Here is a 57,671-nt window from a genome sequence, read left to right as displayed (position 1 = left end):
AACGAAAATCCGATTGCTACAATCAAATTTTCTAATTTATAAAAATGGAATGGATTAAACATGAAAAGGTTTGCCCGGTTCCGTTTTGAGTCCGTTTGTTTTTTCGATTTCCCAGGCATCCAAAAATCTACCGTCTTTTTGAGTCAAGTCCGGTCGGAGCGAGATCGGGGCGCCTTTTGAATCCGCGTATAAGGATCTTCTACCGAAAAATCTTCCGCTTACTTCTTCGGGCCAAGGTTTTTTCTCTCCGTTTCCCGTCATCTTCCAAGCGTTAAGAGCGCTTTCACAAACCGCCTTCAGTTCCTCGGGGTTTGCGGAAATGATATGATCCGGCCCGTCCAGGGTTTGATCCAAGGTAAAATGTTTTTCGATCATACAAGCTCCCAAGGCAACCGCGACCGAAGCCGCGACGTTTCCGGCGGTATGATCGGAAAAACCCACCGGAAACGAATAAAGATTTTTGAATGTTTCCACGACCTTAAGATTCGCTTTTTCGGGAGGAGTGGGGTAAAGGGAAACACAATGTAAAAGGCAGAGTTTGTCCGTTCCTTCCTTTTCCAAAAAGGAGATCGCGCGATTCACTTCAAAAAAGTCCGCCGCGCCCGAGGAAAGAATTACGGGAAGTTTCGACTTTGCGGTCTCCAAAAGAAGGGTTTTATTGGTCACGTCTCCGCTTGCGATTTTGACCGCGGGAACTTTTAAACTTACGAGAAAATTCAAAGAACGGATACAAAGAGGTGTGGAAAAAAAAACCAAACCTTCTTCTTCCGCCGTCTTTTGGAATTTTTTATGCATCGTTTCGGATAGTTCATACTTTTTGAATATATCAACGAGGATCTTCGCGTCCGGGTTGTGGACGTCTATGAATTCTTCCGTGACGTAGGATTGAAACTTAACGGCGCGCGCCCCTGCCTTTTTTGCGGCGGCGATCGTTTTTTTACCGATCTCCTCGTCGTTGTTGTGATTGAGTCCGATTTCAGCGACTACGATCGGAGGATGTTCGGGACCGACGTTCAGTTCGGATGTGATTGTAAATTCTTTGGAAAAGGTCATGGTTTACTTCGTGTTTTTATTTTTTAGATGGATATATAAGATTTCGGTTCATCAGCTCGTAACTTAAGTTCCAAAAAGATTTCGCTTTGAGATGATACGTTTCGCATTTTACGGGATCGTTTTTACATTCTTCCGTTTCTCCGATTCTGGGAACGATCGAAAAGGAAGAATTTCGAACCTTGTCCGTAAAACCGTAAAAGATCCAATTGTTCTCGATCCAACCGAAAAGATTTCCGAAAGCGAAGTAGGCGACTCCTCCGGAAATACGTTTGTCCAAAAGATCCCTTCCCATCGCCGAAAATCGAACCTTCTTGCCGACGATTCCAAGAACGGTCGGGATGACGTCGAGCTGAGAAGAAATTCGAGGATCGATCTTGGAAGGAATTTTTCCCGGAGAATAGATCAACAAAGGAACGTTTCTATCTTCGAAATAATCCAGATTTCTATGATGCGAATGATCTCCCACAAAGATAAAAACCGTATTCCGAAAATAAGGCGCCTGCTTGGCTTTTTCCAGAAAGGAGTGGAGCGATTTGTCCGAATAACGATATACGTTGAAGTAATCGGCTTCCACGAGTTCGGAGGAAAATACTTCGTCTTCCCGAGTCGGGACTTGATAAGGATAATGAGTGGTTAACGTCAAAGCGACCGCGAGAAACGGAGATTTTTGCTTCATTAGAATTTCGTGTAATTCGTTTAACAAATCCCCGTCGTAATACCCCCAAGGCCCGGGTGTGTATTTTTGCAGGAAATCGAAGTGCTCCCGACCGAGGATCGTATCAAAACCCCAGTGAGAAAACAAAAAACTCATGTTGTCGAAGTTTACGTCGCCGCCGTGAACGAACACGGTATCGTATCCGATCGATTTCAAAATCGTACCCAAACCGCCGAAACGACTCAAAATCCGAGGAGTTCGCACCACCGTCAAACCGGGACCGTCCGGAATTCCGGTTAACGTGGACAAAAGCCCGTTGGTGGTTCTTCCACCCGATGCGAAAAAGGAAGGGAAATAGGTTCCTTCTCGGATCAAATCCTCGAAATGAGGAGCGATCCGTTTTCCTTCGGGAAGAATTTTCCCGTTTGTGTATGCGTATTTTCCGGTCCAACTTTCCAAAAGCACCAAAACGATGTTAGGCGGTTTTTCGGGATTGGTCTCGTCGGTTTCCCGGAGTAAAGGATATTCTTCCGAGACGAATTTCGCCCCCGGATATTCGATTTCCTTCCGGACTAAAGCGACCGCATTCGGAAACGAAACCGACAAATTGCTGGGAATCGATTGATTCCGGATGTCCATGATGGAAGTAAAAATTCCGTTCAAAACGAGTTGGTTAACCGCATAGGTTTCCGAGATCATAGCGTCGCTCGCTCTTAAAGGTCTGGATTGAATCCCGCCTCGTGCGAACAAAAACAAAATCGGAGGAAGGATCAAAAGTTGAATCAGTTCGGCTCTTGTTCGAGCCGGATCGAAAGTATATAATTTTTTTTGAATATACTTGAAAACCGAAAACGGCAACAGAATTCCGATTGTCGCACAAGAAAGAACCGCCAAAACCGTATGTCCGACAAAGAAAGATTTCAGGATGATCCAAAATTCAGGCCCTAAAAAGACAAACCCCTCGTAGCCGACGTGTTTGTTGGTTTCGGAAAAATAAATAACATCCCCCATCAGATGCGCCGAGGCCCAAAAGAACAAAAGGATGGGAACAATTCCCCAAAAGGACGAATAAATTTGAAAACGATTGAGAGGATGGATCGCCGAAAGGATCCAGGACGGCCCCAGAAGAATCGCGCAGACGGAAAGGTCGAAACGAATTCCGACTAAAAACGCCGGAAGGATTTCGAGAGCGGATGAAAATTTGGAAAAAAATACCAAACACCAACAAAGTCGATACACGAAGAATAGGATCAAAAATCCGATCGTAAAGCCCGAAAGGATTTTGAGATTGGAAGGAATTCTTTTGAACATCCGAATTCTTTTTAGGAAAATAAATTCCAAATCTGAAAGACGACGAAGGAAGTAACATATGCTAAAATTGTCATATACGTAAAAAGGAATGCGGGCCAGAAAACGGAATTGGTCTCTTTTTTGACGACAGCGAGCGTGGACATACACTGACAGGCAAACGCAAAAAACAAAAGTAAACTGACCGAGTTCCGGAGCCCCCAGACCGTTTTTCCGTTTTCATCCTTGTCTTTGCGGATCGCGTCTTTGAGACCGTCCGTCGACTCTCCGACGCCGTAGACGATGGAAAGGGTGGAAACCATAATTTCTCTTGCGGCAAAAGAAGTTATGATTCCGATTCCCATCTTCCAATCAAAGCCGATCGGTTTTAAGACCGGTTCCATAAATTTACCGGAGGCACCCGCGTACGATTCCCGGATCTGAATTTTTTTGAGTTCCGAGTCGGTAATGTTCGGATAAAGGGAAGAGTCGATTCTCGGGTAATTCGCCAAAAACCAAAGTAGGATCGAAATAAACAGAATGATCTTTCCCGCCGTCTCTAAGAACGCTTTCAATTTTTTGAATACTGTCAAAGCCAGACTTTTGATCGAAGGGGTGTTGTAAGCCGGAAGTTCCATCAAAAAGTAGGATGAATCCGATCTGAAAAAAGTCTTTTTAAAAACGAGAGCCGCCAACATGGATGCGATCATTCCCAAAAGAAAAAGTCCGAACATCGTAAGAGCTTGGATGTTGAAAATTCCCCAGAGATTACCCGCGGGAAATACGGCTCCGATGACAAGGATATATACCGGATAACGCGCCGAACAGGTGATCAGGGGAGCCACGAGAATCGTAGTGAGTCGATCCGATTTGTTTTCTATCGTTCTCGTTCCCATAATCGCGGGAACCGCACACGCCGCCGAAGACAACAAGGGAATGAACGATTTTCCCGAAAGGCCGAACCTTCCCATAAATCGATCCATCACAAAAGACGCCCTCGCGATATAACCCGTTTCTTCCAAAATGCCGATAAACAAAAACAAAAGTGCGATCTGAGGAATGAATACGAGAACCGCTCCGACTCCGCCTATGATTCCTTCCTGAATCAAAGAACGAAGGGGACCTGCGTCTAAAAATCCTCCGACAAAACTTCCGACGTTCCCGACGCCCGATTCGATCCAATCCATCGGAGTTTCCGACCAGGTAAAAAGCGCCTGAAAAACCAAGGCCATGATTCCTAAAAAGGAAACCATTCCCCAAAAAGGATGTAAAAGAATTTTGTCCGCCTTGGAAAGAGCCCTTTTGTTCGGGATCGGGTCGCCTACGATCGCATTACTTAAGACTTTTTTAATGTAGATGGATTTTTGAGTCAGTTCTTCAAGATAGGTGAAACGTTTTTCGAAACGGTCGAATTTTTCCCGAATGAGTTTTACGGAATTTTCGGGAAAAAGGGAAAGACCGGGAAGACCTTTTTGTAAAACCTCTCCGGAAAGTTCCTTCAAGGAATTGATCAAGACGAACTTTAAAGAATTTGAATGTTCCGCGGAGAGGGATTGTAAAAGACCGTCGATGAATTTTTCCCTTTCCGAATCCCACGGAAAAGATCGGATTGGAATTCGAAACGCGCCGGGAGAAACGATCCAATCCTTGAGTTCCGAAACACCTTCTCCGTTTTTGGGATTTACGTACTGAAATAAAATTCCGAATTCATTCGAAAGAGAATCCAACTCCAAGCCGATCCTTTTTTTTTCGAGAACGTCCTTCATCGTGACCGCGACCAAAACCGGAACGTTTAATTCCAGGATCTGCAATAAAAACTGGAGACTTCTTTCCGCGAGAGAGGCGTCCATCACAAAAAGGATTCGGTCCCCTTCCTTGTGGCCGATCAAAACCCTGCTCGTAACCTGTTTGTCTTCGGAGTTTCCGCCGAGGCTGAACGCGCCCGGAAGATCCAAAATTATCAAGGAACGTTCCGAGTGATGTAAAATTCCCTCCGCCTTTTCAACGGTCACACCGTGATAGTTTCCGGTTTTTTGCCTAAGCCCTGTTAGGCGATTGAAGAGGGTGGATTTACCGCAATTCGGATTTCCGACCATAAGAATCCGGGAAGTTTTCGTTTGTATATCAGAGTGACCCAAGGATGTCTCCGACTTGAATCAACTCCGCTTCTTCCTCGCGGATTGCGATCTCCACTTGACCCGCGCGGATCACGATTTTTTTTTGAGAGGAATATTTTTCAAGAACGAGAATTTTCGTTCCGGGTAAAAGGCCGATGTCCAAAATGTTTCGAAACAGATCTTCCTTTCCCGGTTTGGAGATCAAGGAAATGATGGAAGTTTCCCGGCCCTTTTCCAATTCGTTTAACATCATATTAGAAATTTATCACGGTCGCGGACGAGGTCGATGTCCGGAGCCATCGTTTTGACGTATCGATCGAAATAGAGGATCTGTTTGATCAGAAGTCCGAATTCTTTCGGAATTTTCAAACCGTTTCGAAGGGAAATTTCGCGGAACTCGAAAAGAATCGCGTTTAACTTTTTGTCGTCCAAAGATTCCAAATCGCCCATTTGAACCTTCAAAATCATCTCGGTCATTCTCGAAAAAACGGCTTCCAAATCCCGCGCGAGTTTTTTCTCGTCCACTCCTTCGGCGGTGGAATCCATTTGAATCAGACCTTTTGCGATCTTTTCGGTTCGATTGAGACTCAAACCCTCCAGGAAAATCATCAAACCGTCCCAGACTCGGGGCGAAATTCTGCCCACGATGCCGAAATCGATAAAACCCACGGTTCCGTCCCTAAGGATCATTAGATTTCCTGCATGTACATCCGCGTGAAAAAAACCGTTTCTGGAAAGAGTGGAAAACCAAATTTCGAGAGCGGCCGTGAGCGTTTTTTGCGGATCGGAGGAATACTTTCGGATCGAATTTTCATCCGTGATCGGCGCCCCGTAAAAACGTTCCATGGTGAGAATTTTTTTCGTGGACAATTCTCTGTAAACCTTGGGAACCCTGGCCCTCGTTTCCCCCATGGAAAGAAGACCCTTTTCGAACTCTTCTATATTGTCCGCTTCCTTATAAAAATCAATTTCTTCTAATATAGATGTTTGGAATTGTTCGACCATGTCGGAAATGCCGGACTTACTCAGAGCCGGCGCAAATCTTTCGAAAAGAACCGAAACGAAGTAAATGAGGTTTAAATCGGCGGATAACGTGGATTCTATATCCGGCCTTTGGACTTTGATGACGACGTCTAACCCGTCTTTGGTGACGGCGGAATGAACCTGCGCGATGGAGGCCGAGGCGATCGGAATCGGTTCCACGTTGTAAAAATGATCCTCAATTTTTCCGCCTAACTCCTTTTGAACGATCTTTACGATCGTGGAGTAAGGAATGGGCCGGATGGAATCCAAACACTTTTGCATTTCCGTCACGAACTCATCCGGAAAAAGAGAAGGAGCCGACGCGATAAATTGACCTAACTTGATGTACGTGGCGCCTAACTCTTCGAACGCTTCCCGAAGACGAATCGGAAAGGTTTCCGTCGAATCTCCTCCTAACGCGAGATCTTTTAAGAGGAGAACCGTTTTTGTGTAGAATACAAAACCGCTGTTCAGGATTCGAGTGGCGCCGTCAAAGCCCATTTTCAGGGAATCAAAAAAACCGGTCATAATCACAAAGATTTTGAACTTCGATTCAAATGACAAGAACAGAAAGGCTCCGTAAAAAACGAAGGAATTCCCTAAATTGTATAGGAGGCAAAACCGCTTTTTTGTTTACGAACGAGCGCAAATTCTGAATATGGCTACATAAAATACTCCTTCCCGGCGTATCTTCTCTTATGAGTAACGATTCAGTATTACTTCAGGAACTCGACAAACTAGAACAGAACGACCTGAAGAAAGTCGGGACTCTTTGGAACCTTACAAAACTTCCTTATAAAGAAAAAAATAAAAACGTAGCGCATCTCTACGAAATTTTTCAGGACGATTTTTATCTCAAAGGAGTTCTTGAAAAACTCACTCAACTTCAGGTTACGATCTATACGAGTATTCTTAAAAATAAGAATGTACTCACTCTCGGGGAAATTTCGAGAAAAGTAAACATCCCTCCGATCAACGTGGAGATGGAACTGAACCTTCTTCGAAAGTACCAACTCGTATATCAGAGAAAAAATCGGGAACGTCTTACTAATAATTTAGATAAATATCATGCGTTTGAGGAAATCGCAGATCTGGTTCCTCTCGAACAAAATCTCAAAGGGGATAAATATAAGATCTCCCTGGAAAAATATCTCGATCGTAAAAAAACGACCGAAATTTCCGAAGAGTGGAAAGCGGCGGTTAAGACTCCGAAACAACTCGACGGAATGAAAAAGTTTTATTCCATCGCATCTTCCGAAGAAGGAATCGATCTAAATCTTCAGTCTCTCGCCGATTTGGAAAGGGACACACTCGTAAGAATTTATTTAAGCGGCGGCGTTTCCGAGGCGGAGGACATCCGCAGTTACATCGTAACCAGTCGCGGAAAGTACGAACAGATCGTTCCCGCTCTGATCGCAAAGGGGCTTGTCGTAGACGTTTGTTTTGTGGACGAAAAATTCGTTCGTGTGTTTGTCATTCCCGATGAAATCTTAAAATACGTTCAGACACATCCGATTTTACCTTCCGTCAAAAAAGGCACCAAACAAAGGACTGAAAAACTCGCGACGAACGACCTCGATTTTTTTCTCAATACGAAAAAATTAATTTCTTACATCAGTCGCAAGGGATTGGTTCTCGCAAAGTCGGGAAAGGTAAAACAAGCCGATCACAAAAGGACGGAGCAGGAACTTCTCAATCCGGATATAGGAATTTTTCCGGAAAAAAGTCAGATCTATCAGATGGAACTCATACTTCCGGTGTTGAAACTTTTGAACCTCGTGGACATCAAAGGCGAAAATATCGTTCTGAAAGAGGAAGTGAGCGAGTTCAACGGAAGAGATATTTTCGAAATCATGAAACTCGTCGTACACGAGGTCAACGAAGCTCGGACGAAGAGAGTCGTGCCCGCGGAAGTTTTTATCGCGACCGAAATGCCTTTTTATGACAAACCGATCCTGGATAAATGTGTGAGTCTCATTATCAAAGCGAAACGGATTCATCTATCGGTGATTTTTTCCAATATCATTCGGGAACATATGATACTTTCTCCCGGATTTAGGACGAAAAATTTTCAGTCCGACCTTGCCGAACTGCGTAAGGAAATCATGAGCGTCATTTTTTATCTGCATCTGTTCGGACTTTTGGAAATTGAATATCCCAATCGTTTTCTCGCGCTTTCCAAGTTGGGAGAATACTTCTTTCAAACCGGAGAACTTTCTCACAAGACGGAGAAGGGTGGGATTACGATCAACCCGGACTTTACGATCATCGCATTTCCGGATCGGGTTTCGATTTACGGTCTTCATCTTCTCAAGGCGTTTACGGAACTGAAGGATTACGATCGTGTTTATACGTTCGTTCTGACCAAGGAAGCCTTTCAATTGGGGATTCTTCTCGGGTATAGACCCGCCGAGTTCGTCGACTTTTTGAAAAGTTCCAGCAAGGCCGATCTCGCGCAAAACCTTCTCTTTTTATTGGAAGATTGGGGCGGAAATTTACCCGTAGTCGATGTCACGGAAGATTGCGTTTTGGTTCGTACGAAAGATCAAAATACGATGGAACTACTACTCGGGCAGATTAAAGGAAAAAAAATCGTTTTGGATGAAATCGGTCCGACGGCCGTTCTTGTGGATAAAAACAGAGTGCAGGACGTGATTACCGTTTCCGAAAAATTAAATCTGATCGTCAATCTGATTCGCTGACGGCGAACCTGATCGTTGTTATACGTAAACCCTGTCCTGGAAACAAAAGCAGCGCCTCTCTATGGATCGGCATCCAGGAAGTGAGACGTTTCGAGTTTTTTGAGACAGGTTCCGATATTCGAGATAAAAAAGTTTAAAAACGGACTGAGAGAATTATTCTTCCACTTTGATTTTGGTTTTGAATTCCCATTTGCGATAGGGTGCAATTGCTTGAAGTCTCTCGTCCGTTACGAAAAAGAGGGCTTCTCCGTATTTAACCAATCCGCCTTTGTAATGTGCGTACTTGGTTTTATGATCGATGAGACCTATCTCCCGAACCTTACTCCAATCGTCGCAAGTTTTGAGAGTGGGGACTTTTCTAAGATGTAACTCCTTGATCTTATTGTCTTTAACGGAGTCTCTGAGTATCTTTTCCCATTCCATAAAGTGCAAATTAAAAGGAAGGGGGGAAAAATCAAGGGTTTTTGCAAACGATCGGAGAGAGATAACGCGCCGTATGATTTCTTAAAGTTTAAAAAATTCCACTTCGTGTTTTAACTCTTCCGCCAATTTCGCTAAGTCGATCGATCTGGCGCTAACTTCCTCCGAGGACGCCGCGGAAGATTGGTTGAGTTCGTTGATCGTAGTGATCGTCTTTGAGATTTCTTCGATCGCGGTTTTATGTTCGCAGACCGCAACTTGAATCACGTCGGCTCTACCTTTCACTTGTTTTGCGGTAAGATTCATCTGTTCGTTTTTGGAAAGTTGATTTTCCATAAACCGATTCACTACTTTCATCTGTTGATCGATTTCGGAAATTCCTTGGATGATTCCCGAGATGAGTTTTACGGTATCGGTGATGTTTTTAATTCCGACGCCGATCTCGGTTTCGTTGTTCTGAATGATATGTTCGATGTTTTTGACGCTGGTCGTGGTTTTATCCGCGAGTTTTGAAATTTCATCGGCGACAACCGCAAAACCCTTTCCGGCGCTTCCGGCCCGCGCGGCTTCGATCGCGGTGTTTAACGCCAGGAGATGAATCTGTTCCGAGATCGTGTTGATGATTTCGATAACTCCCGAGATATCCTCCGAACTATGGCTGATCTTGTTAATCGAATGATTGGTCAGTTCCAAAGAATTCCCGCCCTTTTTAGCGTCTTCGGCGATCTTTTCCACATCGGACATCGTTTTTTCCAAATTGTGAGAAGTAGCGTGAATGGAACTTGAAAATTGATTCATATCCAGAGCGAGTTGATTCAATAAGACTACTTGTTCCTTCGTTTGGTTTTCCATTCCGTCCATACCGGCGGAAATCTCCTCGATCGAAGCGGAAATTTCTTCCGAAGAAGAAGCTTGGTTTTGTGCGTTTTCGGATATGAAGTCCGTTGCCTTGGACATTTCATCGGAGGAGTCCGCAAGATTTTCGGACGCGTTTACGATCTTATTCAAAATCTTTTTCACTTTTTTGTTAAACGAATTGATGGAAACGGCCATCTCGCCGATTTCATCCATCGAAAGAACCTTGAGTCCTTTCGTAAGGTCTCCTTCCGCCATGGCTTCCAAAACGTTTTTACTTTCTTCCAAAGGAAGGATTCTTTTTCTAAGAATGAGATGGATCAAAAATCCAATAAAAAAAAGACCCACAAAGGAAATTCCGACCATCGCGTAAACGCAGACGATCGCTTCTCCCGCGATTTCCTCGTTTTCGATCGAAGTGAACGTGATAAAATCGTATTTTCGATTCTGATTGAGAATCATATATTTATATTTTTCGTTAAAAAGATAACGAATCGGAACGTGGTTCCGATAATCTTTCACTTGCTGATAAAACGAAAAGCTTTTCAAATTTTTCAGATTGAAAGAAGGGTTAATGTGATTGATGATCACTTCGTTTCGATCCAAAAGACCTGTATAACCCGATTTTCCGATCCGAATGGAGCCGATTAGTTTGTTTGTAAGATCCGCTATTTTGAGGGAATAGGCGATGTAGACGTTTGTATTTTCCGAAATCGTTTCCAAAACCAAAACAACGGGAGTGTTTGAAACGGGAGAAAGGGCCGACTCGCTTAAGAACATCTTTTTTCTTGAAATCGTTTCTAAAATAATGTCTTCGGAGGGAAGTTGAAAATTTTTGAGATCTCGATTGTTGGAAAGAGTTCCGGCGCCTACAAAAACTTCCCAAGATTGATTCTCCGATTTGATAAGCGAAATGGACTCGTACTTGGGAGAACGATCCAGGAGCGTTTCTAAAAATTTCCGAGTTTCGTCGGTTTTGCCGTTTTCGATTGAAGAAAGAAGTAAAGGATTGTTTTTCAGTTTTTCCGCGTCCGATCGAACCTCCTCAAATATCGATTCCGTGAAAATGTTTAGAGTATGGTTCATGTTGATCATCTGATTGAAATACGATTTCCGAATTGCCGAATAGTTGAGCTTGAACACAAGACTGGAAACCGCGATTGCAAGAATGGACACGATAAAGATAAAGGTTATCGTGAGAGAACGCGTTAGGCGACTCTTCACCAAAGATGAAACTTCTACGTTGTCGAACACACCGGACCCGATCAGATCGGAAGTCAATTTTTCGGTGACTAAGAACGTATACACTCCTACGAAAAGAGACATGATAAGCGTAATCGCACCCAGATTGTAATAATCGGCCGTGTCTAAAACGGCAAATCGACTTAGAATGGCGATGACGACGGAAGCGGTGATTAAAATTCGAAAAGCGATTTCGATCGAATGAAAAAGGGGAAGGCGAAATACGGATCTCTGCGCGTTTAAGGAAATTTCCTGATCGATAATTCCTTTTTCGACGATAAAAAGATATTTTTGAATGGGCGCCAACCTCCGCATATCCGAAAAAGCGGCGAACGCAAGAGTAAAAACCGCGGTCGCTAAAGTGATACGGATCGCGATTTGAAGTTGATCGGGATCCATTTCCAAAAACGTTTTGTAAAATAAAATCGCCACACCGACAGCGAGAGTGAAACCTACGACCTCGGTAATCAAAATGAAATGAAAGATAAATTTACGAATCGAATTTGTACTGTTGCCGTTCATATTGTTTGTTCCGAGGTAATACGTTATGCGAGCTTGACGTATTTCCCGTGTAAAATTTAGATTTTTACGTTTATTAACACAAGGATAAAGTAAAAAATTACGTAAAATATAACGTTAGTCTTCATTTAATGATCTATCGCTCTGGAGATAGGGAGGCGGAAAGAATTTCAAAAAATTCGATAGCGAGTTCTTAAGTTTAAAGGGAAGCTCCGATATGTTTGTTTAAGATCGCTTTAGTGATGAAAGATACTTTCAGAATATGTAATATATTCTTGAAAATTAAGATTTGATTTTGTGAGCTTATCTCAAAACGGCCTATAACTTTCCGAAATTTCGTTTCAAGACGAAGTAGAGAGTTTCTGAGATGGATACATATTACAAAGGAAACGTGGAGTGATCTTGGCGTTATCCGGACTTGAGTTGTCCGGCGAGGAAAGATTTTTCCTCTCGGAAACGTTATTCGCCTCGAATGCTTTCCAGTTTATGTTTGATTTCTTCGTTGAGAGGTTGTTTTTTTTGAAATTCCTCAAGTAATCGAATCGCTTCGGTGGGTTTGTTGATTTCAACGTAGAGATCCGAGAGTTCGAGAAGGGGCCTTGGGTCCATCGGAAACTTCTTGTGTAAGTCGAGGTAAATTTCTTCGGCCTTATCCCTTTTCCCGATGAGTTTGAGAGACGATGCCTTTCCTAAAAGCGCGAAGTAATCTTCCCCTTCGGCCAGAATTCGGTTAAAACATTCCAGCGCTTTGTCAAATTCACCCATACCTCTTAAACTGTCCGCGTAACGGTTGATGATGAGTTTATTGTCCGGGTCGAATTCGAGAATCCTTTCCCAATACTGATTGGCCTTATGAAAATCCTTTTTACCTCGGTAACTCTCCGCAAGACCGTATAACGCAAAAAAGTTCTTTCTATCGAGTTCGGCGGCTCTGTGGTAGTATTGGATCGCCTCGTCGTAATCCTTGATTTTACGGTAGGAGTTCCCGATTTCCGTGAGAATTTTAATATTATCCGGTTGAATCAAAAGCAGTTTTTCCCACCAATGAATCGCATCCTTATATTTTTGACATGCGAAGTAGAGATGTCCCAATCCCACGATCACGTACTGATCTTTAGGATTGATTTGAAGAGCCTGCATATAATAAATTTCCGATTCTTTAAAATTTTTCAGCTTTCGGTGCGCGTCGGCCACTCGGCTGAGGATCGAGGCGTCCGTGATGGTAATATGTCTGTATTCTTCCGCGACCTCGATCACTTTGGAAAGAATATTCATCTCGCGATAACAGTTCATCAATCCCATCAAGGAAAATTTATTGGAAGGATCTTCCTGGATGCATTTATGATAATATTCGATCGCGTTTTTATAATCTTTTTTCTTGAAATGCAGATCTCCCATACCTACCAGTCCGTAAGTATTGTGCGGATCTTTTTCCAGAAGTTCTTTCAACTTCGCTTCCGCTTTCGGGAACTGGTGAGAGTCTAAAAGTTTGTAAGCTTCCTTCGCGAGACCTTTGATAATTGCGAATTGTTTATCCTCTTCTTCTTTTTCAACGTTAGGATTTTCCATTTGCTTCTCTCTTTTTAAAGTTTGTTTTCTTCCAAATTTAGAATTCGCATTATTATTTTTGACGCAGGAAATTCACTGAATATTCTTTTGAAGTACAAATATTCTGTAAAGAAAATAAGAACGTGCGACTACATTCTCTAAATAAAAAGTAATTGGGGCCGGAAATTAACCCCTTTTGTCTATTGGATTTTGGAAAAAAATTTCCATTTTCGTTTTTTATAAAAATGTTTAATTAAATAGCAACGGTAATTTTATTCGATGGATTCAGGTCGAAAGAAGTAGGCCGGTTTCCAATGAAAAACCGTAGTCAATATCGTCTCGGCCATTCGTCTTTCCGAGTTACTTAAACGTTCTAAAAACGTCTTTTTCCCGTAAGCGAACTTTCAAAATCGGTTCCTCTTGACAGTAACCTTTCCGGTATCTTTATGGACGTTAAAGGGAGGAATCATGTCCGCAGAATCAGGAAGAATAACGGGCGCCAGACTGATGGTGGAACTTCTGGAAGAATACGGAGTGGATATCGTTTTCGGATACCCCGGTGGAGCCATTCTTCCCTTTTACGACGAGATTTACAAAAGCAAAAAAATCAAACATATCCTCGTAAGACACGAACAGGGAGCCGTTCACATGGCCGAGGGATATGCGAGAGCCACCGGAAAACTCGGAGTGTGTATCGCAACATCGGGACCGGGGGCGACAAACTTAGTAACGGGACTTACCGATGCGAAGATGGATTCGGTTCCCATACTCGCGATCACCGGACAGGTTGCAACCAATGTGATCGGTACGGACGCTTTTCAAGAAGCCGATATTTTCGGAATCACAATTCCTATCACGAAGTACAACGCACTGATCAAGTCTGCGGACGATATCGCAAGGCATTTCGAAGAAGCCACCTTAATTGCGTTAGGCGGTCGTCCCGGACCCGTTCTACTGGATTTTCCTAAGGACGTTCAGACGGCGCCGACTAACGTAAGAAAGGCGAGCCGATTGAAAATCGCCCCTCATCATTATCAAAAACCGAAAGTCGGCGGGAATCCGGAAGAATTTGCGGAAGCGATCAATCGAGCCGAAAGACCTCTTTTGTATGTCGGAGGAGGTGCGATCAATGCGGGCGCTTCCAAGGAAATTTTCGAACTCGCCACCAAGGCCGGAATTCCGGTCGCTATGACTCTGATGGGACTCGGTTCTTTTCCGGGAACACATCCCTTAAGCGTGGGGATGCTCGGGATGCACGGTACCGCAACCGCCAACAAAGCCGTATTAGAATGTGATTATATACTCAATCTGGGCGCCAGATTCGACGACCGAGTTGCAAAAATCGGAGAGTTTGCGGAAAAAGCGGTTCGAGCCCATATCGATATCGATACGGCCGAATTCAACAAACGAATTCCGGTGGATTATCTGTTGCACGGGGATTTGAAGGACGCGTTAAGCGCCATCCTACCTTTCGTAAAAAAGCGGGAGCGGACTTCCTGGATTTCCTATCTCCAAGGTTTAAAAAAAGATCATCCTTTGGATTTCGACAATTCCGGAAATTCGATCAAACCTCAGGATTTTTTGGAACGTCTTTATAAAAAAACCCAAGGTAAGGCGATCGTTTCCACGGACGTCGGACAACATCAAATGTGGGCCGCTCAGTATTATCTCTTTGACGAACCGAACAACTGGCTTACGTCCGGAGGTTTGGGAACCATGGGTTACGGACTCCCTGCGGCGATCGGAGCGAAATTCGGAAGGCCGGATAAGATGACGATTTGTATTTCGGGCGACGGATCCATTCAGATGAATATTCAAGAATTGGCAACGATAGCGGCGAACAAACTGGGAGTGAAAATTCTCTTGTTCAACAATAATTTTCTCGGAATGGTTCGCCAATGGCAGGAACTATTTTACGAAGAAAGATTTTCCCAATCCGAATGGGATTTCAATCCGGACTTTGTCAAACTCTCGGAAGCGTATTCGATTCCCGCTATGAAGATTTCGGATAAGTCGGAAATCGACAAAGCGATCGAATTTTTCACGAAGGACGACGGAGCCGTTTTTTTAGAAGTGGTCATACCGGCGGAAGAAAAAGTATTTCCGATGATTCCCGCCGGAAAATCTCAAAAGGAAATGATCGAATTTAAGGATTTAGCCGGATTGAAAAACGTATGAAACACATTCTAAAAATTCTGGTAAACAATCATCCGGGAGTCATGAGTCATGTTTCCGGTTTATTTACTCGCAGAAGTTATAATATAGATTCGATCGCGGTCGGTGTTACCGTAAATCCCGAAATTTCAAGTATGGTGATCGTAGTAAAAGGGGACGAGTCCACGGTTGATCAGGTCAAGAGGCAACTTTTGAAACTTCCGGACGTTTTGGAAGTGGAAGACCTTGCGTATCACGATTGTGTGAGTAGGGAATTGGTTCTTCTCGTGGTCAAACTTACGGAGATTACGAGAACGGAAATACTTTCCGTATGCGAAGTGTTCGATGCGAAGATCGCCGATTTAACACATTCTTCTTTAACGATAGAATATTCCGGAAACTCCCGTAAAGTGAATGCGATCGTAGAAATCATGTCCAAGTACGGAATCGAAGAAATTGTACGCACCGGGCAAATTGCAATTCGATACAGAAGTATCGGATCGTAATCCTAAAATACGTTCCATTTCGTTCAGGCCGAAAGTTTTGAATTTGTAACGGAGCCTTATAATTTTAAAATTCGTTCCGAATCAGTAGAATTCTTTCTTCATTCTGTCCGCAGAGTTTTAAACCGCCCTCAAAGAAACCGATTGTTTCCAAGGTCTTTTTCGATTGGAATCAAAAAGAATACAAAATGAATTCGAATTACAAACAACCTTGCGATCCGATTTACGGATCAATTTCTGAATGATCCTGTAACGTGCATTCGTAATCGTCCTAAATTCGGTCTGAACTAAAATCGAATCCGGAAAGTGGATCCGATCTCTGTAATCGCTTTCCGACCAAAGGACAATCGGTTCGATATGAGCCAAATCGGAGCTTGCGGAATTCAGTTCGATTTCTCTCAACGCCTTGGTTCTCGCTTCGTCCAGGAAGGATTGAGCGTTTTCGAGATTTAAACTTCCGCTTCCGTCACAATGATGATCTGCAATGGAAATTTCAAAGAGGTGAATCTTCGTGTTCTTTATCATTTGTATTTTCCCTTTCGTCTAACTGCTTGGAATAAAAAGCGTCCTGCCTTAAATTTGCTTCTAAAATCGTTCCATTTATTTTTTTGAGAAGTTTTTTGTCGAATGTTAATGGTTTGAGTACAAAACAGTATGTTTCATTTTTGCCTGTTATACGGTATTGATTATGGATCTGATATATATTGAAAATTGTATACAATTATTTTTGAATATTACCTGTATGTGTTCAAAGATCGAAATATTAGGTGAAATGATTTTTTATGTATTTTTGCCGGGTTTATCGAAAAACGCTGCGATTTTGCGGCTCCGACCCGTTTCGATCGGTTTTTTTTAATTGTTCCGGGGACAAATTTGACTGAAAAATCTCTGTCCTCTGAACCCTAAAATCTTACCGCTCGAAGCCAACTTGTGGGGTTGGTTATGATAAGGAGGCTAATTCTAAAATTTGGGAATCTAAGAATAAGACCGATTCCGGTTTCCACTGAAAAATTCCGTTTGAAAATTCGCAGATTCCCGATTCCTGAATTCGTTTTAGATATCGGTCTAAAACTTTTTTCTTTTCGGGAATCAGTTCATAAAAACTTTCCATAGAAATCGGTCGAAACAAACGGAATAAGGACAAAATCAATTCCTCGTAAAGATCCGGTTCCACGTATTCTACGGAAAAATCTTTTCTTTTGTAACTTTCGATATTTCTCGAATTGGAATATCTTCCCGCAGGAAGAAAGCCGTGCGCTCCGGGTCCGATTCCCAAATAATATTCCATCGTCCAGTATTTGAGGTTATGCCTGGAGAAAAAGCCCGGTTTTGAGAAATTACTTACCTCGTATTGAAACATTTCATACGGAGAAAGTAAATCGGGTAAAAGTTTTAAGATTTCCTCTTGGATCTTTTCCGCAGGAGAGGGGGCGATTTTATCCATTACCTTTCTTGAATATTCCGTTCCTTTTTCCACGGTAAGGGCGTAGAGGCTGATATGTTTTCCGCCCGCAGATAAAACGCGTACGATGTCGTTTAGGATTTCGTCTATCGTTTGCCCCGGAATTCCGTAGATGAGGTCCGCGGAAAAATTGGAAATTCCGGAATTTTTTACGGTTTCCAAAACGTTTTCGTAACGGTTCGGATCGTAATGTCTTCCTAAAAACCGCAGCTTTTCAGGATGAAAACTCTGGATTCCCACCGAAATTCGGTTGATTCCGGCCTGCGTAATCGATTTAAGAAAATCGGGAGTAATATCCTCCGGATTACACTCCATCGTAATTTCGGAATATTCAGAAATTGCAATGTTCTTTTTCAAAAATTCGATAAGATCCGCGATTTGGGAAACGTCGGCTCGGGAAGGGGTTCCCCCTCCGAAAAAGATCGTATCGAATTCCAAACTTTGGATCGGAGAATTGTCGGAAATCCTTCGATCGATTTCTTCCTTGTATCTTTGAAAAAGTTTTGTTTCGTCGGGGATTGGATTTTTTCCGTTTCCTACGGAATAAAAATCACAATATTCACATTTTTGAATGCAATAGGGATAATGAACGTAAATTCCCGGAACTCCCGTCTTAACGACCGGATTTCCGGAATCGATTTTCATGGTTGTTTGGAAGCGGTTTTATCGTTGGAACCTTTTAAGATCAGATCCACGACCGGAATGGGGGAAGTTCTTTCCAACACGGAATACAAGAGCGCTTTTTTGGATTCCAAAGTCGGAGAGAATGAGAATAGGATTTTTAGATTCGAAATCGTATTCAATTTTAAGAATGGGGTTCCGTAGTGAAGGGCTACGACTTCCAAGTCGGAATGACGTTTTGCCAACCCCGCCGCGAGATCCATTTCCAATTGACTGAAGGTGTTTACCACGATGCGTTTGAATTTGTCCGTCTTAACCAACGTTGGAATTTTGCCCGAGTTTACGTTTGGAATATTCTTTTCCGCTAATACGGTTTCAAATTCAATTCCGCGAACCGCAAAGATCGTTTCTTCCGTTTTTACGGAACTCGGATGGAAAGAAGAGGGAAAAGACACGATCGTAGCTCTGGAAATTTCCGCGTTTAGAGTCGGTGAAAAAATTTCTAAAAAAGTTTTTTCTCTTTGTGCGAGTTGGTCTTGAAAGAAAGCGATTTCTTTTTGTTCGAGATCGGAAAGTTTCTCTTTCGCTTCCGATTTTTTAGAGGAGAATTCGTAGAGGATTCCGTGTTTGAGTTTTAAAAGAATTTGTCTGTATGCGGCTTCCTTTAAAAGATCTCTTTCTTCTTTTTGAAAGATTCCTTTTTTGTATGCGGTCAAAATTTGATTTTTCATTTCGCGGGTCGTTTTTCCCCAGCTCGTCATTAGAAGTATATCCGCTCCCGCTAAAATCGCAAGTACTCCCGGATTGTTATCCTTATAATGTTGGTCGATCGCGTCCATTTCCATCGCGTCGGTGATGATCACTCCTTTAAATCCCATTCTCTCTCTTAAAATACCGGTGAGAATTTTTGAGGAAAGAGTGGCGGGAAAATTCGGATCCAATTTCGGATATACGATATGCGCGCTCATCACAACTTCCGCTCCTTGTTTGATGGATTCTTGAAATGGAATGAGTTCCATTCTTTCCAACTCTTCCAAGGTCTTATCGATTTTTGGAAGTCCGAGGTGACTGTCCACGTTCGTATCTCCGTGTCCCGGAAAATGTTTGATCGTAGGAATTGCTCCACCGACCCGTGCGCCTTTTTCGTATCCGATTCCCGCCGTGGAAACCATCTCGGGAGTACTTCCCATAGAACGAGTGTTGATGACCGGATTATCGGGGTTGTTGTTGATATCCAAGTCGGGAGCAAAAACGAAATTGAGTCCTAGTTTTCGGAGTTGATAAGAAGTTACAAAACCGACTTTATAAGCGTAGTCCGCGTTTTTGGTCTGACCAAGCGCCATTGCCCCCGGAAACTGAGTGACTCCGTCCCTGACTCGGAGAACCCTTCCGCCCTCCTGGTCCACCGAAATCAAAAGAGGCAGTTTGGAAAATTCCATACTTTTCTTTTGTAATTCGAGATTGAGTTTCGAGATTTCTTGTTTGGAGCCGAGGTTCATTCCGAAAAGAATGATTCCTCCCGGAAGGATCTCTTCGATTTCTTTTTCCGCCGTTTCGTCCAAGGTTTTACCGGGGATCGCCACATGGATGACTTGACCCGTTAACTCATCGGGACTCATCCGATCCACGATCTCTTTCGCTTGGAATTCCAAGTATCGATCCAAGCCGTCGGCTTGCAGTTCTTGTTGGTAAGAACTGACGTAGTAAAGTACGGTGAGGAAACTCAAAAGAAGTAGGAACACAAAAAGAAAACGTCGGATCATAGTTTGACAGAATAGGAAAACCTTGAATTCTGTAAAAACAAATTCCGGGGCGGCGATCCTTATGTTTCTATTCAAGATTTTAATTCTTCTTTTCAGTTCATCCTTTTTCACTTCTTACACTTCGATTTACGCGGATTCGAACGAGATCCGGATTCTTTTTTTCGGAGACAGTCTTACGGCCGGACTGGGACTGGCTTCTACCGACGAAGCGTTTCCTTCCGTTCTCGAAAACCAATTCTCCGAGAAAGGAGTTCAAGTGAAGGCGATCAACGCCGGTATGAGCGGGGACACCACTTCGGGAGGTTTGGCTCGTTTGGAGTGGGCGATGTCCGGAGGTTTTGATCTGTTCGTTTTAGAGTTAGGAGCGAACGATTCGATGAGAGGAATATCGCCCGATCAAACCGAAAAAAATTTGAAAGAGATTATCACTAGAGTGAGAAAGAAAAATCCGAAGGTAAAGATTCTTCTCCTCGGTATGAAAACGTTTCCCAATCTCGGAAAAAAATATAGAAAAGAATTCGAATCCATTTTTCCGAAAATAGCAAAGGAAGAAAACATTCCTTTGGTTCCGTTTTTTTTGGATGGAGTCGCGGGAATTCAAAAGCTCAATCAGAAAGACGGAATTCATCCGACTTCACAAGGACATCGTATTCTCGCTCAAAATCTTTTTCCCTTTATCCAAAAAATTTTGAGGAAAAGATGATTCTCCAAAAAGTGAGTTTACACCGGACTTTTACCGAAAATTATGGATCAACCTGAATGATCGCGGGAATAGCTCAGTGGTAGAGCACCTCCTTGCCAAGGAGGGGGTCGCGGGTTCGAATCCCGTTTCCCGCTTTTTCTTTTATATCACCTCTTCCCCAGGCCGATTTGCATCATGGATTATAAAACAAAAAAAAATTCCAACGCTACAGTGGATATCAAACTTACGTTTGAAGCTTCCGACATAGAAAAAGCATTCGATAAAACGTATGCGGAAAAACAAAAAGACGTAAAAATTCCGGGCTTTCGTCCGGGAAAAGCCCCGCTGAACATGGTGAAACGCCACTTAGGTGATTCGATTGCGAGTGACGCGATCCACACTTTGATCACGGACGCGGTGAGTTCCATCATCACGAAGTTGGAACACCCGATCGTTCGATTCCCGAAATTCGAAATCCAAGACTATCAACCCGGCAAAACTCTGATTGCGACTGCGGTTTACGAAACCGCTCCGGAAGTGAATCTCGGAAAGTACAAAAAGATAAAGATCAAACTTCCGGAAGTTGTCGTCTCCGATTCCGACGTTTCCGAAGAGATCGAAACGATCCGTAAACAACTCGCCCGTAAACAACTTAAGGAAGAAGGTCAAACGGCCGCTTCCGGAGATATTATCGATATGGAATATACGGTTCACGAAAAGGGCGAGGAACCGAAAAACGCGAGCAATACGTCCAACGACTATCAGCTCGGTCAAGAAAACAATCTGAAAGGTTTTGATGAAAATCTCTACGGACTTAAATCCGGAGACAAAAAGGAATTCTCGCATACGTTTCCACAGGATTATTCTCAGAACGAAGTGGCCGGAAAGACGTTCGAATATTCGGTAACGATTCTGGCGCTTTATGCGAACATTCTTCCCGCTGTGGACGACGACCTCGCCTCCGAGTTCGACGGTTCCGAATCCCTAAACGCCCTAAAGGACAAGATCCGCAAAAATCTCAAGGAACGTTATGAGGAAGGAATTCGAAACAAGAAGGTGGACGAGATCTATAAAGAAATCATCGAAGATTCCAAGTATATCTTCCCGGATTCTTACGTGAGAGAGGAATCCGAACACGTATTCCAGAACATGATCGACGAGTTCCGACTTCCTGAGATTACGATGGAAAAATACGCGGTGATGATCAAAAAAGATCTGAAAGAAGTTCAGGAATCTTTTAAAAATATGGCTGAGATCCGTCTCAAACACTTCTTTACGCGCCAAAAAATCGCCGAGACCGAAAATATTACCTTTTCCGATGCCGATTTTAATACGGATTTGGAAAAACTTGCGTCAAGTTATCAAATTTCCCTGTCCGATCTTAAAAAAGAACTGGAAAAAGGAAAACTCATGAATCAATACAGAGAGAATTTTTTCGCAAAAAAGGTGGATGATATCCTCTTTGATCTTGTAGAAAAGAAATATACCGACAAATTGAGTATTGCACAGGTAAAAGACTACCTGAACCCAAAGGAAGAGCAAAAAGCATGAGTGTAATTCCGTATGTGATCGAGCAGACGAGCCGAGGGGAAAGGTCTTACGATATTTTTTCCCGCCTTTTAAAAGATAGAATCATCTTTCTCGGGAATGCAATCAACGACGATTACGCAAACGTCATTACGGCTCAGTTGTTATTTCTCGAAGCCGAAAATCCCGAAAGAGACATTTATCTTTATCTCAATTCTCCCGGAGGTTATGTTTCTTCCGGTCTTGCAATTTATGATACGATGCAGTATATTAAACCGGATGTAAGAACACTTTGTTTGGGACAGGCTTCTTCTATGGCGGCTTTACTTTTGGCGGGAGGAGCTCCTGGAAAACGTTCCGCACTTCCGAATTCCAGAATTATGATGCACCAGCCGATGGGTGGAGCAACGGGACAAGCAAGCGACATCGAAATTCAAGCGAGAGAAGTTCTTAAGCTGAAAGAAATTCTGAACGACATCTACCACAAACATACCGGAAAGAGTGTGGAACAAATTCAGAAAGATACCGAGAGAAATTTTTACATGACCGCGGAAGAAGCGAAGAATTACGGAATCTTGGATACCGTGATTCAGATCGACCGTAAACAAACTCAGGCTGCCCAAGCTTAAATAAGGAGAAATTCCCTTGGCGAAGAAAACACCGGGAACCAACGGTAAACAAAAACTATTCTGCTCTTTTTGCGGAAAGGAACAGGATGCGGTAAAACGTTTAGTCGCCGGGCCGGGTGTTTATATCTGTGACGAGTGCATTTCTCTTTGTAACGAAATTATCGCAGAAGATCACGAACTCTCTCACGAAAAATCGTCGGAAGTATTCGGCGAGGTTCCCAGTCCTGCCGATATCAAAACCATTTTGGATCAGTATGTCATCGGACAAGATCACGCAAAAAAAGCGCTTTCCGTTGCCGTTTACAATCATTACAAAAGAGTGAACCTCAGGGAAAAAAAATCCGACATAGAAATCGAAAAATCGAATATTCTTTTGATCGGACCGACCGGAAGCGGTAAAACGCTTCTGGCTCAAACGCTTGCAAGAATCATCAAGGTTCCCTTTGCGATCGTGGATGCGACTGCTCTGACCGAGGCGGGTTACGTGGGAGAAGATGTGGAAAACATCATTCTCAAGTTGATCCAAAACGCGGATAACGATATTAAAAAAGCGGAAATCGGAATCATCTATATAGACGAAGTGGATAAAATCGCCCGTAAGTCCGACAGCGCGTCCATTACAAGAGACGTGAGCGGAGAGGGTGTACAGCAGGCGCTTCTGAAAATCATCGAGGGAACGGTGGCTAACGTTCCTCCGCAAGGCGGAAGAAAACACCCGCACCAGGAATACTTACAAGTCGATACGAAAAACATCCTTTTTATTCTCGGCGGGGCCTTTGTGGATCTCCCGAATATCATCAAGTCCAGAACCGGAATCAAAACGATCGGGTTCGGTTCCGAAGAAATGAGGATTCAATCCGATAACAAAGACGCTTTGATGGAACAGGTAATTCCTGAGGATTTGATTAAGTTCGGATTGATTCCGGAATTTATCGGAAGACTTCCGATCGTTGCAACTCTTCAAGAGTTGGATGTGGATATGCTCAAGCAAATCTTCCGCGAGCCTAAGAACTCCGTTCTCAAACAATACACTCGTTTGCTTGAATTGGAGAATGTGAAGTTGACTTTCCGTGAAGACGCAATCGATAAAATCGCGGAGCTTGCGATCAAAAGAGAATCGGGAGCCAGAGGACTTAGGGCCATCGTTGAAAATATTATGTTGGATCTGATGTTCGACATTCCTTCTCGTAAGGACATCGAAGAGGTCATCATCACGGCGGAAGTGATCACGGACAGGGTGATTCCTACTTTGATCCTCAAAAAAGAATCCAAGATCGCTTAAGGTTGCGGCGTTTCTGCAATTGGGAACCTTTCGTCGAATCGTGTTATCGCATTCGATGAAAGGTTTTTTTATGTCTTTATGCGCATCTTCAATTTCACTCAGAACAAAGCCGCTTGGTCGAATTAAGAATTCACTTCTTTGAATGTAATTCTCATAAGTTTTTCGGAAATGAATTCATTATATTTAAAGAATCAGCGATCCGGCATAGGTTAAAACGCCTTATATGTTTTTTTCATAAACCCAAAACCGTCTATTATTTCGGATCCAATCTCTGGAAGGATTTCTTAAATATCCTAACTTTTCATAAAGTTTGTGAGCAGCTTTCATTGTGGATTGAGTGGAAAGAACCGCTTTCCGAAATCCAAGCAATCCGGCTTCCGCTTCGAAAGTTCTACAAAGGCTGGAAGCGACCCCCTGTTGTCGAAACGTCGGTAAGATCGATAGTAGTTGCATTTCCGCTTCGTCGACTTCTGCAATTTGTCGGTAGGGATTTATATAAGTTCCGACTATAATCAATCCGATCGCCGTACCATTGGCAAGTGCAACCAGAATTTTTCCGCGTTTTTTAATTTCATGGATCGCAAAGATTTTTTCGGCTATTTCCGGATCGGTAAAGTCAGCGTCAATATACGATTTTTTTAATATACTTTCGATTTCTGGATCGTATTCGATTTGATCCTTATTATAGAGTTGGATTTCAAATTCCATAAAGGTTCTTTTAAAGGGGTTTGTAGATAGGAAAACCCCAATCATCATTGCTCGGTTTATTTTTTCAAAAGAGTATCCGGCCGCGATTCCTCTTTGTAAAAAACCGCATCGCTTTTACGTTTACGACGCGGTTATTCTTAAAAATAATTTTAATTACTGTTGCCCTTTATTTTTTCTTTTTCTTTTCTTCCGCTTTGAGTATGAGAAGCGATTTACTCTGCAATTCGATTTTTTTCTTTTCCGCCCAAGGAATGGCAACGCTCAATTCTTCCGCGAGAGAAAGAAGGCTTTCGTTGATGTCGACCAGTTCGTCGATGATCACGAAGTAGGAAACGCTGGATTTCAGCTTGCTGTCTCCTTTTTTGATTCGTTTCATCTGACTCTTGTAGATGTTCTGTTTAATTTTTTCCAGGTTTTTGGTTTTCTTCTCCGATCTTGCTTTTTCCAAAAGATCCGGAAATTTATCGGAATCCGCAATGAGTTCCATCAGATTCGTAGCGGATTTTCTGAGTTCCTTCACTTCCTCCTTTTCGTCCTTGGAAATTTCATGAAAGGAACTCATACCGTTCGAAGAAGTTCTGAGAATGTTCCAAATACTTTCGGTGATTTTATCCAGATAGTTGATGGACTCGGTGATCGGATGTAAGGAAGAAAGATCCTCTTCTTCCAGGTGTTTGTTTGCGATCGATAAGAAACTAGAAAGAGAGTTTTCTCTCATCTTCTTCAAGTCTTTCAGAAGTTTTTGTGTCTGTCTGAAATTCTTTTTTTTGCCGTTTACGTAACCCGAACAAACGTTGTTCAAAGCTTTTCTGGCAACGCTTAAACTCGCGAGCATGGAAGAAATCGTTCTGGAAAGCGCGCGTTCCGGATGTTTTTTAAGAGTGATGAGTTTTTCAAGATTCTCATCGTATGTTTCCTGACGTTTTTTGTGAATCCTTCCAAAAAGAAAGATCAATAGTCCCGCGATTAAAACGAGGACGATGACCGAAGAGAATCCGAAAAAATACAGGATCGATCCGATGATACCGGCGGTAACCGACGCGATGATAGCCGTAAAGAACCAACCGCCGACTACGGTAAGAACTCCGCTGACTCTGTTTAAGGAATTTTCCTTAGTCCACGCTCCGTCCGTAAGAGAAGTTCCCATCGCCACCATAAAGGTCACAAAGGTGGTGGAAAGCGGAAGTTTGTAAAGAGTTCCGATCAGAATGAGCGCGCTCGAAATTTGGATATTTACGGAGGCCCTGAGTAAGTCAAACGCTTCGGTTTCGTGCATTCGTAAGATTTCTAAGGAGTTTTTCTGTTCGAAACGTCTTCCGATAAAATTACGAACCTTTGCGGGAAGGATCGCTTTGATCGGAGTGTAAATTCCGAGAGCGATTTGAACGAAAACACGAGCGACCAAACTTGTATTAAAACTTTCTAATGTTTCTCCCTGGGAACCCAAGGTAACTTCGGTTTGGGTAACGGTTTCCGCCTTTTTGGAAAACCAAAGAGGGAAGAGCATGATACAAGCCGCACCCAAAAGGATCAAGTTCGGAGTCGAGACGTTTCCGGCCAAACCGGTTGCTAAGGCGCTCGCGTCTCCTCCGCCTGCTTGGATCAGATTCCAGGTCGCAAAACTCGCGAGTGGAACCCCGATAAAATTCACCAAGTCGTTGCTCGCAAAAGCCATCGCGAGAGAACCAGTTCCGACTAAAACTAAGAATTTGAGAATATTCCATTCTAGTAATACTAGAATCTGAAAAAATACCGAAAATCCGGCAAAGCTGATGAAAAGGATATTCGTGAAATTCTCGTTTAAGAATTTGCTCATCTCCGGAGTGATAAAAGAGGAACCTTTCATCGCGGTCAAAAGAGTGAAAAAGATTACGGTCGTAATCGAAAGTCCTCCGAAAAGTCCTCCGAAGTATTTCATTGTTCTTTTCAGATCGAAAGAAAATATGAATCGAAACACGAATTGGAGAATCATTCCCGAAAAGAACGCAACGATCACACTCGTCACGATTCCGAAGATGATCTTGAGTGCGCTTTCCGAGTTGATGATTTGAAAAGCGCCGTTCAGAGTTCCGGTTTTTAAAAGTGCGATCGCGAGAGCCGCTCCTAAAAGTTCAAACACCAAAGATACCGTTGTGGAAGTCGGAAGTCCGAGAGTGTTGTAAAGATCCAGAAGTACGATATCCGTGAGCATGACCGCCAAAAATAAGAACATCAGATCCTGAAGCGCAAATCCGCTGGGATGAAAGATTCCTTTTCTGGCAACTTCCATCATACCGCTGGAAGAAAGGGCGCCGAGGATGATTCCGATTCCGGCGACTACCAGAATGATTCTTTTAGAGGAGGCTTTGGAACCCACGGCGGAATTGGTAAAGTTTACCGCGTCGTTTGAAACTCCGACTAGGAGGTCGCCGACTCCGAGGATCGCCATGAGAACTACGATGATTAAAAAAAAGTCCATGAAACGCTTCCGTTTATTGTATTGTTAGTATCTAAAGTTTTCGCTTTGACTCTTGTTAAACGTGAATCCGGTCCAATGAACTCCGACCGCGAATCGAACATTATGTTGCAGTCAACAACAGAACTACGTTTGTTTGAGAGTTGAGTCTTTTCCATCCGTGGAGCCGGACAACTGAAATTTTGCCGCGAACCCACCCGTGATTATTACTTTTACGTTACAAAATCAACCGGTTTAATCTTCCAAATCCCAAAAAAAATCCCGATTGGTAAGTTCTTCCTCAGCGAAAGCGGGTTCTGTAACGGAAAAGTAATTTTTCCCTTCCTGACAAATCAGTTTGTATTGTTCTTTCAATTCCAGGGTTTCCTTTTCCCAGTATTCGTTTCCCGCAAAATGCGGAAAGGCGGTCGGAAACGAAGGATCGGTCGCGAACCGATTGGAAATCCAAGCGGAATAGTGAACGAATCGCATCGCACGTAAAATTTCCACGAGGTCAAACCAACGATCCTCGAAATCCCTGAATTCCCTATAACCGGAAACCATGTGTTCCCTTTCTTCGAGTCCTTCTTTTCCTCTGGAAAGAAGCATCCAAAAATCCTGAACCGCCGGACCTTGGAGGCAATCGTCGAAGTCGACAAAAAACCAACCTTCTTTTCCGAAGAGCAGATTTCCCTTATGACAGTCTCCGTGAATTCTATGCAGTGGAACCGATTCCATCTTTTCCCGAAATAGATCCAAAATTCGATTTGCGGTTTCTAGATAATCCTTTCTACAACTCGAAGGAATCCATTCTCCTTGGAGTAAGATTTCTAAAGGACCGGTTCCGTACGTTTGGGAATCCAGAGTGATTCTATGTTCGAAATTTTTCGCCTGACCGACATTGTGAATTCTCGCGAGAAGCCTTCCTAAAATTCTGAGATTTTCCGGATTCAGTTCGTCGGGAGATCTTCCTCCCACACGGGGCCAGAAAGAATAATACATTTCCTCCTGGAACAAAGCGAGGCTAGTTCCGTCCGGAAACAAAAGAGGGGCGCAGACCGGAATTTCTTCGTTTTTCAGATCCTGCAAGAATCGATGTTCTTCCAGGATTTGTTTCCGATTCCATCTTCCCGGACGGTAGAATTTAGAAATGATATGAGAACCGTCTTCCAGTCTGAGATCAAAGACTCGGTTTTCCAAACTGTTCAGAGCCATACAATGCCCGGAAGGTTCGTAACCCGCCTTTTCGACTAAGGTAAGAATTTCTCCCGGATTGAGTTGAAAAAAATCGGCCATCGGTTCCAGGATTCCCGTTTCCGGTTTCTTTGGAAATTTTTTTATGAAGAACGGGGTGGAACCGGATCGTTTTGTTCTATGTGAGTTGGAATTTGGTTTTCAATAGAATTGGATTTTGCAAATTGATTCCCGAGAAGGAAAATCATGAAGATATCAGTAGGAAATCTGCCTCAGGAGCTAACCGAAGACGAACTAAAAAAGATTTTTTCGGAATTCGGTACCGTTCAGGAAGTACAAATTAAAAAAGATAAAACCACAGGTCGTTCTTTATCCTATGGATCCCTCGAAATGGAAGATTCTGCGGGAGCGAAAGCCGTAGCAGCATTGAATAAAAAAGAAATCCAAGGCAAACAGATCGCGGTGGTGGACTCCGAAGAATTAAAAAAAGAATTCGAGAAAAAACAATCCCTAAAAAGCGGCGGGTCTTCGGGTAAGATCCACGGAACTCAGTCGAAAACCGGCGGATTTTCGGGCGCGGGTGTGAGAAGAACCGGAGGAAGAGGAAAATGAAATCGGCACGTTTAACATTCATCTTTGCAATCGTTTGTATTGTGGTAGTTCCCACATTTGCGGATGATTTAGGGATCAAGGACATTCGAGTCGGAACCGGTAAAGAGGCCTTTTCCGGTTCCAATGTCACGGTTCACTATGTCGGAACCTTGACCAACGGTAAGAAGTTCGACAGTTCTCGAGACAGAAGGGCTCCTTTTACTTTCAATCTGGGCGCTGGAGAAGTGATCAAAGGTTGGGATCGAGGGGTCCGGGGAATGAAAGAGGGCGGGATTCGCAAACTGACCATTCCGCCCGAACTCGGTTACGGTGCGAGGGGCGCGGGTGCGGCCATTCCCCCGAATTCAACTCTCATCTTTGAAGTGGAATTACTCAAAGTGTACTGAGATTTTTTCTTTTGAAACAGAATTTACCGGATTCTGACATTGCATTTCTGCTCTTTTTCCGGTTCTAATCTATCATAAAAAGGAGGGGCCTTTCCCACTTTGATAGCTTTAGAATCGGATGCCTTATGATTTTTTTGAACAATCCCCCTTATCGGCCTGTATCTTAGAGCCGTCCCTTCAACTTCAAAAAGTGAATTCCGCCTTTTGCAAAACCTTCGGTTATTCAAAAGTCGAACTCGAAGGAATTCAAAATTGGGATCATATCTGCGAGTTTCGAGACGCAAAACCGAATCTTTCCGATCCTTCTCTTTGGCCTTCCGCCGACGTTTCTCCTTCGTATTCCATTTTTGTTCTTACAAAGGAAGGCATTCAAAAAGAATATTCGGTTTCTTTTGCATTCGATCCGGAAGAATTGCGTATTTTTGCAACTCTGGAAGTTCCTCGGATTTTGGAGAGATCCATTGTAGAATTCGATCTCACAAAGACGATTGCGGACGATCACGATTTAGAAAACCAGAGCGTGGTTCAAAAACAAAAACTCGAAGCGATCGGAACTCTTTCTGCGGGAGTCGCGCATGAAATCAACAATCCTCTGATGGGCGTGATCAACTACGCCGAGATTGTATTTAACGGAATCGAAAACGGAAATCCTCTTCGTAAATATGCGGAAATCATTTTGCAGGAAGGCAATCGAATCTCCGAGATCGTCAAGGACATGCTCACATTCACTCGAATCGAAGGGGAAGAAATGAAAGTTCACGATCTCGCCTCCGTTTTTAATTCTACGTTCGGTTTTTTAAAAGGTTGTTTCCGTTTGGCCGAAATCAAAACGATCCTGCCGGATCTCGAAATTCCTATTTACGCGGTTTGTTCCGTTGGAAAACTCAAAGAGGTATATCTCCATCTTCTTATGAACGCAAAGGACGCGATGGAAAGTAATCCCGCGAACCGGGAGAAAACTTTAACCGTTCATTGGCTGAGGTTTAAGAAGAAAAATCGAAACTTCGTTCGTACGATCGTGGAAGATACCGGAATCGGAATTTCGGAAAAAAACAGACATAAACTTTTCGAACCTTTTTATACCACTAAGGATGTAGGAAAAGGTAAGGGGTTGGGACTCACGGTTTCCTACAACGTGGTCCGTGAAATGGGAGGAGAACTTTCTTTCGAAAGCGGAAACGGAGTCACACGCTTTTACTTGGATCTTCCCGAATCGATTTGAAAGATCCTTGACTTGTAGGAGAGGATCACATCCTAATAAACTCTCTTTTAAACCCATCATGACCGGTTCCAAGCGATCCAAAAATTACGACCCCGAGGAACGTTATTCTATCTTGTTGATCGACGCGATCGTTTCCTTAGATAAGAATTTCAGAGTGATTTTAGCCAACCCGGCGGCGGAAAAGACGTTCGGATATCTCGTGTCGATCGGAAATTCCGTCGAACATCTGTTTCCGTTTTCGATTCGAAATCGATTTATTAGAATCCTAAAAAACGTCGCCGAACTTCCGGATAAAAAAAGACAAAAACCCTTCGGGCCGATTCGTTTGATTCGAGAGGACGGGAGGATGTTGGTCTCGGAGATTTCCGTTTCGGTTACGGGACCGGAAGAGGATCATCAGTACCACGTCATTATCCGAAATATATCAGAACAACATAGAATTCTAATGGAGTTGAAACGAGCCAACGAGACTCTGAAAAAAATGGATCGTGAAAAAGAGGAACTTTTGGAAAAACTCGAAGAGAAGGTTCGACAGAGATCCAGACTACTAGCGGGTTATTACAAGGGAATCAAGGAAGAGTTGAGTCTCGCTAAAAAACTACAGACTGAAATTCTTCCGGACAATCCTTCGATCCCGGGAATTCAAATCCATTCCGCGTATCTTCCTATGATGGAAGTCGGCGGGGATCTTTACGATTTATTCGAAATCCGTCCGGGAGTTCTCCGAGTATTTCTTGCGGATGCGACCGGTCACGGGATACAAGCGGCTCTTCTTACGATGACACTCAAAGGAATTTTGGAATCCATCAAAAAAAAAGATACGGATCCCGGAAGTATTCTCACCGAATTCAATCACGAATACTGCAAAAATTTCGGAAACATAGGGATGTTCTTTTCCTGTTTTCTCGCGGACATAGACACGGTTTCCAAAAAAATCGTGTATTCCTCCGGAGGACATCCCCCTCAATTTTTTCTTTCCGAAGATTTGGTGTTGGGTTTGGACCGGACCGGGTCCTTACTCGGTCTCGATTTGAACAATCAATACGGAATTTTTAAACTGAGTTACGGATACGGAGACCGTTTATTCCTATTTACGGACGGGATTTACGAGGAGTTTAATTCCGACAAACAGCAGTTTGGCGAACTTGCGGTTCAGGATATTCTCGCAAAAAAATTTTCGGAGCCTATGGAAGAAACGATTCCCGCTATTCTGCAAAGTCTGATCGATCATTTAGGACCGCAAAAAATACAAGACGATATAACCGCGATTTTGATAGCCTTGAATCCTTCCGATCTTTGAAACGTTGTATTCAATAAAATGTTATATTCAATTTTTATTTTATGTTTTTTATTTTTGATTTTTTGTGCGTTTCTTTTTTTTGAAAAAAAGAATCACGTTCAAGTGCAAAAAAAAATTCCGATTCGAATTCACGTCAATGGAACCAGGGGAAAGTCCTCGGTGACTCGGTTGATCCATTCCATTTTGGCGGAAGAGGGTTGGAACGTTTTCGGTAAGACGACCGGGTCCATGCCTAGACTTTTATTTCCGGATCGGAGTGAAAAAAGAATCTTTAGAAATAAGATTTCCATCGGAGAACAAAAATCCTTTTTTCGTTTTGCGGCCGGAAAAAAAGCTCAGGCGATCGTTTTGGAATGTATGGCGGTCCAAACTCAATATCAAAAAGATTCCGAAGAATTATTGATCGGCGCCACACACGCCGTAATTACGAACCTTCGTCCCGATCACGGGGAATGGGCCGTTACGGTCGAAGAAATCCGGAAAGGTTTTGCAAAAACGATTCCCAAAAACGGAGTTCTCGTTTATGGAAAGTCGTTTTGGAACGAGAGTCCGGAAAAAACTTCGGAACAAAATCCGAAAACGAACTTAAATTCGTTTTTTCAAGAAATCGCGCTTAAAAATAAAACGGAAACGTTTGTGGCGGAACCGAAACTTTCACAGGATCGAATCAAAACCGCGTTTCGATCCATACGTTATCCGGAACATTATGAAAACGTGGAAATTGCGATCCGAGTCTGTGAAACGTTAGGCGTAACATCTAAGTCCATCCTGCGCGGAATTACAAATGCGGTTCCGGATCCGGGTGCGCTTACGATTTTTGAAAAAGAAAAGGACGGAAAACTTCAGAGATTTGTGTTTGCGTTTGCCGCCAACGACGTCGTTTCTTGGGATCAAATTCTAAAATCCAATCGGGAAAAGAGAAAAGAAAAGAAAGAGTTCGGGATCGTAGTTTTTAATTCCAAACGCGAAAGACCGATTCGAACCTTGGAGTTTGCGAAATATTTGACGAACGTTTCCGAACTTTCAAAAATTTATTTCTTCGGTCCTTGGCGAAACCTTTTTCGATCCGCGTATGCGGGAAATGCGGAATTGATCTTTTGTAAGGAAAATTTTACGCCCGATCGGAAGGTGATCTTTTCGAAATCCAATCTCTGGATCGGGGCGGGGAACTATCAAGGCCCGGGCAGAATTTGGTTGGAGAATTTAGCGACGGCGGACGAGGAGAAAGAATGGAAACACTGACGTTGTCGATCGGAGTCGGAATCCTATTCGGTTTTTTTCTTTGGGAAAAAACGGGATTACAACCGGGCGGTTGGGTCGTTCCCGGTTACGTGGCTCTTTTTTGGCGGAAACCCTGGATCATTGCCGCTTTGGTTCTCAGTTCCATTCTTACGCTTCTGATCTATCGGGTTTCCGAATCTCGGTTTTTGAGTTTCGGTCAAAGAAGGACCGCTTTCGTTTTCATTCTCTCCATCTTGATTTCTCTGACAATCAATCGTCTTGCCGAAATATTTCTCGGAAATATGAGCGATTTTGAATATAAAACGATCGGACATATCGTACCCGGGCTCGTAGCTCTTTCCGCAGAAAGACAAGGAATTGCCAAAACTTTTTCCGCCATTCTTGTTTGTTCGATTCTCGTTCGATTTTTTTTGATCTTTGCGCTGGGGGAAGTTTTGGTTTTATGAGGAAGTTTTTTAAAAATACTTCTTCGATTTCGATTCTTTTTTTGGGTTTGGCGAGCGTCGGACTTTTATCGGTTCTGGAGTTTTTTCCGCTCACAAAACCTGTTCCAAACTTCGAGAAAAAATACGAAGCCAGCGCAAAAACTTACAAAGCCTTTCAAAAAATCAAAGAGTTCAAACTTTCCAGGAACGTTTCCATAGAACCGAAATTAGATCCGTATCGATCGGGTTTGATCGGGTCGGAAATTTCATCGGTCACGAGTTCCGCGGGAAAACTTTCCGCCAAACAGATGTCGATCCATCCGGACTTTGCGGCCTGGTTTGTGGATCGGTTTCAAAAAGCGGGTTTAAAGGAAGGTGATACGATTGCGGCGGGAATTTCAGGTTCTTTCCCCGCTTTGAATGTCGCCTTTTGGATTGCGGCGGATACGGCCCGACTACGGGTGATTTCGATCGCAAGCGCGGCGTCCTCGCAATACGGAGCCAACGAACCGGATTTTTTATGGCCGGATCTGGAGAATTTTATATATCAAGAAAAAATAATATTCCAAAAATCTGTTTTTATGTCCACCGGGGGTGTTTCGGATCTGGGAATCGGAATCGGAAAGGAAGGACGGGATTTGATTCTAAGGTCCATTCGCAAGAACGGCTACGAATATTTGTCTTCGGATTCCTTCGAGGATTCTCTGAAAAAAAGGATGAGCGTTTATAAACAAAAACCGATTTCCTTGTATGTCAATATCGGGGGAGGAACGGTTTCCTCCGGGACCAGCCTTGGAAAAAAAAGAATTCCAAAAGGGATTGTTTTATCCGAAGGCGAATACTCCGATCTACCGGATTCGATTTTAAAAACGTATCTTGAGTTGAAAATTCCGGCGCTTCACGTAAGCGGAATCGAAACGATTGCGAACGATTCGAAAATGAGATACAAATCCGGAAGTATTTCCGAACCGGGAACGTCGGATCTTATCTTTACTACAAAATACAATCGTTGGCTTGCGGGTGTTTTTTTTATTTTATTATCCGTGCTCGTCCGAATCTTATCTCCTTGGATTTCACTTTCCGATCCAAAAGAAGAGGATTCGATTTTGTTATAAGATCAAACTTTACCAAGCGCTTGTGGCTAAGGTTTTGATAAATCCGTACGGAACGGATTCCAATCTGCTTTCCATTCAAAATCCAATAAAACTTCTTGTATCAATCGCTATAATTTAAAAATTCGATCGACTCTATGGAAAACAAACTGCGGATCTTTTTTAAAATGGAAATTTACGGATCGTAGAAAGGCAAAATTTTCTAAATCGAAACGATCCAAAGAACACCGATCGAGATGCCGACTTCGTTTCGAAACGCTCTCTCAAAACTAAAAACGAATTTTATCGGAGATCCCGTGCAGAGACATTTTTGAGTATCTTTACACCGCGTCCTGGAACCTGCTTGCATTATTTAAACTGAGATTTACATTCGCATTTCGGGAAATACTATGCAACATACGAAAGAAGAAATTTTAAAAAAGATCTATCTTTTCTCCAATTTTACGGAAGACGAATTGAACGCAATTGCGGAGAAGACGGAATATAAAGTTTACGAACAAGGCGATACGATTTTTCACGAGGGTAACGAGGCGAAAGCGTTTTTTGTGGTTATCTATGGAACTTTGAAAGTGCTTACTTCCACCGAAAAAGGGGACGACGTAAACGTAACTACGATCGCAACCGGTGATCATTTCGGAGAATTGCCGTTTTTAGATCCGGGTAAACGTTCCGCTTCGGTCGAGGCTATGGAAAGATCCGAGCTTTTAAGAATTCCTTACGATCATTTAAAGGCGGTTTTTGAAAAGGATTCCAAGGCTTCTTTGAAATTTTATCAGGCGATTTCCCATTTTTTAGCGAAACGTTTGAGAATGTTGACGCACGATTTGGCTTACGCGAGAGAACTCAGAAAGAGGTACTAGTGGATAGAAGTTAGAAATCAGATTTCAGAATCATTTACAGAAGAGAAAAATTATGCTTTGCTAAAGTCTGATCCCTCTATTCGGAAAATGTAACTGAACTCTGAGTTCTATTCACTGAATCCTAGAACGAGGAGAATTGAAGGATGAAATTCAAACTCCCTTTCGATGGTCGTAATTCCGGCAGATTTATCTTAAGATCCAAATACTTGTAGGGTTGGGTTATCGAAAGGAATCCGAGTTCAAAGGTTTCTGTTGTAAACACGTTAAGACTGAAAAAGAAGGATAATCGTGGACTCTATGTCCTGAATTTGGATCGGCTTTGCGATGTAGGCGTTCATACCCGCCTCCAGACATTTTTCCTTATCGCCTTCCATCGCGTTAGCCGTCATCGCCACGATCACGGGTTTCGATTTCCCAAAATCCTTTCGGATATGAAACGTAGTCTCGTATCCGTCCATCTGGGGCATTTGAATGTCCATAAAGATCAGGTCGTAATTCCGTTTTTTAAGAATATCGATTGCTTCAATGCCGTTTAACGCCGTGTCCGCCGTATATCCCAGTTTCGTAAGAAGACGTAAGGCGATCTTTTGATTGATCACGTTATCTTCGACCAAAAGAATTTTAAGAGGAATCCTTTCCGAGAGAGGCGTTTGATTCTCTCCTTGTTTTTCTTTTTTGGTAGGAAACGCCTTTTCGAAATTTTTACTGAGCTCTTCCAAAAGTATCGGCTTGAACATCATAAAGATCCTGAATCCGGGACGGTTGAAAAGCCCGTCGGTAATTCGGTAATAGGAATCTTTCAGTTCCTTTTCCATAAAAAGAATGATCGTAAGTTTTAAGGAAGGGTTTCGGCTTTTGAGTTCGTCCAACACTTCGGGTAAATTCATATCCGGGAAGTTTAGATCCGTGAGAAAGATTCCGATTCTTTCCTCTTCGACGATCATTCGGATCGTTTCTTTTGCCGTTCTTGCCGCCTTAACGGAAAATCCGTTTCGTTCGCAGAACTTTTTGATTTCATCCCGGAAGCCGAATTCTTGGAGCGAAAGGATCGCCGTGGTCGCCAAGTTTTTAGAATGCAGTTCCTGCACTCCGGCGGGGATTTCGTATTCCAATTTTTCCGTCAGAATGGAAAGGGAAAATTCGGAGCCTTGATCGATTTGACTTTTTACGATGATTTCACCTTTCATCAACTCGGCTAATCTTTTGCTGATCGTAAGACCGAGTCCCGAACCTCCGTATTTTCGAGTGGTGGAAGAATCCACCTGACTAAAAGCCCTAAAAAGAAGTTCCAACTTTTCTTCGGCGATGCCGATTCCAGTATCCTTTACTTTAAAGATGAGCCTAAGTTTGTCGTTCGGAAATCTTTCGGCTTCCACGTTCAAAATGATTTTTCCTTTTTCCGTGAACTTAATGGAGTTTCCAAGAAGGTTGGTTAAAATTTGTCTCAGCCTGTACGGATCGGAGATGATCCAATTCGGAACCTGAGGGGACAATTCGGATTCGATCATAAGTCCTTTTTCTTCGGCCATGGATCGGAATAAGCTGATCACTTCGTTTGTAAGTTTTTCCGGGGATACCGGTTGCATTTCCAGTTTGAGTTGTCCGGATTCGATTCTGGAAAGATCGAGAATGTCGTTTAACAAAATAAGCAGATTCTGTCCGCTCGACTTGATGATATCCAAATATTCCTTTTGTTCCGCTCCGAGAGGGGTTCCTTCCAAAAGACTAACGGTTCCGATCACACCGTTGAGAGGGGTTCTGATTTCGTGACTCATCATCGCTAAAAAATCCGTTTTTGCTTTGGAAGCCGCCTCCGCGCTTTCTTTGGCACGCTTTAGGAAATCCTCATATACTTTTCGTTCGGTAATTTCGTGCCAAACGGAAAGAAAAACGCGTTTCTGGTTTATAATGATCGGAATCAGAGTGATTTCCGCCGAAAATTTCTCTCCGTTAAAACGTTTGTAAATCCATTCGAAGGTATAAGAACCTTTTTTCAGAGCGATCGATTCGAGTTCGATCGTTTTCTCTTTTTCCATTATTCCGTCGGTTTGAGTTACGGCCGAAAAATGAGCCGGATGTTTTCCTAAGACGAGTTTTTTATCCGGACATCGGAGCATCTTCAGGGTTGCGGGATTACATTCGAAAATTCCGGAGTCGTCGTATAAAACGTGAGGTTCGCTCGAACGTTCAAACAGCAGTTTGAATTTTTCTTCGGCCAATTGTTTATCCGTGATGTCCACGGAAATCGCGCTGACTCCGGTGATTTCATATTCCGCGTTTCTGATCGGATGAAAGGAAAGTTCGCTGAAAACGAAGGTTCCGTCCTGATTCGGTCTTTTTCCGGCTACGCTGATTTTTTCTCCGGACAACGCCCTGTCGTAAAATTCCTTCCAATACTTTGCGACCTCGGGAGGTAGTTCTTTTTGGAATACGTTAAAACCGGCGGAAATTTCCGAGTGATAAAAGTCCTGCATCACGTTTTGAAATTGGGAATTGAATATGAGTAATTTATAATTTTTATCGACGGACCATATCATCGCCTCCGAGTTTTCCACGATCGCATTCAGATTGGCTTCGTGTTCTGCGATGATTCTCGCTTGTTCTAAGAGCGCATTTTCGGCTTTGATTTTTTCGGTGATATCTTTGATTTGAACCAAAACGATTCGGTTCAAGCGGGTGGAAATCATTCGAAAGGAAGTATTCCCCCAAAACTTCCGACCTCGAAACGTTTTAAATTCCACGTCCCAGGAAGGTGTTTCTCCGGATAAAATTTTTTTCTTTCTGGAGTCGTATTCGGAAGAGGAAAAACCCTCGGCGAGTAAGTTTGAAAACGGAATATTCAGAATATCGAATGTATCTTGAATTTCAAAATACCGGCTTGCGGTTTGGTTGATTTCGAGAATCAGGTCCTTTTTCGGATCGAGTAGTAACGTCGCGTTGGCCGATTTCTGAAAGATCGTAGAACGAAGTTCCGCGTCTTGTAAAAATATACTTGGAGTTTCGGAAAAAGAAGATTCAGAATCCGTAAAAAATAAAAGCAGAATATGATCTTGTCCTAAAGGTAATATTCGAATTTCCAACTCAAAGAATTCTTCTTTTTGATTTTGATAGCCGATTTTGAGAAAAGGTTTTTTTTTCTTTGAGGATCGAACTTCTTGCCGGATGGAAGTCCAGGCGCCGGGTGTTGTCCAACTCCAAAGGGAAGGGTGAATTTGATTTTCTAAATTCCGTCCCAATTCCAAAAGCGGCCGGTAAAAGTTCCAGGTTACCACTTCCCCCGCGGGGTTTAGAATTAGAAAATTGGAGTCAGATCGCAAGGGTGTCATTACTTTTCATAACCAAGACAAAGGGTTGTATAATTATTCGCATTGAAATCTCAAACAAGCAAAATAAAAGCAAAAACGGTTCAAATCGTATTCTCAAGAGATGAAATGCTGGTCAAAAAATTCCTCTTTTTCGGTAGAATGCTAACCAAAATAAAAAATTTCGATCTTGATAGGACTTTTTTTATACGCTTCGTTTTTTAGGAATTCAAGAGAAACTAAAATCCTTTTCTTTTGATAATTCGGGCGAGGATATAAATCGGGTTTGATTGACTTTACCGTTCCGGCTCCTTAAGATGCCATGACGGCTTTAGTTCCAAAGTTTTGTGTGTGGAAAATTTGAGTTTCAGAATAAACGGTAAATAGAATGGAACCGATCTCAATCACAGAAAAACGTTGCCAGCTCCTTTTTGATCTTTCCCAGGACGGTTTGGCGATTCACTCCGAAGGTAAGATTTTAAAAGTAAACGAGGCATTGATCCGAATGCTCGGTTACGATTCGATTGAGGAAGTGATCGGAAAACCCGTTCTCCAATTCGTTCATCAACGATCTCAAGCGATCGTTAAACAAAGAATTCAAAAAATGAGCCAAGAAGGCGACGGGGTCGAAGCCATTGAAGAGGAATTCATCCGAAAGGACGGTTCTACTTTATTTGTGGAAGTGGTCGCGACCGTTTTTTATGAAAACGATCGTCGGTATTTCCAGGTAATCGTAAGAAACATCCATTCTAGAAAACGCGCCGAGCTTGAATTGGAAAGACTTCGTTCCAAACTCAAGATCACACAGGAGAGACTCCTCGGAGTCATTGAAGGAACGAGGGACGCCATCTGCGCGGTGGATATCAATTTTCGAGTGATCGCTTTTAATTCCTCCTTTGAACTCAGTTTTTGGAAACTCTACGGTAAAAAAATCGAGGAAGGAAATCTTCTTCCGGAACTCATTTCCGATCCTATCGAACGAAGTGTCGTGATCGAAAGTTGGAGTCGCGCTCTTCGGGGCGAAGTATATACGACCGAAAGAACGATGCACGGTTTAGTGCAGGACGTCGTCGTGTTCGAAATCAGCTACAGTTCGATTCGGGATTCCTCGCATAACCTGATCGGTGCGACTCAGATCATTCGGGACATTACCGAAAGAAAACGCGGCGAGGAAAGACTGAAAAAAACCCTGGAAGAAAAGGAAGTGATGTTGAAAGAAATACATCATAGGGTTAAGAACAATCTTCAGGTAGTCGCAAGTCTTTTGGGTATACAGGCGGAACATTCCGAAAACGAAAAAATTTCTCGGATTCTCAAAGAATGCGAGCGTAGAATTCAATCCATGGCGTTGATTCATAAGGAATTATATCAATCCGAGAATATTACAAAAATTGATTTTTATGATTATCTCGACACTCTTTTGGTCAGTCTTCTTCATTCTTTCGGTAAGGAAAAAAAGGTGGAATTCGGAATTTCATCCAAACCGAATTTTGTCTCGATCGAAACCGCGATTCCATTGGGGCTTATCGTCAACGAACTCGTAACCAATTCATTGAAGTACGCGTTTTCGAACGAAGACGGCGGAAAAATTTCCGTGAAACTCAGGTTGGACGTTTTGGAATCCGTTTTGGAAGTTTGCGACAACGGGATCGGTATGCCTGAAACATTCGATCTTGACAAATCGGAATCCTTAGGTCTGAAACTTGTGGGAATTCTTTCCAAACAACTCAGAGGCAAGTTCCTTCTACTTCCTCCCGGAGAGGAAAGAGGAACGAAATTTCAAGTTCGATTTAAAGCTTAAAAACACTTGTCCTCAGTCGTCGTACTCCGGACTCTGCATGTATCCGTACTATGAACTTAATATCCGTAGATAAGATCTCCAAAGAGATCGGTTCCAAAGTTTTATTCGATCAAATCAGTTTCGGAATCAACGAAGGGGAGAAAATCGGAATTCTTGGAATCAACGGTTCCGGTAAAACGACTCTTTTGAAAATGCTCGCGGACTTGGAAGTCCCCGATAGCGGACAAATCATGCGGAATAAAATTCTTCAGATCGCCGTTTTGTCCCAATCACCTTCTTATGATTCCGATCATACCATCTTGGAACATATCTTTTCCGGTTCCGGTCCGATCCTGAAAACGGTGCGTTCTTACGAAACGGCCTGTGAACGTTTGGACTCGGGCGACGTAGGTATCGAAGAAGAATACAATCGTTTGCTAATGGAGATGGATCGGTTAGGAGCTTGGGAGCTTGAGTCATGGTTCCGATCTCTTTTGAAAGAATTGGATCTTCCGGATCTTTCGATTCGAATGGGTTCTTTGTCCGGAGGAATGCTCAAAAAAGTCGCCTTGGTTCAAGTGTTAATCGAAGAATCCAATCTCCTCGTTCTCGACGAACCTACCAATCATTTGGATGTGGATACGATTCTCTGGCTTCAAGACTATCTGATCGAAACCAAAAAAGCCGTTCTGCTCGTAACTCACGACCGTTACTTTTTGGAAGAGGTTACGGATCGAATTCTCGAATTGGAAAACGGAAATTTACTTTCCTTTCCGGGGAATTTCGGATTTTATCTCGAGAAAAAAGCGGAAGCCGAGACGATCCGTGAAAAAACGGAACAGAAAGAAAAACAATTTCTTAAAAAAGAATTGGAATGGCTTCGCAGGCAACCGAAGGCGAGGGGAACCAAACAAAAGGGAAGAACCGATCGCGCACTTGAAGTTTTAAATCGAAAGAAGTCCGGAAAAGAAATCGTTTTGGATTTCTCCGTTTCCGGCAAAAAACTCGGGAAAAAAATCCTCGAACTGAAAAATCTGCGTAAATCGTATCAAAAATCAATTATATATGATTTTTCTTATGTGTTTAAAAACGGGGAACGGATCGGGATTGTGGGCCCGAACGGAGTCGGAAAGTCCACCTTTCTCGATATGATCGTGGGCCGGGAAAAACCGGATTCCGGAGACGTAAGCGTCGGAATGAATACGAGTTTCGGTTATTTCGATCAGGTTTCCAAGGAACTTTCGGGCGATATGAGAGTGATCGAATATATCAAAAAGGAATGCGGCGTTTCGGTCAAAATGAACGACGATCGTATTTTGAGCGCGGCCGACATGCTCGAACTTTTTCTTTTCGATACGAGACTTCAAGCCGGTTATATTAAAAATCTATCGGGTGGGGAAAAAAGAAGGCTTTATCTCGTTTCCATTCTAATGACCAATCCGAACTTTTTGATTTTGGACGAACCTACGAACGATTTGGATATCGGGACCCTTTCCGTTTTGGAGGAGTTTTTGACCGAGTTCGGAGGTTGTGTTCTTGTAGTCTCTCACGATCGATACTTTATGGATCGAACCGTGGATTACCTTTTTATTTTTCAGGGAGAAGGGATCGTTGAAAAATTTCCCGGAAACTATTCCGAATATTTGGAATATAAGAATTATTTAAACAAACAGAAGGAAAAAAGGGAACCCGAAATTAAACCCGACTTTTCCAAAAATAAAAAGGGCTTAAACTTCAATCAAAAAAAGGAACTGGAAGTTCTGGAAACGGATATCTCCTCGCTGGAAGATGAAGAACGTAAACTTACCGGAATTCTTCAATCGGGAAACGGAAAACCGGAAGAATTGGCGTCCGTCGGAAACAGACTTACGGAGATTCACTCGATTCTACCTTTGAAGTTGGACCGTTGGGAAGAACTCCAAAATCTAATTTAAATAAATTGAATTTATGCGAATGAATTCCGCCGGAGTTTTAGAGTTTGTTCCAAAACTTAAAACAATCGCATGTCTTGCAGTCGTTCGATATAATCGGATGGTTTCGGGACAGACTCATAATAAAAATTACAGAAAGATTTTCATTCCGATTTCGAATGAATTTGGAAAAAAATTGCCGGAGGAGCGGTCTCCCTGGATCGATTCGATTCTTCTGGTTTTGAAGATCGGAACTATTTTACGATCCGATTCGTAAGCGGCGGAATTCGAAGTGTTGGAACCCAGCCAGGCCGCATCGAGCACATTTAACAAATAGAGAACGGCGATAATTTCCAAGGAAACATTAAACTGATCGTAGAGAGAGGACGCGTTCGAATAATCGGATTGCCCCTGCAAATAATTGTAGGTTGCAAAAGGAAACAGAGCCGAATCGTTCAGCAAAAAAAGGTCAAGATTCAGATTTTTACTTTGATCCAGAGCCGCCAAGCTGGAGTTATACGCCGAAAACCGTTCCGCGGAATAAGCGATCGCTCCCACGATCAAAATCGGAAAAATCCAACGTCTGTACTTTTTATCCTGATTGGATTGTCCCCAACCCGGTAAAACAGCGGATTGAAAGGCGGGCCCCCATTGAAATCCGGGAGATAAGTTTCGGTTGTCCTGATCACTTCGTTTAACAATTTCCGCGAGTTCCTCTTCCGAATCGGCGACGATCAAAAATCCTCTTTTGGCCGTTTTTTTGTTTCTCGGATTTTCCAGGGAGAGTGTATAACTTCCGTTTTTAAGATTCAGATTTTCGACCTTGATTTTGACTTCTTTCGAATCGATGAATTCGAATTCGGGTTTGATCGTTTCACCCGAAGGGAGAAGGAGAGTAACGTTCATCGCTTCGGTAAAATTCTCTCCCTTAACGGTTAAAACAGGTCCCAACTTTTCCTTTAAAAGTTTTACGCTGGAATCCGAATTTATAGCTGGAGCTCGAGAAAGAATTACCTCGAAAGAAATCCAATCGGAGAACACGGAGACCCTTCCGAATTTATTGATTACACCGATACGATGTTCGTACACGCCGGGAGGTAGGTTGACTTCAAAACGGGTGGACTTCGTTTTTTCCCTTGTGATTCTTCCGCCTGGGTCCTTGATTTCCACCATGTAGCCGCCGGCTTCCGGAATCGGTTTCCATTCCAAATAACGACCTTCCTCTTCCCCGAAAACGGAAAAAGAAATCGAAACCAGGACAAAAGATAAAAGAATTTTATTCCACATAAATTTCCTTCGGTGAAAGAATTTCCGGAGGCCGAATCGTTTTGCTCAGCTTAATTTCGAAATTTCTGGAAACCGGAATCGTAAATTTTTGCGCGCCGGTTTTGTCCCTGTATTTGGCGGAAACTTTCCACTGAAATTTACCTTCTTCTAATATTCCAAAATCCTTAAACGAATAAGAATCTCCCCGGAACTCTTTCTTTAAAATCGATTTGTTTTTTCCGGATTTTATCTCTAAAATTTCCAAGGTTACCGACTCCGTGTTTCCTTCGGTTTCCCAACGGAAGTCGATACTTTCTCGATTGGAGACATCGACCTTCTCTTCGGCGGCCGGACTAGTCTGGCTCAAAAATGGAGCGCTGTCGGACGTTTTGAAACTTTGAGTTTTACTCGTTAATGAATTTTCTCCGTTGGAGCCTATAAGGGAAACCTTCCAGAAGTATTCTCCGACGGAAGGAATATTTACGGTTCCGAAAGAGGAACGGAAATTCTCCCGAATCACGTCTCCCGAAAATCCCGAGTTTTTCGAAACTTCCAATTTATATACTCCGGAAGGTTCGGGTCTCTGCCATCGAAAAGTCAATTTATGATTGGCCGGATGTCCTAATTCCTGTTCGTTTGCGGGAAATAAAAGTTCCAGATTTTCCAAGGATTGAACCTTAAATTGTCTGCCGGTTGAAAAAATCGGATCGCCTTCTTTCGGGGAAGCCTTGATTCTCCAAAAATAAACGCCCGCGTTTGCGATCGGAGAGGAGGTTATGGAGGAAGAGCCGGTTTTTTTGCTGAATACTACATTCTTAAATTCCGAATCGTTTGCGATTTCAAGAGTGTATTCCGCAAAGTCTACGGAACCGGACCAAACGAATAGATTTCCTTCTTTGGAAAATTTACGAAGGGAGATTTCTTCCTGATCCGAAGGTTTTTTCAAAACGGGAGGTTCCGGTTTTTCCAACTTTTTCACGTTAAACGAAACCGGTTCCGAGGAAGAGGTTTTTAAATCGGCCAAGGACGGTCTTGGAGTGACCCTGGCGAAATATTTTCCTTCCTTGGTTTTATCCCAACGAAAAAGAGTACCTTGGATTTCCTGTTTGATCAGTATTTCCTTGAAATCCTTATCCTGCGCCAGTTCGAACGCATAAACATTCGTAAAATCGACCGAAGTCCACTGAAAGACAATACTCGGAGGATTGGATGTGAATTTGAATTCTTCCGACTTTGCGGGAGTGAAAAGAGACGATTTCAAATCTCCTAATACGGTTAGGGACCGAGTTTCACTGTATTCCGGCGCGCCCGTTCCGGGATTGATCGCGGTGACTCTCCAGAAGTACGATCCTTTTTCCAGGGTTTTGTTCAGAAAAGCCCCGTTTGATTTGGTTCGGATCACGTTTTTCGAAAAGCTAGGATGATTCGAAATTTCTAATGTATAATCTTTTGCGGCTTCGGATTTGTTCCAACTAAAGGATACGGGAAAGGAATTCGTGGAAGTTTGAAAGAATTTTCTTTCTGCGGGAGAATTCAGGGAAATCGATAACGAGCGAATTTCGGACTTCCCGTTTTTCAATTCGATGGCTTGGTTGTTGGTTATATTGGATTCCTGATTTCCGGATTTTACTTTTGCGTTTCCTTTGGAAACTTCGAGATTGAGAGCCTGGTCTTCGGCCTTGGAAAGTTTCAGATCTCCCTTTCCGACTTCAACGGTGGTCTCGCCACTTTTGATCATTAACTCGGTGCCGCTGTCTTTGTTTGCGGAAACCGAACCGTATGCGAAGTCGATGGAAAGGTTCTTATCCGAAAAGTCTAGAAAAATCATACTGTTCTGATCGAGTTTGATTTCGGTTCCGTCGTTTAGAACCAAAACGGCTTCGGCTTCTTCCGCGGTACGGACCGTATCCTTGTTTCTGACTTTCATTTCGGTTTCGATTTCTTCCCAGACAACTTCGGAATCGTATTTTCTCTGCGCCTTTTTATTTTTGAAAATGATCTTTCCGATTTCCGGGTTGTTGCCTTTTTTATGACCCGAAGTTACATGAAGGTACAGTAATATACTAAAAAGGAGAATGAGTCCCGTAAGAAAAGTGACTACGTATTTTCCTTCAGTCAAGTATCTCATACTTAACTTCTTCTCCAGGTTCGGAATCTTCCGTCTTACTCTTCTTAGGCGGTTCCCAAACGATTCCGATTTTTGCCCGCAGTTCTTCGACGTTTTTGGGGCAGGTCGGGTCGTCCGTTCTTCCCAAAACCGCGTAGATCACCTGCGGTTCTTCTTTTCCCTTTACTTTGATCGATTGCATCTTTTCCACGTTGAAGATACCCGGAACGTGATCCAAAAGGTCTTGTGTGATCAGGACGTCGGTTCCGAAAGGTTTGTTTAGAGCTTCGACTCTGGAGGCGAGGTTTACGGCGTCGCCGATTACGGTGTATTCCAGTCTTTGTTCGGAACCGATTTGTCCCGCAATCACGGGACCATAATTCAAGCCGCAACCGATTCGTATGATCGGTTTTTTATCTCCGCCTCTGCCTTGATTGAATTTCAGGAGTGCGGCTCTCATCATCAAGGCTCCGTTGACCGAGTTTTCGGCGTCTTGATCGGATGTTTTAGCGGCTCCCCAGGTGGCCATAATCGCGTCACCGATGAACTTGTCCACGATCCCGTGTGTTTCGTTGACACAATGAACCATCTCGGTCATATATTCGTTTAAGAATTCTACAACTTCCTCCGGTTGCAGTTTTTCGGAAATCGAAGTGAAGCTGCGGATATCGGAAAAGAAAATCGCGCACATCTTTCTTTCCCCTCCGAGAGTGAGCTCGTGTTTTAAGACCATCTCCGCGATTTCCTTGTTCACAAATCTGCCGAGCGCATCCTTTACCTTTTCTCTTTCTTCGAGACCTTTACCCATCTCCACAAAGTAGTCAGTAAGGAGACCGACTTCGTCTTTCGTAGTGGAACGGATTTTGATTTTAAAATTACCTCGTGCGATTTCCGTCGTAGCCTGTAGCAAGTGTAACACCGGTTTGGTGATCGTTTTTGCGAAAAAGAAGACGATGATCAGAGCCAAACAAAGAGCGATTCCCATGATTAAAAGATTCGTTCTTTGAATCCTATAAACCGTTTCGAACGCCTTATCTTCCGGAACGATCGAGACAACGGCGGCCCCGCCGAAACCCAGTTTTTGATACGAACCGAACCAAACCTGTCCTTCCTTGTTTTTATATTCGATCTGTTTCGTGTTCTCCGAACTTTTAACCATGGATTCCACGATCGGAAGATTCATAAAATTCGTATTCGATTGGAGAAGTTTCGGATCCGAATGAGCGATCAGATCTCCTTCTCCGTTGACCAAAAATATTTCGGAAATATCCTGTTTTTGGAATGCGTTTAGAAATTTTTCCAGACGAAGGATTAAAACCAAAACTTTCGAATTGGAGCCGGAGGAAGGAATGGCGATCGCAAAAATAGGTTCCTTAAACTCCGCGCTTAGATTTTCCATTCTACCGCCTGTGAGAACGGATTTTTGAATGAACCCCGGTCTACTCTGCACGAGATCGGAAATTTCTTTCGGAGAAACTTTGAGCTCGCTTAAGTACGGATCGTTGTAGAACTCATTGACCGCAAAAGGAGCGTTTCCCTCGATTTGGTAGAGACCTGCGTAGATAAAATCAGGATCGTTCTGAAAGAAAATATCCGCGAATGAAATTCCCTCTTTTCCTTGAATCAAGGCTCCCACGATTTGTTTTCCGTTGGAAAGGATTTCCTTGATGTCGGTTTTGATTTTTAACCCGAGAATATTCACTAAATTTAAATTGTTTTGCAGAACTCGGACTTCGGAATCGTCCCTGAATGCGGAAGAAGCAAAGAAAATGATCGTGGAGACCGTGAATGTCATCAAAAAGGAAATCACAGCCATCAATTTGATTTGAAGCGGAAATTTGGACTTTACGGTAGAAACGTTTTCGTTTTTTTCCTCTTCCGCAGCTACGACTTGTTTCGAGGATTTCTTAGCCGCGTCTAAGTTCTTTTTGCCGATCTCGGACGAGGTTGATTTTGCGGACGCGTCCGGCCCTCCGGGGACGGTCGTTTGCACGGGTTGAATGGAAGTAACCGGGCTTTCTTCGACTTGTGGTTGTTCCGAAGAGTTTGGAGTCGAAGCGGATGGAGTTTGCACATCATCCTTGCCGACTGGCGGTTGTTCCGAAGAGTTTGGAGTTGGAACGGATGGAGCTTGCACATCATCCTTGCCGACTGGCGGTTGTTCCGAAGAGTTTGGAGTTGGAACGGATGGAGCTTGCACATCATCGTTGCCGACTTGTGGTTGTTCCGAAGAGTTTGGAGTTGGAACGGATGGAGCTTGCACATCATCCTTGCCGACTTGTGGTTGTTCCGAAGTGTTCTGAGTCGAAGCGGATGGAGTTTGCGTTTCTCCTTTTCCGGCTTGTTGTGACCGCACCGTAGAAACCGAAAACTCTTTCAACTTTTGAGTCTCGTCCAAATCATCGATTTCGATTGCTTGAATCGGGGTAGATCGAAAGGAAGAAATCAAATTTTTCCTTTCTTCTTCCGAATAAGGAATCGCTTTGATTTGGGTAAGATTTTCCACGCCGGGTTCGTACTGAATTTTGTATTTCAAAGTGGAGTTGCGTTTGTTTTCTCGAACGAGATGGACCGAAACGGAGAATTCTCCCGGAGGAACTTCCTGAAACGATGTGTGTTCTTTTTGTCTCACAAGATACTTTCGAAATGCGGCTTGTTCCACAGTGGAATAACCGAAGTGAGAAATTTGATTTTGCAGTTCGGAGTCGCTCAGAGAAGGGGAAGCGGCGAGCAAAAGTTTGGAAAGGAAAAAAGGAAATCTGGTTTCGCAATCGGGTGCAATTAGAAAAAGAAGATTTCCTCTTTTTAAGAATTTTTGAATCTTTAAAAAAGCTCCGTATACGGAATCGCTCGTTTCCGGGCCTGGGGGAATGAGAATTGAAAGAACGGTAACGGAAGGATCGATGGAATCAACGGTATCGGTGTCGATCGAAAGATTGTTTGTGATAAAACAGACCGTTCCGATTTCTTTTTTGGTAATTTCCTCCGAAAGAACGGACGTATCGATTCGAGAGTTCGATTGCGAACTCGAAATAAAAATGAGAACTCCTGACGTTCCAAATGGAAGATAACGACGATGAATTTCTAACATGACTGCAGGTTCTTCTTATCCAGAAAAAATAGTTTCGCCATAACGAATATTCTATTTTGCTCTTGGATTTTCCTCTTATATAGTATAATAACTCGATTCAGCGTTTTTGTTTATTTTTTGCAAGAAATCGCTTTCTGTCATTCAATAGTATCGGAATATGGAAATAAATTCTTAAAATAGAGGTGAGTGTTCATGCCAATTGCGGTATTTAAGACAAATTTTGGAAATTTTTCGGTTTATTTGGATGCGGAAAAGGCTCCGATCACAGCCGGGAATTTTATCAAATTGGCTAAAGACGGATTTTACGACGGTCTTACGTTTCATCGGGTCATCAAAAACTTTATGATTCAGGGTGGTTGTCCCACCGGAAACGGAACGGGCGGACCCGGTTATAAAATCCAAGATGAGTTTCATAAAGATCTGAAGAATGAAAAATACACACTTTCCATGGCAAATGCGGGACCGAATACGGGCGGATCTCAGTTTTTTATCAACGTGCGGGATAATTTTTACTTGGACAATCGACACGCGGTTTTTGGAAAAGTTACGGACGGGATGGACATTGTAGAGACGATTTCAGAAACGGAAACGGGCTTCCAAGACAAACCTACGAAAACGGTTATCATCGAAACGATCTTCGTTTCCGAATGAACCAATCTTATAAAAAACATTCACAGTATATCCGCACGAACGAAGGGTGGCGGATATTTTCTTGGATCGGAAAGTTTCGGTTGATTTCGTCGTCTTGTCTTACCGCCGATCGTCGTCGGTTTCCGATCCTTCGTTAGGCGTTTCGGCTGTTTGAGAGTCTGTCCCAAGACCGTCCGATAGAATCGGAATGGCCGTAAATCTCTGTGATTGTTTTAAGTTTTGGGATAAACTCTGACTATCGGAACGACTCTAACTCGGAAAGTTCAATTCCTCTCCGCATAAAATCTAGGAACTCCTAGATTTTTGCGTTTATCCGGACCCCTTCAGATACGGACATTTTGTAAAGTCCTAAAACCTGTATTCTATTTCATTGACTCTAACCCTTAAACCGTAGACTTGCCGGCGCCTAAACCCGAATAGAGGAAAGAATTAGAGGAACATAAATTCGAAAAAAAGAATATTCTGAAATTCGAAAAAAAGGGGAAAAGTAAAAACCAGAATTGACATTTTTATAAAGATATCTACTTTTTAACGCCGATAGGTAAAAAAGAAGAGAATCGGAATTTCACTGGATGAATTTTGTCATAAATTAAGGATTCAATTTTTGAACGTGCATAAAATTTTGTTTCGGTACGTCGAGGATTTTAGGTTTCATCCGAAATGACTGAATCCGAATTCCAGGTTTTATCTCATTTAAGGACTCCCGTCGGCGTTTTGGACGAGGATTTGCGTATTATAATATGCAATTCTTCTTTTGTAGAACTCTGTTCTTGCTCTCATTGGGAAGAACTCAAGAACCGGGAGTTGGGCGAGATACCTCCGTTTCAAAATTCTTCTCTTTTAAAGGAATTCAAAAATTGTACCTTAAAAAAAACGATTCTGTTCCGAGAACGGTTTCTGAATTCTTTGCGAGAAGAAGTCGATCTCAAAGGATCTTTAACCCGACAAAATTCGGGAGAAAAAGAACTTCTTTTTTTAGAAATTTCAGATTCGTCTTCGGATTTAAATATAAAAACAAAGGAGAAGGAAATTGCGGCGGTTATTTCTAAAATTCATCACGAGCTGCAAGAACCGATTCGAAATCAGACCAAGTTCCTGAAATTGTTATCCGATAAATATTCGAACGGGTTAAACGAAAAAGGAAAAGAGTTCTTGCGGATCGGCCTAAATGGCGCCGAACGTCTTTGGGACCGAATCAACGGTTTACTTTTATTTTTGAGAATCGAAAAGGAAAGGAACGTCTTTAAAACTCTTTCTCTCAAAGAAATTTTAGAAGAAAGTCTTATATCGCTCGAAGAAAACTTGGTAAAGGCCGGGATAACGGTGAACGTCGAAGGGGATTTTCCGAAAATCATAGGAAATCCTTTTCTTTTAAAAGAACTTTTTTCGAATCTCGTTACAAATTCGATCCAATTCAGAAACACAAACGTCGCCTGCAAACTTTTCGTTTCCTATTTTGAAGAATCTAAATTTCACCTAATCCTCGTTAGAGACAACGGGATCGGAGTCGATCATTCGGAAAAAAATTATTTTATAGATATATTCAAAAAATATAATGTATCGTCCGGCCCGGGAACCGGTTTGTTTTTTTGTAAAAGGATCGCGGAACTTCACGGAGGAAGTCTGGAAATAGAAACAGATCGGACTTCCGGTTTCGGAGTGATCGTTCGTTTTCCTCGTGAGTTTAAATTAGAACAATTATAGATAAATAGAGAGTTTCCTTCCTATGTTTAAAGATACTTTTTCAGTCCTTCTGATCGAAGATTCGAACGCGGACTACAGATTGATTCAGGAGTATCTGGGTGAATCTCAGAGTCCTTCCTTTCGGGTAAGTCGTAGCGCGGATTTTTCGGCGGGATTAAATATCATCTCCAACGAAAGACCCGATTTGGTGATGTTGGATCTTTCACTTCCCGATCGTGCCGGTTTGGATGCGTTATCCGAAATCAAAAGTAAATTCCCTCAGATTCCGGTAATCATTTGTAGCGGCGCGGAAGACAAAGAGATTACGGTGAACGCCCTTCAGATCGGAGCGCAGGATTACGTTTATAAAGGCAAGTTCGATTCTTATTCCTTGAGCCGTTCTCTCGTTTTCGCTTATGAAAGAAACCGTCTCGCCTTGGAACTCGAAAAGAAAAACGTTTTCGAACAGGAAAACGAGGAAAGATATCGTTTGTTTTTCCAATACAATCCTCATCCCGCTTTTTTATTCGAACACGATTCTTTAGAGATTTTGGAAGTGAACCGGGCCGTTCTGGAAAAATACGGATACAATGAGAAAGATTTGATCGGAAAGTCGATTTTGCAAATTTTCGAGCCGTCCGATTTTGAAAAAGTAAAACAAGAAATTATTTCCTTCACGTTCGGAGTCAACCGCGCGTCCTCGTTTATCCACAAAAAAAGGCAAGGGGAAGAATTGATCGCGGACACCACGATCTACAAGTTCCGTTATCGAAATCAGGTTCTGGATTTGGCGGTTGTCACCGACGTTACCGAAATGGTTCGTAATCGGGAATCCATTCTGGCTACGTTGGCGGAAAAGGACACTTTGATTCAGGAAATTCATCATAGGGTTAAAAACAATATGCAGATTATGGTTTCTCTTTTGAATCTGCAAGCGGACAACGCGATGTCCAGAGATCTCACCGCAAAGGAACTTTACGGTTTGCTAAAGGATACGGAAAGCAGAGTGTTTTCCATGTCTTTGGTTCATAACGAACTTTATAAGTCCGGCGACCTTTCGCATGTGGATTTCCATAGTTACCTCAACATGCTTTTGGAAAATCTTTGGAATTTATACGGAGTGGGTCGAAGGATCAAACATTCGGTCGAAGCCCGAGGTTTAATCTTAAGTATGAATACTGCAATTTCACTCGGCCTTATCATATGCGAACTCGTTACAAACGCGATCAAACACGCGTTTCCGAACGGAAACAAAGGCACGTTACGCATCCTTGCTCGCTGCGAATCGGGGACCGTGATCGTAACGATCGAAGACAATGGGAAAGGAATTCCGAAAAAATTTGCGAATATGAGTCACGATACTCTTGGATTGCAGCTTGTCACCATTCTGACCAAACAAATCCAAGGAAAGTTGAAATTGGAGGTTTTAAATCCGGGAACCAGGTTCGAAGTCCGGTTCCCGGAACAAAAGTGAAATCCGCTACGAACTAGGTTCTTATATTTTTTTTCCACAACCCTTCATGGAAGGGTCGTACGGATTTTGTACCTTATCTCCGGAAGCGATCCATTTCTTTTTTACCATCGGGCAGTAAAAAACGTGAAACCCGGTAGATTCGTCTTTTTGAATATACTCCGTTAAGGTTTCCGAAAGTTCCGCGTAGGCTTCCAGCTTAGCTTTTTCATCGGCTGCGTTTTTGAGTTTCTCAGCCGCTTTTAGAGCGGGTGCAAGGGAAGGGTCGCGGGCCGTTTCCTGTTGTAAGGAAGCGATCAACGGTTCTACAACCGTTTCTTTTCCGTTTAAAAAAGATTGATGGATCCGATTCAATTCGGACAAAATCTTAGGTCTTGTGGGAAGAATCGATTTTATCGACTTTGCCTCCAAAAAACCGGTTAGAACCAAACCAAAAAAAGCGAATATTATCATTTTCTGTTTCATTTGACTTTTCCGTTTAAACGACTTTTTTCAGTTCGACGATACACTCTTTACAACTGTCCGCACAGTTTTTGCAGATTTCATGGTGGGATTCATGAATTCTACATTCCTTTTCGCAGACCTCGCAAGCCTTGATACAAGTCGCCGCGACTTCTTTGGCATAAGGGGAATTGGAAGATCCCAGACTTACAAAAGCTTTGCAGAGAGCCAACGTATCTTTTGACGTTTTTAGACAGTCCGCGAGCATCGTATCCCCCGAGGAAAGATTTTCATCGCAGTGTGCGACACAAATCTCCGCGTTTAAGGCGCATTTGGACGCAGCATCGAGGATTTTTCGATCCACTCTTTGAGAAGTGTTTTTCTCGGGTTTTTTCGAAGATTTAGGCTCGGGTCCTTTCGCTAAAAGCGAGCCCGTGGATGCCAATGCGAGCAGAGCCGCCGATTGAGTGATTAATTCTTTTCTAGTTAACATACAATATTCCTTAATTCTAAAGTTTAAAACGATTTTAATGGGAAATGAAACGGGAAGGAAGTCGAATCAGATCAGTAGTCTGACGGAAGAGATGGATAAAAGAACGAATTTGTAAGCGTTGCCATTCGGATTCGGATCCTTCGCGTTTCTTGGGAAGAAAGGAATTCCAGGCGCGAAATGCAAAGTATTCTGAAAAACGGTAAGAATCGAAAAATAATTTCTTTCCAGTTCGGGGGTTTTAGGATGAACGGATTCGGGAGAAAAAAGTAAGTTGCAGGAAGAGCAGGTAGAAACCGTATCGTTTGTCTTTTCTGTTTGATGACAGTGAGAAACGTCTCTTTTTGCCGTTTGATCGTATACTTCAAACGCCGGACAATGATTTCCGGAAAGCATCACGGTAAAACAAAAAAGAGCCGCGGTCAAACCGATCGTACCTAAAAAAGCCGCGCAACGTTTTGTCTTTTGACTCATCTTGTCCCTTAGACTTCGGAAATCAAGGGATGAGGCAAGAAGTTTTTAAAAAATCGTTTGATTTCATTGATAATAAAAGAAAGTTTTGTGGTCGGCTCGCCGCTTTGAAAAACCGAGGAGAAAATCCGTGATGAATTCCATTCTTATTTTAGACGATGCACAGGAGAATTGTATGTTGATGCAAGGTATCCTGAGAAAGTCGGGATACAAGAATACTTATACGAGTCAGTCTCCGGACGAAGTCATCGGTTGGTTGAGTTTAAAAAGCCAAGATCCTCCTCAAAAAGAATGTTCTTTGATTCTATTGGACATTCTTCTTCCCGGAATTACCGGACTTGAAATTCTAGAATTGATCCGTGAAAAGGAAGAATTAAAGGATATACCGGTCATCATGATCACCGCGTTGAAAGAATCGAACGTCTTACAAAAGGCGTTTGATTCGGGTGCGATCGATTACGTTGTAAAACCCTTTGATGCGAACGAACTTTTGGCGAGGGTCCGTTCCGCTCTTCGTCTTTTTGAAGAGATGACTCGAAGAAAGGAAAGAGAGAAGGAGCTGGAAAAGTTGACCGATCAGCTTCAGGAAGTGAACGCCTATCTCGTTGCGATTTCGAGAACGGATTCTCTTACGGGACTTTATAATCGACGGTACTTCGACGAAATTTTGGCGACGGAGTGGAAACGTTGTTGGAGGACCGGAGCGGGTATTGCGCTAATCATGTTGGACATCGATCATTTTAAACTTTATAACGATACTTATGGGCATCAAGGCGGGGATCAATGTCTGAAACAAGTGGCTACGGCGATCCGGGATTGTGCCAGAAGAGCGGGTGACGTAGCCGCAAGATACGGCGGAGAAGAATTTGCGGTGATTCTTCCCGATACGAACGAGTCTACCGCGGTTGTAGTGAGTCGGAATATTTTGGAGAATCTGGAAAGACTGGCGATTCCTCACTCCGCTTCGAAAACCGCTCCGATCGTAACGGTCAGTATCGGTATGGCGACTCTCAATCCGAGTCCGGAAAATTCCATTCCTGAATTGATCGAAAGGGCGGACAAAGCCCTTTATTTGGCTAAGGAAGAAGGAAGAAATTGTCTTCGATTTTATCCTCAGGGAGATTGAAACAATTTCGTCGTTTTCAAAAAAATTGAAATCGGAACTTTCTGTTTCTCTTTTTCGCCCGCATCTTTTTCAAATTTCCTTTTTTTGCAACTTTTAAAAATAGGTTCTTACTTTTTCAGGGACAACTCACTAAAAACTCTTTCGAAAATAGTGAAAGCCGGTTTCAAAAACGGCGATTTCGTTTTAACGAGATCTTATTTTTATGCGTCCTACAAACGATCCCGCCTAAAAAAACGTTTTTGTGCGAAAGAACGTAAAAAGTCAACTCGGAGCAATCCATAAAAACTGAATATCATTTACGTTCGTTCCCGTCGGTCCGGTAAAAACCAAAGAGTCGACTTGTTTTAAAACTTCGTAAGAACGATGGGTTTTGAGGGCCGTATCCGCGTCGGTCGTTTCTGAAATTTTTCCCCAAGTGGTTCCGTCCACGATCGCACCGGCCGCGTCGGTCGGCCCGTCGCTTCCGTCCGTCGCAAGGGAGAATAACGTAATTCCTTTACAACCCGAGATTTGTTTGGCGAAGGCGAGTGAGAGTTCCTGGTTTCTGCCGCCCTTTCCGGAACCGTCGTGTGTCACCGTCGTTTCTCCGCCGCATAAAATGAGAAGGGGAGACTTCGTTGTTCTGATTTTTTCCTTTGCGATTGATCCCAAAAAGAAACCGGCTTCCTTTGCCTCGCAATTTAAGGAAGAAGTCAAAAACAAAACCGGAATATTCAAATTTTTGCATTCTTTTTCAACGGATTCCAGAGCCAATGTAATGTTTCCGATACAATAAACCGCGTTTCTTTCGGGATCGATTTTGACGGAATTTTTCGTTCGATCGATTTTTTCTTGAGAGCCGAAGTCCGCCTCGTGTTTGGGAGGTTTAACGGGTTGCGTTTGATCTTGTGGGACGGAATCTATCCCGTGTTTTGCGGATTGAGATTGGTCTAATAATACGGTTTTGATATCCGGTTTTACGGATTTTGCGGCGAGTTCCGTTTTTTCTCTCAGAACGGTTTCGATTTTTGGATTCGGAAGTAAATCATACTGTTTGAATATTCTAAAAATTGTATCCTTATCGATTGTGGCCGGAATCGTAGGTCCCGAGGCTACTTTGGAAAGATCGTCTCCGATTACGTCCGAGAGAATCAAAGTGATCGATCGGGAAGGAAGAATTTTTGAAAGTAAACCGCCGCCTTTGATCTCCGACAAAAGGATTCGGATCGTGTTGACGTCCCGAATGTCGGCGCCGCTCGCGAGGAGTTTGGAATTCCATACGATCAAATCTTCCAGATCCAAACCGGCAGCCGGAACTTCCATCAATGCGGAACCTCCTCCCGAAAGAAGAATCAAAACGGTATCTTCGGGTTCTAAACGCGAGCAGAGTTCGAAAATTTTCATTCCCCCTAAGATACTGTTTGTATCGGGGATAGGATGACCAGCTTCTAAGATTTCCAAGGGCGGAAATTTCTTTCCGGAACTGTGTCCGTATTTGGTGAGAATCATTCCTCCGAAAATCCGGGATTGTACGATTTCGTAAGCGGCGCTTCCCATTTCTTCCGCGGCTTTTCCGATGGAAAGGAGAAGGATTCTCCCGGAAAGTTTTTGTTCCAAAAGAAACTTACGAACGGCCGCTGCGGGCAAAGAACTTCGAATTGCGATTCTCCCTAGATGAAATAAAATCGATTCAGGAGAATGGAAATCTATATTCTCGTTTTGTAAAAAGGAGAGCTGTGGCATCGGATTCCAAAGAAGATTATAATCTTAAAAAAAGAAACGTTTTTATGATGGGTCGCTCTCTTTCTTTGCTTTCGCAAAGAGCCACTCGCAACGCTCTGCTGCTCGTTGGCTATCTCGCTTCCTCCTATGTTCCTTGTGTCAAGCCCCTCCGCTATTTTTTTTACATAAGACCATATTGAGCTAATTTCCGATTCAGAACATTTTCGGGCATAGAGTCGAAGAGTTGCCCTGTTCGAATCATAGAAAAAAGAACTTCGATCATTTTACGTGAAGTAGCAATGATCGATTTCTTTGCTTCCTTTTTAGCATATAACCTTTCGTAGAACTCTTTAATCTTACCGCCATGCTGACAACGGACCAGACTCCAGGCTGCTTGAACAATCACTCTTCGGATCGAATGACAACCGCGGGAAACAATTCTACCATATCGAACCGTATCTCCTGAGATGTCAACTCTGGGAACTAAACCAGCGTAGTAGGCGGCTTGTTTACCGGAAGAGAATCTTTTGCAGTCCCCCATGTAACATCCTAGGTGTCAGAATACTAGGTGTCCCGATACCAGGCATGGACATGATCGTTTGAACGTAGACCTGATTGATTTTCAGAGCGCCTTTAATATCT

General features: G+C 42.9%; 44 protein-coding genes, 1 tRNA gene and 1 pseudogene (1 of these 46 running past the window's edge). 22 read left to right on the top strand and 24 right to left on the bottom strand.

Features of this window, described 5'->3' with window-relative positions:
- The 6 genes in view from LEP1GSC060_RS00725 to LEP1GSC060_RS00700 are tightly spaced (at most 16 nt apart) and all read right to left on the bottom strand, a layout consistent with a single transcriptional unit that may run on beyond the window.
- Positions 1-62: the 5' portion of a M23 family metallopeptidase gene (locus tag LEP1GSC060_RS00725; protein WP_002993687.1), read on the bottom strand. The gene continues 1,081 nt to the left of window position 1, outside the view; 62 of the gene's 1,143 nt are visible here — the first part of the coding sequence; its start codon is at positions 60-62; its stop codon lies off the left edge, out of view.
- Entirely contained in the window at positions 55-1,053 is a 999-nt protein-coding gene (locus LEP1GSC060_RS00720; RefSeq protein WP_002993752.1) for an N-acetylneuraminate synthase family protein, read from the bottom strand. The genes LEP1GSC060_RS00725 and LEP1GSC060_RS00720 overlap by 8 nt, the downstream gene beginning before the upstream one ends.
- Positions 1,054-1,069: 16 nt before the next feature.
- On the bottom strand, positions 1,070-3,019 hold the full coding sequence (locus tag LEP1GSC060_RS00715; RefSeq protein WP_002993753.1) for an LTA synthase family protein: 1,950 nt from the start codon (positions 3,017-3,019) through the stop codon (positions 1,070-1,072).
- An 11-nt stretch (positions 3,020-3,030) separates the two neighbouring features.
- Positions 3,031-5,133, bottom strand: coding sequence for a ferrous iron transport protein B (gene feoB / locus LEP1GSC060_RS00710; protein ID WP_002993742.1), 2,103 nt, complete (start codon positions 5,131-5,133; stop codon positions 3,031-3,033).
- Positions 5,120-5,365, bottom strand: a complete 246-nt coding sequence (locus LEP1GSC060_RS00705) for a FeoA domain-containing protein (RefSeq protein WP_002993718.1) — start codon at positions 5,363-5,365, stop codon at positions 5,120-5,122. The genes feoB and LEP1GSC060_RS00705 overlap by 14 nt, the downstream gene beginning before the upstream one ends.
- A complete protein-coding gene (locus tag LEP1GSC060_RS00700) occupies positions 5,362-6,663 on the bottom strand; it encodes an ABC1 kinase family protein (RefSeq protein WP_036094966.1) in 1,302 nt (433 codons plus the stop codon). The genes LEP1GSC060_RS00705 and LEP1GSC060_RS00700 overlap by 4 nt, the downstream gene beginning before the upstream one ends.
- 170 nt (positions 6,664-6,833) lie before the next feature.
- Here LEP1GSC060_RS00700 and LEP1GSC060_RS00695 point away from each other — a divergent pair, with 170 nt between their 5' ends.
- Positions 6,834-8,837 (top strand): hypothetical protein, encoded by a 2,004-nt coding sequence (locus LEP1GSC060_RS00695; RefSeq protein ID WP_002993748.1) that lies wholly within the window; start codon positions 6,834-6,836, stop codon positions 8,835-8,837.
- A gap of 153 nt (positions 8,838-8,990) precedes the next feature.
- Here the strand turns inward: LEP1GSC060_RS00695 and LEP1GSC060_RS00690 are convergent, their stop codons facing one another.
- From LEP1GSC060_RS00690 to LEP1GSC060_RS00680, 3 genes are all read right to left on the bottom strand, one after another.
- Positions 8,991-9,260 (bottom strand): hypothetical protein, encoded by a 270-nt coding sequence (locus LEP1GSC060_RS00690; protein ID WP_002993672.1) that lies wholly within the window; start codon positions 9,258-9,260, stop codon positions 8,991-8,993.
- Positions 9,261-9,341: 81 nt separating this feature from the next.
- Positions 9,342-11,876 carry a methyl-accepting chemotaxis protein gene (locus LEP1GSC060_RS00685; RefSeq protein WP_002993739.1) on the bottom strand — a complete coding sequence of 845 codons (2,535 nt, stop codon included), beginning with the start codon at positions 11,874-11,876 and terminating at the stop codon, positions 9,342-9,344.
- A 456-nt stretch (positions 11,877-12,332) separates the two neighbouring features.
- Positions 12,333-13,442: a tetratricopeptide repeat protein gene (locus LEP1GSC060_RS00680; protein ID WP_002993741.1), complete on the bottom strand. Its 1,110-nt coding sequence runs from the start codon at positions 13,440-13,442 to the stop codon at positions 12,333-12,335.
- Positions 13,443-13,889: 447 nt separating this feature from the next.
- Between LEP1GSC060_RS00680 and ilvB the strand changes: the two genes are divergently transcribed.
- Both ilvB and ilvN read left to right on the top strand, forming a co-directional pair.
- Positions 13,890-15,599: a biosynthetic-type acetolactate synthase large subunit gene (gene ilvB / locus LEP1GSC060_RS00675; RefSeq protein ID WP_002993681.1), complete on the top strand. Its 1,710-nt coding sequence runs from the start codon at positions 13,890-13,892 to the stop codon at positions 15,597-15,599.
- Positions 15,596-16,081: an acetolactate synthase small subunit gene (gene ilvN / locus LEP1GSC060_RS00670; protein WP_002993701.1), complete on the top strand. Its 486-nt coding sequence runs from the start codon at positions 15,596-15,598 to the stop codon at positions 16,079-16,081. Before ilvB ends, ilvN begins: the two co-directional genes overlap by 4 nt.
- Positions 16,082-16,198: 117 nt before the next feature.
- Here ilvN and LEP1GSC060_RS00665 read toward each other — a convergent pair whose 3' ends face one another.
- The 3 genes from LEP1GSC060_RS00665 to LEP1GSC060_RS00655 all read right to left on the bottom strand — a co-directional run bounded on the left by LEP1GSC060_RS00665 (position 16,199) and on the right by LEP1GSC060_RS00655 (position 19,924).
- The gene (locus LEP1GSC060_RS00665; protein ID WP_002993648.1) at positions 16,199-16,603 is read right to left on the bottom strand and encodes an acyl-CoA thioesterase; all 405 of its coding nucleotides are present in this window, start codon (positions 16,601-16,603) and stop codon (positions 16,199-16,201) included.
- A 415-nt stretch (positions 16,604-17,018) separates the two neighbouring features.
- Entirely contained in the window at positions 17,019-18,185 is a 1,167-nt protein-coding gene (gene hemW / locus LEP1GSC060_RS00660; protein ID WP_002993712.1) for a radical SAM family heme chaperone HemW, read from the bottom strand.
- Positions 18,182-19,924 carry a glycoside hydrolase family 3 protein gene (locus LEP1GSC060_RS00655; protein WP_002993749.1) on the bottom strand — a complete coding sequence of 581 codons (1,743 nt, stop codon included), beginning with the start codon at positions 19,922-19,924 and terminating at the stop codon, positions 18,182-18,184. The genes hemW and LEP1GSC060_RS00655 overlap by 4 nt, the downstream gene beginning before the upstream one ends.
- Positions 19,925-19,985: 61 nt before the next feature.
- On the opposite strand from LEP1GSC060_RS00655, the gene LEP1GSC060_RS00650 reads away from it, so the two are divergent.
- The 5 genes from LEP1GSC060_RS00650 (at position 19,986) to clpX (ending at position 24,044) form a co-directional block, all read left to right on the top strand.
- On the top strand, positions 19,986-20,627 hold the full coding sequence (locus LEP1GSC060_RS00650) for an arylesterase (protein WP_036094961.1): 642 nt from the start codon (positions 19,986-19,988) through the stop codon (positions 20,625-20,627).
- A gap of 62 nt (positions 20,628-20,689) precedes the next feature.
- Positions 20,690-20,761: transfer RNA gene (locus LEP1GSC060_RS00645), tRNA-Gly, on the top strand.
- A gap of 40 nt (positions 20,762-20,801) precedes the next feature.
- Positions 20,802-22,157 (top strand): trigger factor, encoded by a 1,356-nt coding sequence (gene tig, locus LEP1GSC060_RS00640; RefSeq protein WP_002993708.1) that lies wholly within the window; start codon positions 20,802-20,804, stop codon positions 22,155-22,157.
- Positions 22,154-22,762: an ATP-dependent Clp endopeptidase proteolytic subunit ClpP gene (gene clpP, locus LEP1GSC060_RS00635; RefSeq protein ID WP_002993760.1), complete on the top strand. Its 609-nt coding sequence runs from the start codon at positions 22,154-22,156 to the stop codon at positions 22,760-22,762. The genes tig and clpP overlap by 4 nt, the downstream gene beginning before the upstream one ends.
- A 16-nt stretch (positions 22,763-22,778) precedes the next feature.
- A complete protein-coding gene (gene clpX / locus LEP1GSC060_RS00630; RefSeq protein ID WP_002993684.1) occupies positions 22,779-24,044 on the top strand; it encodes an ATP-dependent Clp protease ATP-binding subunit ClpX in 1,266 nt (421 codons plus the stop codon).
- A gap of 219 nt (positions 24,045-24,263) precedes the next feature.
- On the opposite strand, the gene LEP1GSC060_RS00625 is transcribed toward clpX, so the two are convergent.
- The 3 genes from LEP1GSC060_RS00625 to LEP1GSC060_RS00615 form a co-directional block, all read right to left on the bottom strand.
- Positions 24,264-24,752, bottom strand: coding sequence for a GNAT family N-acetyltransferase (locus LEP1GSC060_RS00625; protein WP_002993640.1), 489 nt, complete (start codon positions 24,750-24,752; stop codon positions 24,264-24,266).
- A 166-nt stretch (positions 24,753-24,918) separates the two neighbouring features.
- Positions 24,919-27,210 carry an inorganic phosphate transporter gene (locus LEP1GSC060_RS00620; protein ID WP_002993661.1) on the bottom strand — a complete coding sequence of 764 codons (2,292 nt, stop codon included), beginning with the start codon at positions 27,208-27,210 and terminating at the stop codon, positions 24,919-24,921.
- Positions 27,211-27,441: 231 nt separating this feature from the next.
- Positions 27,442-28,482, bottom strand: a complete 1,041-nt coding sequence (locus LEP1GSC060_RS00615; protein WP_002993666.1) for a serine/threonine protein kinase — start codon at positions 28,480-28,482, stop codon at positions 27,442-27,444.
- Positions 28,483-28,626: 144 nt separating this feature from the next.
- Here LEP1GSC060_RS00615 and LEP1GSC060_RS00610 point away from each other — a divergent pair, with 144 nt between their 5' ends.
- From LEP1GSC060_RS00610 to LEP1GSC060_RS00575, 8 genes are all read left to right on the top strand, one after another.
- Entirely contained in the window at positions 28,627-28,992 is a 366-nt protein-coding gene (locus LEP1GSC060_RS00610; protein ID WP_002993715.1) for an RNA recognition motif domain-containing protein, read from the top strand.
- A complete protein-coding gene (locus LEP1GSC060_RS00605) occupies positions 28,989-29,378 on the top strand; it encodes an FKBP-type peptidyl-prolyl cis-trans isomerase (protein ID WP_036094953.1) in 390 nt (129 codons plus the stop codon). Before LEP1GSC060_RS00610 ends, LEP1GSC060_RS00605 begins: the two co-directional genes overlap by 4 nt.
- 118 nt (positions 29,379-29,496) lie before the next feature.
- Positions 29,497-30,600: a sensor histidine kinase gene (locus LEP1GSC060_RS00600; RefSeq protein ID WP_002993663.1), complete on the top strand. Its 1,104-nt coding sequence runs from the start codon at positions 29,497-29,499 to the stop codon at positions 30,598-30,600.
- Positions 30,601-30,658: 58 nt separating this feature from the next.
- Positions 30,659-31,900, top strand: a complete 1,242-nt coding sequence (locus tag LEP1GSC060_RS00595; protein WP_002993669.1) for a PP2C family protein-serine/threonine phosphatase — start codon at positions 30,659-30,661, stop codon at positions 31,898-31,900.
- Between the two features lie 18 nt (positions 31,901-31,918).
- Positions 31,919-33,142, top strand: coding sequence for a poly-gamma-glutamate synthase PgsB (gene pgsB, locus LEP1GSC060_RS00590; RefSeq protein WP_002993726.1), 1,224 nt, complete (start codon positions 31,919-31,921; stop codon positions 33,140-33,142).
- On the top strand, positions 33,130-33,588 hold the full coding sequence (gene pgsC / locus LEP1GSC060_RS00585) for a poly-gamma-glutamate biosynthesis protein PgsC (RefSeq protein ID WP_002993724.1): 459 nt from the start codon (positions 33,130-33,132) through the stop codon (positions 33,586-33,588). The genes pgsB and pgsC overlap by 13 nt, the downstream gene beginning before the upstream one ends.
- Entirely contained in the window at positions 33,585-34,682 is a 1,098-nt protein-coding gene (gene pgsW, locus LEP1GSC060_RS00580) for a poly-gamma-glutamate system protein (protein ID WP_002993657.1), read from the top strand. The genes pgsC and pgsW overlap by 4 nt, the downstream gene beginning before the upstream one ends.
- A 386-nt stretch (positions 34,683-35,068) precedes the next feature.
- Positions 35,069-35,539, top strand: a complete 471-nt coding sequence (locus LEP1GSC060_RS00575) for a Crp/Fnr family transcriptional regulator (protein ID WP_002993659.1) — start codon at positions 35,069-35,071, stop codon at positions 35,537-35,539.
- 263 nt (positions 35,540-35,802) lie between these two features.
- On the opposite strand, the gene LEP1GSC060_RS00570 is transcribed toward LEP1GSC060_RS00575, so the two are convergent.
- Positions 35,803-38,865, bottom strand: coding sequence for a response regulator (locus tag LEP1GSC060_RS00570; protein WP_002993692.1), 3,063 nt, complete (start codon positions 38,863-38,865; stop codon positions 35,803-35,805).
- Between the two features lie 364 nt (positions 38,866-39,229).
- Here LEP1GSC060_RS00570 and LEP1GSC060_RS00565 point away from each other — a divergent pair, with 364 nt between their 5' ends.
- Together LEP1GSC060_RS00565 and LEP1GSC060_RS00560 are read left to right on the top strand one after the other, a co-directional pair.
- Positions 39,230-40,642, top strand: a complete 1,413-nt coding sequence (locus LEP1GSC060_RS00565; protein ID WP_002993664.1) for a sensor histidine kinase — start codon at positions 39,230-39,232, stop codon at positions 40,640-40,642.
- A gap of 50 nt (positions 40,643-40,692) precedes the next feature.
- Positions 40,693-42,555 (top strand): ABC-F family ATP-binding cassette domain-containing protein, encoded by a 1,863-nt coding sequence (locus tag LEP1GSC060_RS00560; RefSeq protein WP_002993720.1) that lies wholly within the window; start codon positions 40,693-40,695, stop codon positions 42,553-42,555.
- A gap of 126 nt (positions 42,556-42,681) precedes the next feature.
- Here the strand turns inward: LEP1GSC060_RS00560 and LEP1GSC060_RS00555 are convergent, their stop codons facing one another.
- From LEP1GSC060_RS00555 to LEP1GSC060_RS00545, 3 genes are read right to left on the bottom strand one after another with little or no spacing between them, the layout of a single operon-like run.
- Positions 42,682-43,818, bottom strand: a complete 1,137-nt coding sequence (locus tag LEP1GSC060_RS00555) for an LIC11435 family protein (protein WP_002993763.1) — start codon at positions 43,816-43,818, stop codon at positions 42,682-42,684.
- Entirely contained in the window at positions 43,808-45,925 is a 2,118-nt protein-coding gene (locus LEP1GSC060_RS00550) for a FecR family protein (protein ID WP_002993653.1), read from the bottom strand. The genes LEP1GSC060_RS00555 and LEP1GSC060_RS00550 overlap by 11 nt, the downstream gene beginning before the upstream one ends.
- Positions 45,909-48,995, bottom strand: coding sequence for an adenylate/guanylate cyclase domain-containing protein (locus LEP1GSC060_RS00545; RefSeq protein ID WP_002993728.1), 3,087 nt, complete (start codon positions 48,993-48,995; stop codon positions 45,909-45,911). Before LEP1GSC060_RS00545 ends, LEP1GSC060_RS00550 begins: the two co-directional genes overlap by 17 nt.
- 192 nt (positions 48,996-49,187) lie before the next feature.
- Here LEP1GSC060_RS00545 and LEP1GSC060_RS00540 point away from each other — a divergent pair, with 192 nt between their 5' ends.
- From LEP1GSC060_RS00540 to LEP1GSC060_RS00530, 3 genes are all read left to right on the top strand, one after another.
- Positions 49,188-49,646, top strand: coding sequence for a peptidylprolyl isomerase (locus LEP1GSC060_RS00540; RefSeq protein WP_002993689.1), 459 nt, complete (start codon positions 49,188-49,190; stop codon positions 49,644-49,646).
- 660 nt (positions 49,647-50,306) lie between these two features.
- A complete protein-coding gene (locus LEP1GSC060_RS00535) occupies positions 50,307-51,350 on the top strand; it encodes a sensor histidine kinase (RefSeq protein ID WP_002993694.1) in 1,044 nt (347 codons plus the stop codon).
- 22 nt (positions 51,351-51,372) lie between these two features.
- On the top strand, positions 51,373-52,803 hold the full coding sequence (locus LEP1GSC060_RS00530; RefSeq protein WP_002993746.1) for a sensor histidine kinase: 1,431 nt from the start codon (positions 51,373-51,375) through the stop codon (positions 52,801-52,803).
- Positions 52,804-52,824: 21 nt separating this feature from the next.
- On the opposite strand, the gene LEP1GSC060_RS00525 is transcribed toward LEP1GSC060_RS00530, so the two are convergent.
- The 3 genes from LEP1GSC060_RS00525 to LEP1GSC060_RS00515 form a co-directional block, all read right to left on the bottom strand.
- Positions 52,825-53,265 carry an LIC13259 family plasminogen/vitronectin/complement-binding protein gene (locus LEP1GSC060_RS00525; RefSeq protein WP_002993735.1) on the bottom strand — a complete coding sequence of 147 codons (441 nt, stop codon included), beginning with the start codon at positions 53,263-53,265 and terminating at the stop codon, positions 52,825-52,827.
- Positions 53,266-53,278: 13 nt separating this feature from the next.
- Entirely contained in the window at positions 53,279-53,734 is a 456-nt protein-coding gene (locus LEP1GSC060_RS00520) for a four-helix bundle copper-binding protein (protein ID WP_002993732.1), read from the bottom strand.
- A 66-nt stretch (positions 53,735-53,800) separates the two neighbouring features.
- Positions 53,801-54,205 carry a hypothetical protein gene (locus LEP1GSC060_RS00515; protein WP_002993737.1) on the bottom strand — a complete coding sequence of 135 codons (405 nt, stop codon included), beginning with the start codon at positions 54,203-54,205 and terminating at the stop codon, positions 53,801-53,803.
- Positions 54,206-54,335: 130 nt separating this feature from the next.
- On the opposite strand from LEP1GSC060_RS00515, the gene LEP1GSC060_RS00510 reads away from it, so the two are divergent.
- Entirely contained in the window at positions 54,336-55,328 is a 993-nt protein-coding gene (locus LEP1GSC060_RS00510) for a GGDEF domain-containing response regulator (protein WP_002993705.1), read from the top strand.
- A gap of 261 nt (positions 55,329-55,589) precedes the next feature.
- Here LEP1GSC060_RS00510 and LEP1GSC060_RS00505 read toward each other — a convergent pair whose 3' ends face one another.
- The gene (locus LEP1GSC060_RS00505; RefSeq protein WP_002993714.1) at positions 55,590-57,050 is read right to left on the bottom strand and encodes a glycerate kinase type-2 family protein; all 1,461 of its coding nucleotides are present in this window, start codon (positions 57,048-57,050) and stop codon (positions 55,590-55,592) included.
- A 160-nt stretch (positions 57,051-57,210) separates the two neighbouring features.
- Positions 57,211-57,671, bottom strand: a pseudogene (locus tag LEP1GSC060_RS00500) (transposase); the annotation flags it as partial.

The organism is Leptospira weilii serovar Ranarum str. ICFT (assembly GCF_000332415.1).
Classification (GTDB): Bacteria; Spirochaetota; Leptospiria; order Leptospirales; family Leptospiraceae; genus Leptospira; species Leptospira weilii_A.
Note: the sequence above shows the minus strand (reverse complement) of the source record. Positions and strands in the feature narration are given on the sequence as shown.

Excerpts from the sequence above, each read along its gene's own strand:
- LEP1GSC060_RS00720 (WP_002993752.1), bottom strand. The coding sequence starts at position 1,053 with ATGACCTTTTCCAAAGAATTTACAATCACATCCGAACTGAACGTCGGT.
- LEP1GSC060_RS00715 (WP_002993753.1), bottom strand. The coding sequence starts at position 3,019 with ATGTTCAAAAGAATTCCTTCCAATCTCAAAATCCTTTCGGGCTTTACG.
- LEP1GSC060_RS00705 (WP_002993718.1), bottom strand. The coding sequence starts at position 5,365 with ATGATGTTAAACGAATTGGAAAAGGGCCGGGAAACTTCCATCATTTCC.
- LEP1GSC060_RS00700 (WP_036094966.1), bottom strand. The coding sequence starts at position 6,663 with ATGACCGGTTTTTTTGATTCCCTGAAAATGGGCTTTGACGGCGCCACT.
- LEP1GSC060_RS00695 (WP_002993748.1), top strand. The coding sequence starts at position 6,834 with ATGAGTAACGATTCAGTATTACTTCAGGAACTCGACAAACTAGAACAG.
- LEP1GSC060_RS00690 (WP_002993672.1), bottom strand. The coding sequence starts at position 9,260 with ATGGAATGGGAAAAGATACTCAGAGACTCCGTTAAAGACAATAAGATC.
- LEP1GSC060_RS00685 (WP_002993739.1), bottom strand. The coding sequence starts at position 11,876 with ATGAACGGCAACAGTACAAATTCGATTCGTAAATTTATCTTTCATTTC.
- LEP1GSC060_RS00680 (WP_002993741.1), bottom strand. The coding sequence starts at position 13,442 with ATGGAAAATCCTAACGTTGAAAAAGAAGAAGAGGATAAACAATTCGCA.
- ilvB (WP_002993681.1), top strand. The coding sequence starts at position 13,890 with ATGTCCGCAGAATCAGGAAGAATAACGGGCGCCAGACTGATGGTGGAA.
- ilvN (WP_002993701.1), top strand. The coding sequence starts at position 15,596 with ATGAAACACATTCTAAAAATTCTGGTAAACAATCATCCGGGAGTCATG.
- LEP1GSC060_RS00665 (WP_002993648.1), bottom strand. The coding sequence starts at position 16,603 with ATGATAAAGAACACGAAGATTCACCTCTTTGAAATTTCCATTGCAGAT.
- hemW (WP_002993712.1), bottom strand. The coding sequence starts at position 18,185 with ATGAAAATCGATTCCGGAAATCCGGTCGTTAAGACGGGAGTTCCGGGA.
- LEP1GSC060_RS00655 (WP_002993749.1), bottom strand. The coding sequence starts at position 19,924 with ATGATCCGACGTTTTCTTTTTGTGTTCCTACTTCTTTTGAGTTTCCTC.
- LEP1GSC060_RS00650 (WP_036094961.1), top strand. The coding sequence starts at position 19,986 with ATGTTTCTATTCAAGATTTTAATTCTTCTTTTCAGTTCATCCTTTTTC.
- tig (WP_002993708.1), top strand. The coding sequence starts at position 20,802 with ATGGATTATAAAACAAAAAAAAATTCCAACGCTACAGTGGATATCAAA.
- clpP (WP_002993760.1), top strand. The coding sequence starts at position 22,154 with ATGAGTGTAATTCCGTATGTGATCGAGCAGACGAGCCGAGGGGAAAGG.
- LEP1GSC060_RS00625 (WP_002993640.1), bottom strand. The coding sequence starts at position 24,752 with ATGGAATTTGAAATCCAACTCTATAATAAGGATCAAATCGAATACGAT.
- LEP1GSC060_RS00620 (WP_002993661.1), bottom strand. The coding sequence starts at position 27,210 with ATGGACTTTTTTTTAATCATCGTAGTTCTCATGGCGATCCTCGGAGTC.
- LEP1GSC060_RS00615 (WP_002993666.1), bottom strand. The coding sequence starts at position 28,482 with ATGGCCGATTTTTTTCAACTCAATCCGGGAGAAATTCTTACCTTAGTC.
- LEP1GSC060_RS00610 (WP_002993715.1), top strand. The coding sequence starts at position 28,627 with ATGAAGATATCAGTAGGAAATCTGCCTCAGGAGCTAACCGAAGACGAA.
- LEP1GSC060_RS00605 (WP_036094953.1), top strand. The coding sequence starts at position 28,989 with ATGAAATCGGCACGTTTAACATTCATCTTTGCAATCGTTTGTATTGTG.
- LEP1GSC060_RS00600 (WP_002993663.1), top strand. The coding sequence starts at position 29,497 with ATGCCTTATGATTTTTTTGAACAATCCCCCTTATCGGCCTGTATCTTA.
- LEP1GSC060_RS00595 (WP_002993669.1), top strand. The coding sequence starts at position 30,659 with ATGACCGGTTCCAAGCGATCCAAAAATTACGACCCCGAGGAACGTTAT.
- pgsB (WP_002993726.1), top strand. The coding sequence starts at position 31,919 with ATGTTATATTCAATTTTTATTTTATGTTTTTTATTTTTGATTTTTTGT.
- pgsC (WP_002993724.1), top strand. The coding sequence starts at position 33,130 with ATGGAAACACTGACGTTGTCGATCGGAGTCGGAATCCTATTCGGTTTT.
- pgsW (WP_002993657.1), top strand. The coding sequence starts at position 33,585 with ATGAGGAAGTTTTTTAAAAATACTTCTTCGATTTCGATTCTTTTTTTG.
- LEP1GSC060_RS00575 (WP_002993659.1), top strand. The coding sequence starts at position 35,069 with ATGCAACATACGAAAGAAGAAATTTTAAAAAAGATCTATCTTTTCTCC.
- LEP1GSC060_RS00570 (WP_002993692.1), bottom strand. The coding sequence starts at position 38,865 with ATGACACCCTTGCGATCTGACTCCAATTTTCTAATTCTAAACCCCGCG.
- LEP1GSC060_RS00565 (WP_002993664.1), top strand. The coding sequence starts at position 39,230 with ATGGAACCGATCTCAATCACAGAAAAACGTTGCCAGCTCCTTTTTGAT.
- LEP1GSC060_RS00560 (WP_002993720.1), top strand. The coding sequence starts at position 40,693 with ATGAACTTAATATCCGTAGATAAGATCTCCAAAGAGATCGGTTCCAAA.
- LEP1GSC060_RS00555 (WP_002993763.1), bottom strand. The coding sequence starts at position 43,818 with ATGTGGAATAAAATTCTTTTATCTTTTGTCCTGGTTTCGATTTCTTTT.
- LEP1GSC060_RS00550 (WP_002993653.1), bottom strand. The coding sequence starts at position 45,925 with ATGAGATACTTGACTGAAGGAAAATACGTAGTCACTTTTCTTACGGGA.
- LEP1GSC060_RS00545 (WP_002993728.1), bottom strand. The coding sequence starts at position 48,995 with ATGTTAGAAATTCATCGTCGTTATCTTCCATTTGGAACGTCAGGAGTT.
- LEP1GSC060_RS00540 (WP_002993689.1), top strand. The coding sequence starts at position 49,188 with ATGCCAATTGCGGTATTTAAGACAAATTTTGGAAATTTTTCGGTTTAT.
- LEP1GSC060_RS00535 (WP_002993694.1), top strand. The coding sequence starts at position 50,307 with ATGACTGAATCCGAATTCCAGGTTTTATCTCATTTAAGGACTCCCGTC.
- LEP1GSC060_RS00530 (WP_002993746.1), top strand. The coding sequence starts at position 51,373 with ATGTTTAAAGATACTTTTTCAGTCCTTCTGATCGAAGATTCGAACGCG.
- LEP1GSC060_RS00525 (WP_002993735.1), bottom strand. The coding sequence starts at position 53,265 with ATGAAACAGAAAATGATAATATTCGCTTTTTTTGGTTTGGTTCTAACC.
- LEP1GSC060_RS00520 (WP_002993732.1), bottom strand. The coding sequence starts at position 53,734 with ATGTTAACTAGAAAAGAATTAATCACTCAATCGGCGGCTCTGCTCGCA.
- LEP1GSC060_RS00515 (WP_002993737.1), bottom strand. The coding sequence starts at position 54,205 with ATGAGTCAAAAGACAAAACGTTGCGCGGCTTTTTTAGGTACGATCGGT.
- LEP1GSC060_RS00510 (WP_002993705.1), top strand. The coding sequence starts at position 54,336 with ATGAATTCCATTCTTATTTTAGACGATGCACAGGAGAATTGTATGTTG.
- LEP1GSC060_RS00505 (WP_002993714.1), bottom strand. The coding sequence starts at position 57,050 with ATGCCACAGCTCTCCTTTTTACAAAACGAGAATATAGATTTCCATTCT.